General features: G+C 35.5%; 55 protein-coding genes (2 of these 55 cut by a window edge). 38 read left to right on the top strand and 17 right to left on the bottom strand.

From position 1 onward, the window contains the following. Window positions 1-549, bottom strand: partial view of an ATP-binding protein gene (locus DOK78_RS01560; RefSeq protein ID WP_207941542.1) — the beginning only. 1,347 nt of this gene lie to the left of the window's left edge; the window shows 549 of its 1,896 coding nt (coding positions 1-549); the start codon lies at window positions 547-549; its stop codon lies beyond the left edge, outside the window. 494 nt (window positions 550-1,043) lie between these two features. On the opposite strand from DOK78_RS01560, the gene DOK78_RS01555 reads away from it, so the two are divergent. The 6 genes from DOK78_RS01555 (at window position 1,044) to DOK78_RS01530 (ending at window position 6,301) form a co-directional block, all read left to right on the top strand. Beyond that, complete coding sequence (locus DOK78_RS01555) at window positions 1,044-1,421, top strand: hypothetical protein (protein WP_207941541.1); 378 nt, start codon at window positions 1,044-1,046, stop codon at window positions 1,419-1,421. 51 nt (window positions 1,422-1,472) lie between these two features. Beyond that, entirely contained in the window at window positions 1,473-2,276 is an 804-nt protein-coding gene (locus DOK78_RS01550; protein ID WP_207941540.1) for a hypothetical protein, read from the top strand. Window positions 2,277-2,708: 432 nt separating this feature from the next. Beyond that, window positions 2,709-2,927 carry a hypothetical protein gene (locus DOK78_RS01545; protein WP_207941539.1) on the top strand — a complete coding sequence of 73 codons (219 nt, stop codon included), beginning with the start codon at window positions 2,709-2,711 and terminating at the stop codon, window positions 2,925-2,927. Continuing rightward, a complete protein-coding gene (locus DOK78_RS01540) occupies window positions 2,927-3,565 on the top strand; it encodes an ATP-binding cassette domain-containing protein (RefSeq protein ID WP_207941538.1) in 639 nt (212 codons plus the stop codon). The genes DOK78_RS01545 and DOK78_RS01540 overlap by 1 nt, the downstream gene beginning before the upstream one ends. A 181-nt stretch (window positions 3,566-3,746) precedes the next feature. Continuing rightward, window positions 3,747-4,904 (top strand): NAD(P)-dependent malic enzyme, encoded by a 1,158-nt coding sequence (locus tag DOK78_RS01535; protein WP_207941537.1) that lies wholly within the window; start codon window positions 3,747-3,749, stop codon window positions 4,902-4,904. Between the two features lie 158 nt (window positions 4,905-5,062). Continuing rightward, a complete protein-coding gene (locus DOK78_RS01530; protein WP_207941536.1) occupies window positions 5,063-6,301 on the top strand; it encodes a CapA family protein in 1,239 nt (412 codons plus the stop codon). 279 nt (window positions 6,302-6,580) lie between these two features. Here the strand turns inward: DOK78_RS01530 and DOK78_RS01525 are convergent, their stop codons facing one another. The 6 genes from DOK78_RS01525 to DOK78_RS01500 all read right to left on the bottom strand — a co-directional run bounded on the left by DOK78_RS01525 (window position 6,581) and on the right by DOK78_RS01500 (window position 14,959). Further along, entirely contained in the window at window positions 6,581-8,005 is a 1,425-nt protein-coding gene (locus tag DOK78_RS01525; RefSeq protein ID WP_207941535.1) for a 6-phospho-beta-glucosidase, read from the bottom strand. 25 nt (window positions 8,006-8,030) lie between these two features. Continuing rightward, window positions 8,031-9,965, bottom strand: coding sequence for a beta-glucoside-specific PTS transporter subunit IIABC (locus DOK78_RS01520; protein WP_207941534.1), 1,935 nt, complete (start codon window positions 9,963-9,965; stop codon window positions 8,031-8,033). Window positions 9,966-10,102: 137 nt separating this feature from the next. After that, window positions 10,103-10,981 carry a MurR/RpiR family transcriptional regulator gene (locus tag DOK78_RS01515; protein WP_207941533.1) on the bottom strand — a complete coding sequence of 293 codons (879 nt, stop codon included), beginning with the start codon at window positions 10,979-10,981 and terminating at the stop codon, window positions 10,103-10,105. A 200-nt stretch (window positions 10,982-11,181) separates the two neighbouring features. Then, a complete protein-coding gene (locus DOK78_RS01510) occupies window positions 11,182-11,952 on the bottom strand; it encodes a MurR/RpiR family transcriptional regulator (RefSeq protein ID WP_138471301.1) in 771 nt (256 codons plus the stop codon). A 79-nt stretch (window positions 11,953-12,031) separates the two neighbouring features. Next, window positions 12,032-13,369 carry a 6-phospho-alpha-glucosidase gene (locus tag DOK78_RS01505; RefSeq protein ID WP_071408921.1) on the bottom strand — a complete coding sequence of 446 codons (1,338 nt, stop codon included), beginning with the start codon at window positions 13,367-13,369 and terminating at the stop codon, window positions 12,032-12,034. 24 nt (window positions 13,370-13,393) lie between these two features. Next, a complete protein-coding gene (locus DOK78_RS01500) occupies window positions 13,394-14,959 on the bottom strand; it encodes a PTS transporter subunit EIIC (protein ID WP_138471299.1) in 1,566 nt (521 codons plus the stop codon). Between the two features lie 481 nt (window positions 14,960-15,440). Here DOK78_RS01500 and DOK78_RS01495 point away from each other — a divergent pair, with 481 nt between their 5' ends. Then, window positions 15,441-16,994 (top strand): PTS sugar transporter, encoded by a 1,554-nt coding sequence (locus DOK78_RS01495; RefSeq protein ID WP_207941532.1) that lies wholly within the window; start codon window positions 15,441-15,443, stop codon window positions 16,992-16,994. 64 nt (window positions 16,995-17,058) lie between these two features. Here the strand turns inward: DOK78_RS01495 and DOK78_RS01490 are convergent, their stop codons facing one another. Then, the gene (locus tag DOK78_RS01490; RefSeq protein WP_207941531.1) at window positions 17,059-18,108 is read right to left on the bottom strand and encodes a serine hydrolase domain-containing protein; all 1,050 of its coding nucleotides are present in this window, start codon (window positions 18,106-18,108) and stop codon (window positions 17,059-17,061) included. A gap of 337 nt (window positions 18,109-18,445) precedes the next feature. Between DOK78_RS01490 and licT the strand changes: the two genes are divergently transcribed. From licT to DOK78_RS01470, 4 genes are all read left to right on the top strand, one after another. Beyond that, complete coding sequence (gene licT / locus DOK78_RS01485; protein WP_207941530.1) at window positions 18,446-19,294, top strand: BglG family transcription antiterminator LicT; 849 nt, start codon at window positions 18,446-18,448, stop codon at window positions 19,292-19,294. 130 nt (window positions 19,295-19,424) lie between these two features. Further along, window positions 19,425-21,323 (top strand): beta-glucoside-specific PTS transporter subunit IIABC, encoded by a 1,899-nt coding sequence (locus DOK78_RS01480; protein WP_207941529.1) that lies wholly within the window; start codon window positions 19,425-19,427, stop codon window positions 21,321-21,323. Window positions 21,324-21,466: 143 nt separating this feature from the next. Next, window positions 21,467-21,793, top strand: coding sequence for an ArsR/SmtB family transcription factor (locus DOK78_RS01475; protein ID WP_207941528.1), 327 nt, complete (start codon window positions 21,467-21,469; stop codon window positions 21,791-21,793). Window positions 21,794-21,798: 5 nt separating this feature from the next. Next, a complete protein-coding gene (locus DOK78_RS01470; protein ID WP_207941527.1) occupies window positions 21,799-22,491 on the top strand; it encodes a type 1 glutamine amidotransferase domain-containing protein in 693 nt (230 codons plus the stop codon). A gap of 7 nt (window positions 22,492-22,498) precedes the next feature. On the opposite strand, the gene DOK78_RS01465 is transcribed toward DOK78_RS01470, so the two are convergent. After that, entirely contained in the window at window positions 22,499-23,512 is a 1,014-nt protein-coding gene (locus DOK78_RS01465; protein ID WP_207941576.1) for an NADP-dependent oxidoreductase, read from the bottom strand. Window positions 23,513-23,746: 234 nt separating this feature from the next. Between DOK78_RS01465 and DOK78_RS01460 the strand changes: the two genes are divergently transcribed. From DOK78_RS01460 to DOK78_RS01450, 3 genes are all read left to right on the top strand, one after another. Continuing rightward, on the top strand, window positions 23,747-24,703 hold the full coding sequence (locus DOK78_RS01460) for a tRNA dihydrouridine synthase (protein WP_207941526.1): 957 nt from the start codon (window positions 23,747-23,749) through the stop codon (window positions 24,701-24,703). A gap of 150 nt (window positions 24,704-24,853) precedes the next feature. Further along, a complete protein-coding gene (gene rarD / locus DOK78_RS01455; protein WP_207941575.1) occupies window positions 24,854-25,744 on the top strand; it encodes an EamA family transporter RarD in 891 nt (296 codons plus the stop codon). A gap of 183 nt (window positions 25,745-25,927) precedes the next feature. Further along, on the top strand, window positions 25,928-26,476 hold the full coding sequence (locus DOK78_RS01450) for a hypothetical protein (RefSeq protein WP_207941525.1): 549 nt from the start codon (window positions 25,928-25,930) through the stop codon (window positions 26,474-26,476). A gap of 45 nt (window positions 26,477-26,521) precedes the next feature. Here DOK78_RS01450 and DOK78_RS01445 read toward each other — a convergent pair whose 3' ends face one another. Continuing rightward, entirely contained in the window at window positions 26,522-27,454 is a 933-nt protein-coding gene (locus DOK78_RS01445) for a LysR family transcriptional regulator (protein ID WP_207941524.1), read from the bottom strand. Between the two features lie 135 nt (window positions 27,455-27,589). Between DOK78_RS01445 and DOK78_RS01440 the strand changes: the two genes are divergently transcribed. Genes DOK78_RS01440 through DOK78_RS01420 form a run of 5 tightly spaced genes read left to right on the top strand, consistent with a single transcriptional unit; the run spans window position 27,590 to window position 33,085 of the window. Then, a complete protein-coding gene (locus DOK78_RS01440; RefSeq protein ID WP_207941523.1) occupies window positions 27,590-28,543 on the top strand; it encodes an ABC transporter ATP-binding protein in 954 nt (317 codons plus the stop codon). A 4-nt stretch (window positions 28,544-28,547) separates the two neighbouring features. Then, window positions 28,548-29,591 carry an ABC transporter substrate-binding protein gene (locus DOK78_RS01435; RefSeq protein WP_207941522.1) on the top strand — a complete coding sequence of 348 codons (1,044 nt, stop codon included), beginning with the start codon at window positions 28,548-28,550 and terminating at the stop codon, window positions 29,589-29,591. A 14-nt stretch (window positions 29,592-29,605) separates the two neighbouring features. Next, entirely contained in the window at window positions 29,606-31,240 is a 1,635-nt protein-coding gene (locus tag DOK78_RS01430; RefSeq protein WP_207941521.1) for an ABC transporter permease, read from the top strand. A gap of 12 nt (window positions 31,241-31,252) precedes the next feature. Beyond that, window positions 31,253-32,266: an MBL fold metallo-hydrolase gene (locus DOK78_RS01425; protein ID WP_339076390.1), complete on the top strand. Its 1,014-nt coding sequence runs from the start codon at window positions 31,253-31,255 to the stop codon at window positions 32,264-32,266. Window positions 32,267-32,287: 21 nt separating this feature from the next. Further along, window positions 32,288-33,085: a CYTH domain-containing protein gene (locus DOK78_RS01420; RefSeq protein ID WP_207941520.1), complete on the top strand. Its 798-nt coding sequence runs from the start codon at window positions 32,288-32,290 to the stop codon at window positions 33,083-33,085. A 49-nt stretch (window positions 33,086-33,134) separates the two neighbouring features. Here DOK78_RS01420 and DOK78_RS01415 read toward each other — a convergent pair whose 3' ends face one another. Then, complete coding sequence (locus tag DOK78_RS01415) at window positions 33,135-34,280, bottom strand: cobalamin-independent methionine synthase II family protein (RefSeq protein ID WP_207941519.1); 1,146 nt, start codon at window positions 34,278-34,280, stop codon at window positions 33,135-33,137. Between the two features lie 601 nt (window positions 34,281-34,881). On the opposite strand from DOK78_RS01415, the gene DOK78_RS01410 reads away from it, so the two are divergent. The 5 genes from DOK78_RS01410 to nspC are packed head-to-tail and all read left to right on the top strand — an operon-like array spanning window position 34,882 to window position 40,387. Next, window positions 34,882-36,339 (top strand): aminotransferase class I/II-fold pyridoxal phosphate-dependent enzyme, encoded by a 1,458-nt coding sequence (locus DOK78_RS01410; protein ID WP_207941518.1) that lies wholly within the window; start codon window positions 34,882-34,884, stop codon window positions 36,337-36,339. Further along, window positions 36,340-37,179 carry a polyamine aminopropyltransferase gene (speE, locus tag DOK78_RS01405; protein ID WP_207941517.1) on the top strand — a complete coding sequence of 280 codons (840 nt, stop codon included), beginning with the start codon at window positions 36,340-36,342 and terminating at the stop codon, window positions 37,177-37,179. Then, on the top strand, window positions 37,179-38,024 hold the full coding sequence (gene speB, locus DOK78_RS01400) for an agmatinase (RefSeq protein WP_207941516.1): 846 nt from the start codon (window positions 37,179-37,181) through the stop codon (window positions 38,022-38,024). The genes speE and speB overlap by 1 nt, the downstream gene beginning before the upstream one ends. Before the next feature lie 12 nt (window positions 38,025-38,036). Beyond that, a complete protein-coding gene (locus DOK78_RS01395; protein ID WP_207941515.1) occupies window positions 38,037-39,239 on the top strand; it encodes a saccharopine dehydrogenase family protein in 1,203 nt (400 codons plus the stop codon). Then, a complete protein-coding gene (gene nspC / locus DOK78_RS01390; protein WP_207941514.1) occupies window positions 39,239-40,387 on the top strand; it encodes a carboxynorspermidine decarboxylase in 1,149 nt (382 codons plus the stop codon). The genes DOK78_RS01395 and nspC overlap by 1 nt, the downstream gene beginning before the upstream one ends. 47 nt (window positions 40,388-40,434) lie before the next feature. Here nspC and DOK78_RS01385 read toward each other — a convergent pair whose 3' ends face one another. Continuing rightward, a complete protein-coding gene (locus tag DOK78_RS01385; RefSeq protein WP_207941513.1) occupies window positions 40,435-41,103 on the bottom strand; it encodes an MIP/aquaporin family protein in 669 nt (222 codons plus the stop codon). 326 nt (window positions 41,104-41,429) lie between these two features. Here DOK78_RS01385 and DOK78_RS01380 point away from each other — a divergent pair, with 326 nt between their 5' ends. From DOK78_RS01380 to DOK78_RS01370, 3 genes are all read left to right on the top strand, one after another. Next, complete coding sequence (locus tag DOK78_RS01380; RefSeq protein ID WP_207941512.1) at window positions 41,430-41,705, top strand: hypothetical protein; 276 nt, start codon at window positions 41,430-41,432, stop codon at window positions 41,703-41,705. Window positions 41,706-41,799: 94 nt separating this feature from the next. Continuing rightward, the gene (locus DOK78_RS01375; RefSeq protein WP_207941511.1) at window positions 41,800-42,534 is read left to right on the top strand and encodes a hypothetical protein; all 735 of its coding nucleotides are present in this window, start codon (window positions 41,800-41,802) and stop codon (window positions 42,532-42,534) included. 25 nt (window positions 42,535-42,559) lie between these two features. Continuing rightward, window positions 42,560-44,062, top strand: coding sequence for a MutH/Sau3AI family endonuclease (locus tag DOK78_RS01370; protein ID WP_207941510.1), 1,503 nt, complete (start codon window positions 42,560-42,562; stop codon window positions 44,060-44,062). A 27-nt stretch (window positions 44,063-44,089) separates the two neighbouring features. On the opposite strand, the gene dcm is transcribed toward DOK78_RS01370, so the two are convergent. Next, window positions 44,090-45,364, bottom strand: coding sequence for a DNA (cytosine-5-)-methyltransferase (gene dcm / locus DOK78_RS01365; protein WP_207941573.1), 1,275 nt, complete (start codon window positions 45,362-45,364; stop codon window positions 44,090-44,092). Window positions 45,365-45,609: 245 nt separating this feature from the next. Between dcm and DOK78_RS01360 the strand changes: the two genes are divergently transcribed. The 11 genes from DOK78_RS01360 (at window position 45,610) to DOK78_RS01310 (ending at window position 55,127) form a co-directional block, all read left to right on the top strand. Further along, window positions 45,610-45,915 carry a nucleotide pyrophosphohydrolase gene (locus DOK78_RS01360; RefSeq protein WP_207941509.1) on the top strand — a complete coding sequence of 102 codons (306 nt, stop codon included), beginning with the start codon at window positions 45,610-45,612 and terminating at the stop codon, window positions 45,913-45,915. 12 nt (window positions 45,916-45,927) lie between these two features. Beyond that, on the top strand, window positions 45,928-46,632 hold the full coding sequence (locus DOK78_RS01355) for an HAD family hydrolase (RefSeq protein WP_207941508.1): 705 nt from the start codon (window positions 45,928-45,930) through the stop codon (window positions 46,630-46,632). A 167-nt stretch (window positions 46,633-46,799) separates the two neighbouring features. Continuing rightward, window positions 46,800-47,720: a peptidase U32 family protein gene (locus DOK78_RS01350; protein WP_207941507.1), complete on the top strand. Its 921-nt coding sequence runs from the start codon at window positions 46,800-46,802 to the stop codon at window positions 47,718-47,720. A gap of 11 nt (window positions 47,721-47,731) precedes the next feature. Next, window positions 47,732-48,973, top strand: a complete 1,242-nt coding sequence (locus tag DOK78_RS01345) for a peptidase U32 family protein (protein ID WP_207941506.1) — start codon at window positions 47,732-47,734, stop codon at window positions 48,971-48,973. 84 nt (window positions 48,974-49,057) lie between these two features. Next, on the top strand, window positions 49,058-49,294 hold the full coding sequence (locus DOK78_RS01340) for a hypothetical protein (protein ID WP_207941505.1): 237 nt from the start codon (window positions 49,058-49,060) through the stop codon (window positions 49,292-49,294). A 9-nt stretch (window positions 49,295-49,303) separates the two neighbouring features. Then, complete coding sequence (locus DOK78_RS01335; RefSeq protein WP_207941504.1) at window positions 49,304-49,756, top strand: GNAT family N-acetyltransferase; 453 nt, start codon at window positions 49,304-49,306, stop codon at window positions 49,754-49,756. A 63-nt stretch (window positions 49,757-49,819) separates the two neighbouring features. Continuing rightward, complete coding sequence (gene gor / locus DOK78_RS01330) at window positions 49,820-51,163, top strand: glutathione-disulfide reductase (RefSeq protein ID WP_207941503.1); 1,344 nt, start codon at window positions 49,820-49,822, stop codon at window positions 51,161-51,163. A gap of 358 nt (window positions 51,164-51,521) precedes the next feature. Beyond that, on the top strand, window positions 51,522-52,070 hold the full coding sequence (locus DOK78_RS01325) for an ECF-type riboflavin transporter substrate-binding protein (RefSeq protein WP_207941502.1): 549 nt from the start codon (window positions 51,522-51,524) through the stop codon (window positions 52,068-52,070). Between the two features lie 108 nt (window positions 52,071-52,178). Continuing rightward, window positions 52,179-53,885: an ABC transporter ATP-binding protein gene (locus tag DOK78_RS01320; protein ID WP_207941501.1), complete on the top strand. Its 1,707-nt coding sequence runs from the start codon at window positions 52,179-52,181 to the stop codon at window positions 53,883-53,885. Next, entirely contained in the window at window positions 53,882-54,712 is an 831-nt protein-coding gene (locus tag DOK78_RS01315) for an energy-coupling factor transporter transmembrane component T family protein (RefSeq protein WP_207941500.1), read from the top strand. Before DOK78_RS01320 ends, DOK78_RS01315 begins: the two co-directional genes overlap by 4 nt. A gap of 139 nt (window positions 54,713-54,851) precedes the next feature. Further along, a complete protein-coding gene (locus DOK78_RS01310) occupies window positions 54,852-55,127 on the top strand; it encodes a DUF2316 family protein (RefSeq protein ID WP_207941499.1) in 276 nt (91 codons plus the stop codon). 51 nt (window positions 55,128-55,178) lie between these two features. Here DOK78_RS01310 and DOK78_RS01305 read toward each other — a convergent pair whose 3' ends face one another. The 4 genes from DOK78_RS01305 to DOK78_RS01290 all read right to left on the bottom strand — a co-directional run. After that, complete coding sequence (locus DOK78_RS01305; RefSeq protein WP_207941498.1) at window positions 55,179-56,165, bottom strand: polyprenyl synthetase family protein; 987 nt, start codon at window positions 56,163-56,165, stop codon at window positions 55,179-55,181. A gap of 14 nt (window positions 56,166-56,179) precedes the next feature. Next, the gene (locus tag DOK78_RS01300; protein ID WP_207941497.1) at window positions 56,180-56,731 is read right to left on the bottom strand and encodes a Gx transporter family protein; all 552 of its coding nucleotides are present in this window, start codon (window positions 56,729-56,731) and stop codon (window positions 56,180-56,182) included. Between the two features lie 12 nt (window positions 56,732-56,743). Next, on the bottom strand, window positions 56,744-57,166 hold the full coding sequence (locus tag DOK78_RS01295; RefSeq protein WP_207941496.1) for a NusG domain II-containing protein: 423 nt from the start codon (window positions 57,164-57,166) through the stop codon (window positions 56,744-56,746). 121 nt (window positions 57,167-57,287) lie between these two features. Further along, window positions 57,288-57,671, bottom strand: partial view of an NAD(P)/FAD-dependent oxidoreductase gene (locus DOK78_RS01290; protein WP_207941495.1) — the 3' portion only. 1,551 nt of this gene lie beyond the right edge of the window; the window shows 384 of its 1,935 coding nt (coding positions 1,552-1,935); its start codon lies beyond the right edge, outside the window — the gene reads right to left on this strand; the stop codon is at window positions 57,288-57,290.

Here is a 57,671-nt window from a genome sequence, read left to right as displayed (position 1 = left end):
ACTAGATAAACTAATTGCTAAGTCATCAATACTAGTTATATTTTTTTGTTTAATATCTTTTATTATTACAATTGTTCCGTTAGGTTCACTTGTAGGTAAATGCTCGGATATCACTTCAGGAATATAGCTACTATTTTCAGCACTTTTAAGTTGCTCATAGTTTATTCTAAACGCATTTTTTAAGCCATCTTTTATAGAATGCACTTCAATAGTTTTAGCTATACCAAAAACAGCTAACTTTCCAAGCCCTTTTTTACCAGTCACTTTTCTTTTCTTTATTTTTGATAATCCAGTTTTTTCATCTTCTCTACGATTTCGACCAATAACTAAGAAACTTTTATTTAGTTCATCATGACTCATTCCGTGTCCGTCATCAATAATACTGACAATTTTATCAATGTAATTAATTTTTACTTGAACGTATTCGGCATCAGCATCGTATGAATTGGAAATCATTTCAGCAATAACTGGTGGAAATGAACTATATAATTTAATGCCTAAGTGATCTATAGTATTTTTGTCAAAATTAATTTCAAACCCTTTTTCCATTTTTATCACCTCTTAAAAGTATTGTAACAGAAATGAATGTAATATAATTGATTAATCAATATATTTTATTTGATGGTTTCATTCTATATTATTTCAGGTAATGGTGTGAACTTTGATAATTTCTAGCTCAAAATTATAGTTTTTAATCTAAAATTCACACCATTCAGATGAAATTGATTGAAATTAGATGAAATCGGTGATGTTTCATTTGATTGAAAAGATTGATATTAAAGGCTTTTGAAACTTATGAAAATAAAAGTTGTTAGAACCAGGTCTTAAGAAAGCTCGTAAAGCTTCACAGTTCTCAAAACGTTAATTCGTTTTATATCTGGATTTCAGACACTTTCCAATTGCGGAAAGTGTCTTTTTTGTGTTTATTAAAAAAACATACGTTCAAGACAAGATATTCAACGTTTAGGGTACTTTTGGTTACTACTTTATTAATTTTGTTACAATAAATATCGTGAACAGGTTTGTTGGTGGGGAGAATATATATGAAGAAAAAGTTTGTTTTATCGGGTTTATTAGTATTCTGTTTTATGTTAATGACACCTATCGTTTTGGCTAGAAGTATTGGTTCTTTTAGTATCTCAATGTCTGGTTTCTATTATAATTCGGGATTGTTGTTAAAAGAAAAAAATGGGTCACATGTATTGAACTTAGATTCAAGAAAAAACAATATTAAGGTTAAAAATGTTTTGAGAAATTCTGGTAATGAAGATCGTAGCCAAGTGAATATGTTGTCTACAGGTTCTCGAAAAGAGTATGCTAATTGGGCTAGTAAAGGATATTCATATAAAATTAGTATGGCTAGAGAAAATTGGTTTGATGTGCAAACAATAGTTACAGGAAGTTGGTCACCGGATAAATAGTAATTAAAAAATAACGCCTGTTAACATAATTAATGATTTAGGAGTATTAAAATGAAAATGACTGCATATCTTAAGATAGTACCTTACAAAAAAACGATCATCTTGTTTCTGTTTGTCTTTCTTTCGCTTATTTATTGGAACACGATGAAAATTTATTTTACTTTTGATACAACAGCACCAGATTTAGTAGAATTTGGAGGAGAATATGTGAAATCACAGCTACTATCTACTTCTATTTCGTATAATAATGCGTTATTTGAATATAATTTTTATCAATCATTTGGTTTCCCTATATTAATTTCTTTTACAGGGTATAGTTACTCTTTATTAAAAAGCAATTATTTGAAATTTTATATTGGTAAAAACAATTTATATGCAAAAAATTTAATGAAATTAAAAATATATAGTAGTCTTACAGTTGTTCTTTTTTTTAGTATGATTTATATAATTATTATCTTTATTGCAGCTTTCGGTGGTGTTTTTCATTCAAAAATATTAGAAAATGACTTTGCAAGAGATAGCTTTTTAACAATATTTTCATCAAGTATAGGGAGTTATGCTATCTTCTACTGGTTAGTAAAGATGATAGCTTTAGTCTTAAATAGTATGCTTGTGTATTATTGTATTGATTATTTTAAACGTTTTTCACTTGGGATACTGACTTATCTTGTTTTTTTATGGATTCTGTCACCTTTAATGTATATGTTTGTCAATAATCAGTACATTGTACCTATGACATCACTCATGGTAACAAGCTACACGGAATTGACAGTCCCACAGATTATCTTGACCTATCTGCCTTATTTGTTGTTTTTTGTTATTTTATGGAGAACGACAGACGGTGAGGTTTGTTAAATGAGGCCAGTTAAAGTAGTTTTTTTTATTGTTCTTCGGTGGATTATCTGTCTTCTTTTTCTAAACTATCTTTATGAAATGACTACATTAGGGGGATCTCAAAGATTAAGTAGTTTGGAATTTTTAGAAGAAGGTGTTTTGACGATAACTGCAATTAGCAGTTTTGGTGAGAAACAATTTGATTTCGTCAAACTCATATTTATTCTGGGTCTGTTTCTCCTAATATTCTATCAAAGCATTCTGTTAATGATTGAGGTGAGTGATGGATTTCGCAGTACTGTTCAATTTCATTCGAAAAGTCGTCATCAATACTTAATTCGATTAATTATACTTATTACTAAGCAGGTTACTAAAGATTATTTGGTATTTTGTGGTTGTATCCTTGTCATAGCTGTTTTAAAGGTATCTTTTATATCCTGGGAGACACTTTTGTTGCCAGTTATATTTTTTTATTCCATTGTAATTATCTATTTTGTTTTACTTATTTTAAGTGTAAGTAATATGTTATTTGGTTTAGTTGGGTGTATATTTACCATTCCCATGATGTTAGAAACCTATCAGCATCCAAAATGGTTATTTTTAGTATGTTTAGTGGTAGTTATTCAATTTTATACACCACTAGGTACTTTTTCAAGAGGAGAGGATAGCTAGTGTTAACGATTAAGAATGGTTATAAAAAATATGATGGGCGAGAGATTTTTAGAAATGTAAATTTAAACTTTGAAAAAAATCACACTTATGGAATTATCGGCGTAAATGGTTCCGGAAAAACAGTTTTATTAAAAGCATTAGCTGGATATATCAAGCTAACTAGTGGCCAGATTCAACAAGGTGAGAGGACTATTAGAGAAAAAAATAATTATTTGGAAAAAGCAGGAATCTTCATTGGTCATCCGCAATTTTTAGCACACTTGAGTCTGTGGGACAATTTAGAGCTAATTAGAAAAATGTGTGAAAATCACAAAGGAATTGACTTGGAAGAATGGCTTGCATATTTTGATTTAACACATTATAAACAACATAAATTTAAAAATTTATCAATGGGAACAAAGCAAAAAATGGGAATTATTCAAGCTTTTATGCCTAGTTCAGAAATTTTAATATTAGATGAACCGTTTAATCCCTTAGATCAAGAAAGTGTTAATTTAACTTATCAGCTAATTCAAAAATATCAAAAAAATCGGATTATTATATTAACTTCTCACGTCCAAAATGATATTGAATTATTGTGTGATCAGATATTTAGAATCGAAAATGAGCAAATTATAGATGATTGTAGTCCACACTGAATTTTTACGGTTCCTTATCAAATGATTATGAGTGGGGTTTCATCTACCACCCAATATTACATCTCAGACACTCTCCCTCTCCGGAAAGTGTCTTTTTCATATATAATGACATTTATTTTATGGTAAGATAATAAATAAAACAATTTGTATCCGTTTTCTATTTAGATATGGAGGAAAAATCATGACTAAAGATGTAAAAGAATTGGCATTGGAGCAGGTGAAACAAAATGGCGGCTTGCTGTCGATCACTCCAAAAGCGGCTATTAATCTGCCTGAGGATTTGAGTGTTGTTTATACACCGGGAGTGGCGGCTGTTTCTTCAGCTATTGTGGAGAATAAGGGGCTTGCCCGTGAATTAACGATGAAGAAAAATACTATCGCGATGGTTAGTGATGGTTCAGCAGTATTAGGGTTAGGAAATATTGGTCCTGAAGCGGCTTTGCCAGTAATGGAAGGGAAAGCGGCATTGTTTAAACGTTTTGGAAATATTGATACGATTCCTATTGTGCTAGATACACAGGATATTGATGAAATTATTCAAGTTGTCAAAGCAATTTCACCAACTTTTGGAGGAATCAATTTAGAAGATATTGCGGCACCTAGATGTTTTGAAATTGAACGACGCTTAATGGATGAATGTGCGATTCCTATTTTTCATGATGATCAAAATGGAACAGCGATTGTGGCTTTGGCGGCAACTTTCAATAGTTTAAAATTAATTGGAAAATCACGAGATGAGATTAAAGTAGTAGTTAATGGTGGTGGGGCAGCGGGTATTGCGATTACTAGAAAATTCTTAGCAGCGGGAATTCACAATATTTTGGTAGTAGATAAAGCTGGTATTTTAAATGAGCAAGAGGGTACGTCGCTATTGCCTCATCATTTAGACATTGCCAAAGTAACGAATCGCACGTTTGTTTCTGGGACGTTACAGGATGCCTTGGTTGATGCGGATATTTTTATTGGTGTGTCACAGGGAAATGTTTTAAAAGCGGAATGGATTCATCACATGGCTGAAAAACCGGTTATTTTTGCATTGGCAAATCCAATACCAGAGATTTTACCAGAAGAAGCATTGGCAGCGGGTGCGTATATTGTCGGCACAGGTCGTAGTGATTATCCAAACCAGATGAACAATGTCTTAGCTTTCCCTGGGATTTTTAGAGGAGTTTTAGATGCAAAAGCGACAAAAATTACTGATGAAATGCAAATAGCTGCTGCAGTAGCTATTGCGAATTTGATTTCTGAGGAAGAATTGACACCAACAAATATCATGCCAAATGTCTTTCAAGATAATGTTACTCAGGTTGTTGCACAGGCAGTGGTGAAGGCTATTTAATTTCATGAAAAAAGAGATCCTGTTAAACAGATGAAATTTTCAGTATAATAATATATAAAAAGAACCTATTACGTAATTAGTTTTGAGTGTGTTTTCACACAATGTTCGTAGCTACGATGAAGTTGTTTTCAAGTAAGACAATGGAAAGGTGATAAAAAATGAATGATAAACGTTGGCTTTCTAGGAGAGAAAAAAAGATTATCTTTGGTTTGTTGGTGGTACTGCTGTTTATCTCAATTATTAGTACAGGATATTTTATTGTTTATAAAGGGCTAAGTTCACCGAAAAATGCAGATGAGGTGCGTGATACAAAAACCAGTCAAACGAAAAATCAAGGACCGCAAACAATTACCGTCACTGCAAGTGGAGATATGCTCTATCATCGACCGCTCTATTTAAGTTCGTTTGACGGTGAAGGGTACGATTTTGCTAATGACTATGACCAAGTCAAACCGCTGATTTCGTCGGCAGATATCGCATTAGGCGATTTTGAAGGAACAATCAATCCGAATAAAGAGATTGGTGGTTTTCCTTTATTCAATGCGCCACCAAGTGTGGTTGATAGTATTAAAGATGCGGGTTTTGATGTTATCGATTTGGCACATAATCATATTCTAGATACAGGAATTGAAGGAGTAACCACTACGGCGACTGCTTTTCGTGAGGCGGGATTAGACACAATAGGTGTCAATGTTGATGACGATGACATTCTAGTGAAAGAAGTGAATGGTATTAAAGTAGCGATGCTGGCTTATTCCTATGGGTTTAACGGAATTGAAGAAAGCATTAGCCAAGAAGACTATGACAAATATTTAAAAGATTTATCGATAGAAAAAGTTGAAGCTGAAATCAAAGAAGCGGAGAAAATAGCAGATATTACGATTGTTATGCCACAATCAGGTGTTGAATATGCATTAGAACCAACAGAAGAACAGCAAACAGTTTATCGTCAAATGATTGATTTTGGGGCAGATATTATCTTTGGTGGACATCCACATGTTGCAGAACCTACGGAGATAGTAGAAAAAGATGGCGAAAAGAAATTCATCATCTACTCAATGGGGAATTTATTGTCAAATCAACGATATGAAACGGTTAACTATAATTATTGGACGGAAAGAGGTGTCATTCCGGAAGTGGAGATTACCAAAGAAGGCGATCGAACTTATCTAAGTAATGTAACCTTGCATCCTACGTGGGTATCCAGAGAACCAATTCCCAATCATACTTATTATGATTTTGAGTATGGTGATATGCAGGCTTACGATTTTCAAGTTGTACTGGCAGAAGATTATTTGCCGGATGGACAATACGCTAATCAAGTGCCAGAAGAAACTCGACAACGAATCGAAACAGCTTATCATGAAATGATTGAATTGTTGGATTTGAAGTGGTAGGGGTAGGTTAGAATGAAATAGATTTTTAGTTGAAAAAAGAGAGGACTTTACTCTTGCATAGTAATTAGAAACTGTTTCTTCACTTATAGGTGAGATTTAAAGGCACTTTCCAAGTTGGGAAGTGCTCTTTTGTATAGATGAGTTAAAAATTTTCATAAATAGTTAAAAAATAAAGTCGAACAGTACTTATTGCTATAGTAGACAAAGAGAGTACTGTTCGAACTGTTGTTGAAACTAAATAATTTTATACTGAGCAAACTTATTTAGTACGTGTAATTGTTAGAGAATCTCTCCATTTGATTGAATTACTTTTTTATACCAATAAAAACTTTCTTTTTTCAGACGGTTAAATGTGCCAATACCATTATCATCTGCCTCAACATAAATAAATCCATAACGCTTTTTCATTTCTCCAGAAGAAGCACTTATGATATCACATGCTGCCCAAGCAGTATATCCAAATAAATCTACACCATCTTCTTCGATTGCTAGTTTTATAGCTTTTATATGATCGGATAGATACTGTATACGATAAGTATCTTTTATTTTGCCATTATCATTAATTGTATCTACTGCTCCTAAGCCGTTTTCTACAATAATCATTGGTTTTTGATAACGATCATAAACCTCATTTAAAGTAATTCGCAAACCTAAAGGATCAATTGGCCAGCCCCATTCACTTGTCTTAAGATACGGGTTTTTGGCAGTGGCAAATAAATTGCCATCCGTCAATTCTGCGTCACTATTTTTATTTGCAATACATCGACTATTGTAATAAGAAAACGAGATAAAATCGACAGGATATTTAGAAAGGATTTGTTCATCGTTTTCCTCCATTACTATAGTTATTCCTTTATGTTGGAATGTTTTTAAGGCATAATTAGGATATTTTCCTCGCGACTGAATATCAACAAAGAAATAATTTTCTTGATTTACTTTCAAAGCTTCCCAAACATCTTTTGGATCACAACTGTATGGATAGGCACTTCCTGCGGCAAACATACAGCCAATTTTATTGTTAGGATTAATTTCTTTTGCCATTTTTGTGGCAAGAGAACTAGCGATAAGTTCATGATGTGCAGCCTGATATTTAATTTGTTCTTCATTGTCTTCAGCATTAAAAGTAATTCCGGCAGCCATAAAAGGAGCATGAAGTATCATATTAATTTCGTTAAAGGTCAACCAATATTCCACGTACTCTTTGTAATACTCAAACAAAATCTTGCAAAGTTTTAAGTAATAATCAATCATTTTTCGACTTTTCCAAGCCCCAATTTTTTTAACTAGGTATAAAGGAACATCAAAATGAGAGATTGTTACAATGGGTTGAATATTAAATTTTTTACATTCTTTAAATATATTTTCGTAAAATTTCAAACCGGCTTCATTGGGTTTAAGTTCATCTCCATTAGGAAAAATTCGTGTCCAAGAAATACTTAATCGGTAGGCCTTAAAACCCATTTCAGAAAATAAAGCTATATCTTCTTGATAACGATGATAAAAATCAACGGCTTTATGTGTGGGGTAGTATAAATGATTATCAATTGAGAAACTATTTAAGTACCCTTGAATGATGTCAGAACGAGTGTTACCTGAAGGAACGATATCCATAGAAGATAACCCTTTACCATCTAGATTATAGCCACCTTCATATTGATTCGCTGAAGTAGCTCCACCCCATAAAAAATCATTCCTTATTGTCATTTAAAACACTCCCTACATAAATTAATTATGAAACAGTTATTGTTAATAATAAGTCGCCTCCTTCTATAGATTGAACACTTTCTTTTACTACGCTAAGATAAGAGGCTGTATTTGTGACTACGACAGGTGTTGTAATTGAATAACCAGCTTTTTGTATTTTTTCAATATCGAATTCTAATAATTTTTGTCCCTGAATAACGTTGTCGCCTTGTTTAACGAAGGCGTTAAAGCCCTCTCCGTCTAATTGCACCGTATCTAAGCCAACATGAATTAATAATTCGACGCCATCATTACTAGTAATTCCAATCGCATGTAATGTCGGAAATAGCGTAGTGATAATCCCATCTACTGGAGCTACAACTAATCCTTCACTTGGAATAATGCCAACCCCTTTACCCAAAATCTCCATTGCAAAGGCTTCATCTGCAACTTCTGATAATGGGATGATTTCTCCTTTAATTGGACTAAATACAGAAAGTTTATGTGTTTTTTGCTTTATTTTTGTCAGATTGGAATTCGTAGTTACATCACTAATACGATTATTTATTGGTTGAACAGTTGGCTCGTTATAGAAAATCATCGTTAATACAAATCCAACAACCATAGAAATAATAATTCCTACTAGAGCTACAATAATATTACCCATTGATCCATCTGGATTCATCATATTAGGTAATTCAAAAATACCCATTCCACCCATAATAAATTTTCTGAAGTTAAAGTAACCATAAAAAGCGCCCCCAATTCCACCTGCAATACAACTAATGATGAATGGTTTTTTTAATGGAAGTAACATACCGTAAATAGCGGGTTCGGTAACGCCGAAAATGCCTGATATGAAGTTAGGGATAGCCATTTGTTTTAATTTTTTATCTTTCGTTTTAAAGAAAATTCCTAAAACAACTGCTGATGTTGCGAATGTGCATGCAAAGAAAGGCATCATTACGTTATCATAGCCTAAAGTCATCACATTATTAATATAAACTGGAATGAATCCCCAATGCATACCAAAAATAACAAGAATTTGCCATGTTGCACCAACAATTGCTCCAGCAAGTAAAGGGCTAAAGCTTCTTATTGCCAGAGTGAATTCTGAAATCAAAGTGGAGCCAAATGTTGCAATAGGACCAAGGAACAGAATTGCGATAGGTAATGCAATCAATAATGTTAACATTGGAACGAAGAAAAATTTCACTAAATCGGGTACAAATTTATTAAATAATTTTTCACATTTTGCAGCGAACCAAACGGCTAAAATCACAGGAATAACAGTACCTGTATAATCAATTGAAATAATAGGAAGTCCAAAGAAATCAACATACACTGGTGAAGCAAACATAGTATTATTTAAAACCGTATATAGTGGTTCAGCCCCCGCAGAAAGTGCACTTGCTTGAATTCCTGGATAACACATTGCAGCGCCCATTGCTAAGCCTAACATTGGCTTTAATCCGAATTTTTTTGCAGCAGTGTATCCTAAGAATAATGGTAAAAATGTAAATAATGCATCTCCAGCAGCATTTATAATTAAATAACCACCACTTGTATCACTGTATAAACCTAATGTCACAAACAATGTATTAAAACCTTTAAGCATTCCACAAGCTGCCATAATACTTAATATTGGTTGAAAAATACCTGATACAACAGCAATCACTCTATCTAGCCATTTTCCATTTTCAGGTGTAGTCTCTGGTTGCTGCGTATCTTTAAGATTTAGTAATTTGATTACTTCTTCGTAGACTTCAGGGACATGATTCCCAATAACCACTTGGTATTGTCCACCACTTTTCATTACGGTAACCACACCGTCCATCGCTTTCAAAATATCATCATTTGCTTTGTGTTCATCTTTGAGTGTAAATCGTAGTCTGGTGATACAATGGATTAAACCAGTAACATTTTCTTTACCACCAACATTTTCTACAATCATATTCGCCAACTCATAATACTTACCCATGTTGAAACCTCCTATATATATGTGTAAGCGTAGTCTAGCATATCCATTTTTGGTCGACAACGCTTACAAAAAAGGAAGTTCCATCGTTTCAAAAATAACAAAAAATTTGACTATGTTTCTGAAACAAAAGTCCAAATTTATTCTTTTTCATTCAAAACGCTGTCATAATTTTTATTTAACAGTAAGGATTCGTATTGTAACATTTCAATTGAAGATTTAACATGCGCATCATAATTATTAGCAAGAATGATGGAAAAGAAAATATCTAATATATAATTTGTTGCGGTAAATGAAGTAATAATATCTAGGCTCAATAATGAATCTCTGTTAGGAATCTCAATTAATTCGTCACACCATTGTTGAATATCTTCATGATGTGGTCCTACTATGCCTACAATATAATTATTTGTCGATTGCTTTAAGTATTCAGCAATTCGAGTTACTGTTCTATTTGCACCAGTAAAACTAATCAAAAAAGAAATTGTTTTCTTTTCTTTCTTAGCAGATAAAGCATGCGCATTAATACTTTCATAAGCCGAACAGTCGATTCCTAAAGTAGAAAATTTAAAGGCTGCAGATTGAGCTAACATGTAGCTAATACCTGTACCATAAATGTTGATGCAATCTAAATTTTTCAAAGAGTTATTAATCCGATTCATACAATTTTTATCAAGAGACAATCTCGTGTTAGTTATTGCTTTATCATAGAGAAGAGGCAATGTTTGCATGATGTCCATATAACTACTAGCATTAGTAATAGGTTCATTAGCCAGCAAACGATTAATGCGATTATTTTGATTGATTTCAGCTACTAATTTTAGTCGGAATTCTTGGTACCCATGTAAACCTAATTTTTGACATAAACGAACTACTGTTGCTTTGCTTGTATAAGCAGATTTAGCTAATTGCTCAGATGTCATATTACTAACTTCATCAATATTGTCTAAGATAAAATGTGCAACATCCTTTTCATGATTGGTAAAATGTTCTTCATTTCTAAGCTGTTCAATTAACATTTTTTACCCTCCTCAGTAATAACTATGGCTAACATGACTACCTAGAATGAGTAGTCAATCCAATTTCTTAATACTATATTTTATATTTGAAATAAGTCAAATTTAGAACAACTACGCAATCAAAATTTAGGTGAAGCCGTTATTTCAACCCGAATAAAAAAACGACGAATACATCGTCGTTTCATAAGATAAATAATTGTTTAAGAGGATTCTTTGCGTTTATAATCCATATATCCAAAAGCAAAAGCTTCAATTAAAACAAAAAACGAAGAGGCTGTCTGTAGCCACCAATCTTTAGGTAAGGGACTGCGACTAGTTGTAGCATACAAGTTAAAATCTGATTTTCCAGATAACCAATTATTCTGTAAACTGGTAATTGAGACAATTTTGCTTTTAACAAGTTCTAATTGATGAATGATAGATTCTAACCGATTATTTTCTCCAGATAATGATAAAACAAAAACGATATCTTTTTCAGTTAGTCTCTCAAGGATTCTTCTGAACTCGTTGGAGCTACCATTTCCAGGAATGATTTGCAGAGGTTTACCAATCAAAAGAAATAATCGTTGTAATTCTGCTGCCTGATTTTTTTGTGTAATCCCTGTTGTAATGACGTAGATATTATCTACAGAATCAATAATTTGATAAATTGGGAGCCAGTTGCGGTCTTTCAAGATGTTTAATAAACGTTCTATGTCTTTAATTACTTGATTAGTAAAAGTTATTTGCTCATCAAAACGTTCTTCATGATCTTGCCATTTAATGAAATTTCTAAGTTCGGTGAATCCAGTAAACCCTAATTTCTGTGAAAAGCGTATAACTGAAGACTTTGAGGATAAACTATTTCTAGCAAATTCAAGTGTACTCATAGTGGGAATTATATCGATATTTTCCATGATATAATTACACATTAATAACTCTGTTTCGTTTAAATCAGCATAATGTTCGTTTACTAAATCTGTAAAGCGCATAATAGTACTCATCCTATCTCAAATAAAATTCTTATAGTATCTTATCCATTTTTATAACATACTTTCAGATAGAAGACTATTAACTTAATGTTGGCCACCACTCTTGATTTGCTTCAATTAGCTCATCTAAAATTTGTTTTGCGACTTTAGCTGAAGGAACTGTTTTTGATAGAGTCAATGCTTGCCATAATTTTTGATAAGATTTTTGTTCATAAGCATCTACTACTAATTTTTCAACTGCTACTTGTTGTTCAATCATTCCTTTTTGGAAATGAGGAATTTTACCCATACATAGTGGTTCATAACCACGTTTACTTACAATACAAGGCACTTCAACCATCGCATCATCATCTAAATTAGCAATTGCTCCGTCATTTTTTACAATTAATAGCATACGTTCGTAGGTATTGTAAGCTAATGCTGCTGCTAAATGTACAATAAACTCTGCATGTTCGCCAGCTTCAATAGTAGTATCTTTTGCTGATTGATTGTCTGCGACCCTCTTGCATTCAGCAAATACATTTTTTTCACGATTATCCATTACTTCATTTGCCCGAGTATAATCAGGATTGGCATGAGAAACTACATAATCGGAGTATAAGTAGTATTTTAAGTACGTATTAGGTACAGTTTCAGGATCAATTGCATAAACATCTTTTGCTTTTTGGAAAGTGTCCATCCAGCTGGCTTCTTCAAGTAAAGGATTACCTTCTTCAGCAGCAGAAGCATACCCATATTTTTGTACATGCTCTTTTAATCTTGGCATTAAATCATTGCCCTCTTTGTCATACATTTCAGTCCACCAGCCGAAATGATTTAATCCATAATATCGGTCAACAATTTCAAGTTCACTATCGAGCCCAAGAATATCAGCGATTGATTTCTTAATAGCTACAGGCATATCACAAATATTAATGATTTTCGCATTAGGTCGCATACGACGTGTTGCTTCAGCAACGATTGCAGCTGGATTTGAATAGTTTAACATCCAAGCATTTGGGGAATATTTTTCCATATAGTCAATCAGCTCAATGACTCCCGGAATAGAACGCATTCCATAGGCCATTCCACCAGGTCCACAAGTTTCTTGTCCTACAACACCATATTTTAAAGGAATTTTTTCATCTTTTTCTCGCATACTTAATCCACCTACTCGGATATGAGCCATGACAAAATCAATATCTGTAAATGCTTCTTCGGGATCGGTTGTTGCAATAAATTCAATTTCTGGGGCTCTTTCTTTTACAATCACTTCGCAAGCTTTGGCAACAATCTCCTGACGTTTCTGATCATTATCGTAAAACTTCAATGTGCGTAAAGGGAATTTATCTTGATTTTCAATTAACATCATAACAATTCCCGCAGTATAAGTACTTCCGCCTCCTGCGATAACGACTGATTGTTTTTTTCTTTCCATATTTAATCCACTCCTTGATTCATATTATTCTGTAATTCCTAAGACATCGCATACTTCTTCTTTGAAAGTTTGTACACCCATACCAATAACAACTTGAATATTTTTTCCATTTTCAACGATCCCTTTTTGTTGAGAAACTTTTTCTAATATCCCTTTTTCAACTTTGTTTTCGTCTTTTACAGTAACTCTTAATCTTGTAAAACAATTTGTTACATGTTCAATGTTATTTGGACCACCTAATCCATCAATGACTAAAGCAACGTCATTAGAATTTAACAATTCTGATTGACTATTTTCTTCTACTTCTGAGGTAGTTATAACATTATCCTCAGCGGCTAATTCTAAATTCTCTCTGCCAGGAGTTTTAATATCTAATTTTCTAATCAAGAAAACAAAGATTACGAACCAAATGACACTCATAATAATTCCTACGATAATCACAATATAAAACTTGGTTACACTTGGACTAAATGCTGAATTTGATACAATGGTGTCTATCAATCCATAGAGCATATATGTCCTTGCGCCTAATGCCCATAAAAGTGTTTCTGAGATAGCAGTTAATACGCTATGAACGAACCATAGTAGAGGCGAAACAAATAAGAAGGAGAAATCTAAAGGTTCGGTGATACCTGCTACAGATGCAACAAACATTGAAGGTAAAACCATCCCTTTTACTTCATCTTTTCTTTCTTTTTTCGCACAGTAGATGATTGCTAAAGCAACTGCAATCGAACCAAATATTTTTACAAAACCGAATGTTGCAAATCTTAAAGAGGGGTCTAAGGTAGTAATTGTGCTAGCATTAGCCATTTGCGCATAAAAAATGTTTGCTGCACCGCTATACACTTGCCCATTGATTTCTGCTGTACCGCCAAGTGCGGTAAAACAAAACGGCATCCATAATAGGTGATGAAGACCAGTAGGGATTAAGAAGCGATTTCCGAATGAGTACACGAATACGCCAATTAACCCTGTTGTTAAAATAAAGCCAGATAGTGATGAAATCAATCCATTGACAATTGGCCAAATATAACACATTGTTACTGCTAAAATTAAAATGACAGGAATAAGTAACATGAACGTAAAGCGAGATTCACCATAAATACTTAAGAAATCAACAAATTTTTTATCTGAAAATTTATTGTGGAAGTAACCAACTATACAACCAATAATCATTCCTAAAAATACATTCATATCAACAACTTGAAAACCTAAAACCATTCCTTGCCCTGTCCCAAACAATCCCATTTCTCCTGGATTAGCGATTTGATTCGTTAGAATTAACCATGCATTATTCGCTGCTAGAAAAAAAAGAAATGAAATCAAAGCGATGAGGGAGGCTTCAACCTTTTTCTTGTTAGCTAAAGAAGAAGCGATACCTATACAAAAAATTAATGATAAATTATTCAACATGCTATCCATCATGGTTTTTATCAATGTGCCAAATGTTTGTAGAAAACTAGGCATAAATTGAAGCTGTAAAATAACTGAAAAAGCTAAGAATAAACCCATAACAGCCATGAATTTTACAGGAACGATAACAGATCGAGAAAATTTTTGCATTGCTTGACTAACATTTTCTTTCATCAAAACAACCTCCTTATTTACATTTTTTAGATACGTATCTAAAAAGTAATCTATCATTTTAGTAAATCGCTTACAATGCATCGGATAGAGTATGGACTTAAGTCCATACTCTGAAACCAAATTGATGTAACGAACTTGAATTACTAGCAAGAGTTTGGTTTCAAATGGTGGACTTAAGATTGTCTTTGTGAGCTGTCGTATGGCGAAATAGATCCATTTAAGATAGGATATCTGGTGGGGAAATTCAATTTGTAAAACCATTTTTTTATTTATAATAACTAAAATTACTTTTTTCATCGATACTGTCATGGTTTAGGTATCGCTTGAAAGATGATCATTTTATTCTATCGTGTACTTAATAAGTTTTTCTTTCATTCTGTCAGGGTAAATTCTATAATGAATATTAGTTATAATTATCAGAATATTTTTTCTTTTCTCGTTTTTTGGTTGAAAACGAGAAGTAAAAAGACAGGTGGGCTATATGAAAAAAATTGCAGTAATTGGGAGTAGTGGTGGAAATTTACGTTCACAAGGTGGGGCTGATCCACAAAAAATGATGGCCGAAATTTTTGCTCAAGCAAAGGCGGCAGGTATTGAAGTTTCTGCTATTCAGTTTATTTTAACAGAAGGTAGTATGGACAAAATTTCTATGGATATGGCTGCCGCTTTGTTTAGCCTTGATGAAGTAGGACAATTAATCAGTGGCAAGCAGCAAAAACTATCAGAAATTAATGAGCAAGCTAAAATGACGGATCAACAGTTAGCGCAACGAATCTTAAATGGAGAAATTGATGGGTTGATGCTTTTGAGTTGTGATCCTAAAGGTGTCAATAATCAAGCATTATCTGCTGCGGCAACAATGAAAATTCCTGTAGCAGGTACGGGAGGAACCTCCATGGCGGAGACGGCTAGCTTAGGCGTACGAATTATTGCGCAATCAGGAACAACGGGTACTACGAATCGTACACGAGCTATTTCAGCCATTTCAGCTTTTGCAAAAGAATGGCAGTTAAAATATACGCCGGTCATTGGGAGTGCAGGCAATCAACAACTTGAAACGAATGTGTTTAAACGGATTAGCTTGCGGGGAATTATGATGGCGGCAATGCCGGGTTTTATTGGAATGGCGTTGAGTCTAGCTTTAAGTAAACTACCTGGTCTTTCTGGACTAGAAGATATTTTCACAACATTAGTTGGCTTTTTACCGGTCATTGTCGCAACCATTGCAGCCAAACAAATTTCAGGAATGGATGAAGTCGGAATTGTTGCGGGCGTCTTAGCTGGCGCGTTAGCAGTCGATGGCGGAATTATTGGTGGGATGGCTGTCGGGATTCTTGCGGGGATTTTAGTGTATTATATCAGTAATTTTTGTTTTAAACATGGCGTACCCGGGACGACCATTAATATTGCTGCCGGTGGACTTGCGGGATTATTGGCTGGTTTAGTTGGGAAATATCTATTATCGCCAATAGCATTAACGCTTGGAAATGGGATTAAACAGGCGATTGATGCTGTCTTAGCGTTTAATCCAATTTTAGCTGGCACTGTTGCTGGGGCACTTATTTGGTTTGCAATTATTGGTGGGGTTTATCATGCAGCAATTTTACCAATTGTTCTATTAGAAATGGAAGCAACCGGTTTTAGCTTTTTAGGAGCAATTGATATGGTTTGTTTAGTGATTGTTTGTGCTGGCATTCAGTTAGCTTACATTATCAAACCAAGAAATGCAGGCGATCGTCCAACGGCAATCGCTAATATTTTTATTAATCTCTTGTTTGGTACATTTGTGGAAGCCGCCTATCCATTTATGTTTTCGAATAAAAAAGTTTTCGGAGGCACTATTTTAGCAGCAACCTTAGCAGGCACTCTTGTCGGGCTTTTGAACGTTCGCACAACAGCCTATGTTCCGGCATTCATGGCTCCGTTAATGTCGAATGATAACTTAGTGGCAACAGTCATTGTGATGGTCTGTGCGTTTCTTATGGCTTGTGTGTTTACTTTGTTGGCGAATGTTGGTGGGAAGAAAAGTAGATAAGGTCACTAGTAGTGATGCTAGATAAAATATGGGGCTAAATAAAAATTATTTAGCTCCCGTACTTTTAATTATTTTGGAATAACTGAATTAACGCCTCTCGCCAAACAGACCGCTCATCCATCGAAAGCTGGTCTAATTCGCTATCTGCTTCCAAATTGTAGAGCATGATTTTGCCAATGTTGGTTGTTGGGTGAATAAATATTTCGGCGTAAAAACCGAGGTATTCGCCACCGTGATAATACCAGTCATCGAGTGTCATCCAGCCAAATCCATAGTGATTGTGGCAAAGGGTAAAGGCGCGTTCCCATTCAGCAGTAGACAATATTTGTTGGTTCAAGATGGCTTGTAGCCACTTCATCATATCTTCTAAAGTAGACACCATCCCACCGTCTGCTGAATCTAGTAAACCGGTTTCGAACCGTTGGCGTTTTCCATCAACCCAGCGATAACTAATTGCTTGCGAATCAAGCGAGGTGGTAGAAGTAGCAGTCATATTTAATGGCTTGAAAATTTTTTCTTCAAAATAGTGACTAAATGGTTGGCCAGTTACTTTGGTAATGATTTCTCCTAACAAGCCATAATTCGTATTGCTATAAGCAAATTTGCTTCCTGGTTGAAAATCCAAGGGGAAGACATTGAGTTTTTCTAAAATTTTTGCCAATGGGGTGCTGTCCTCATCGAGTGTTTTAGTGACGATGAAATGTGCCATTTGCTCAGAAATATCTTGTTCAGCCGATTTCTTTAAGCTTTCTTCGTAAATGACATCTGTATAATTAGGAATTCCTGACGTCATATGAATCATTTGAATGAGAGTAATGTCTTTTGCATACACATAGTTAGGATAAAATTCTGCAAGAGTCATGTTTAAATTAAGTTTATGTTCGGCTTCTAGTAGCAATAGCGTAGTCGCTGTAAATTGTTTGGTTAAAGAACCGATGCATGTTTTTGTTGTAGGTTCAAAAGGGGAGCTAGTGTCAAAATTGCTGAAACCTCTTGTATTTGTATGCAAAATCTCATCGGCAGTAACAATCCCATAAGCACCGTTATAGTTTGTTTTTTGATAAATATCATCTAATTTCATAAAAAGTTGTTGTAATTTTTTATTTTGGGACATCGTTTTCTCCATTCGTTGAACGAAAGTAACGGAGCAACAAAATTAATTTGTCATTGGATTTCACCAACCTTTGTTATTTATAAAAATAGTATCACATATTTTTCATTTTTGGTAAACGCTTTCCATTTTGTTAAGAACCTTTTTTTTAGAATAAGTAAATTTACGAAAATAATTATGAACACTTATAAAACAATATTGACAACGCTTTCTAAAAGTAGTATCTTTGTTCTAGGATAGTTATTATTGAGTTAAGCTAGACCTAAATGACCACTTTTTTGTGTTGTCGTTTAGGTCTTTTTTTATTCAATAATATTGAATCCAGAAAAGGGTGAGATGGTTGGAAATTCTACGGATTTTGAATAACAATGTAGTGGTGGCACTAAATGATGACCAAAAAGAAGTTGTTTTAATGGGAAATGGCTTAGGTTTTCAGAAAAAGCCAGGATTTCAAGTCGATAAAAGTCGTATTGAAAAAGTCTTTGAAATAAAAAATCAAGTCGAATCGATTCGTATTGAACAAATGCTTTCTGAAATTCCTGAAGATGTAATCGCCATTGCGTTTGATATTTTAAATTATGCGAAAAAAAAATTGAATAAAGAATTTAATGAAACAAGCTTTATTTCTTTTGCTGACCATTTACACACGGCTATTCAACGAGCAAAAAAAGGAATTCAAATGAAAAATTTTCTACTTTGGGATATTAAACGTTTTTTCCCAGAAGAATTAGCCATTGCTCGTAAAGGGATTCAATTTGTTAATGAAAAAATGGGTATTGAATTATCCGATGATGAGTCTGGTTTTTTAACGTTACACATTGTCAATGCCGAAATAGATTCAACTAATGAAGCCGCTATTAATCTAACTCAAATGATTGAAGAAATTTTAACGGTAATTAAATATACCTTGAAAATTAATTTTGCCGAAAATGATATTTATTTCCAACGATTTATTACACATTTACGCTTTTTCTCAGAACGGGTATTAAATGCCCGATTGGATGAAATCGAAGAAGATGCGGTAGAAAATGAATTGTTTGTGTTAATTAATAAAAAATATCCAGAAGCATTTGAAGCGACTAAGAAAGTTGTTGAATTGCTGGATACGCGTTGGCACTATCAAGCTTCTAAAGACGAACAAGTGTACATTACTATTCATATTGCACGTATTATTGAAAAAACGAAATAAGAGAACACTCTTAAAATACCAACCAATGAAAGGAGTAGAGACACCCGATGGACGGGTTAGGATCGTTACATTCAGTTGGCGAAACCTCTAGATTAAAAAACAAAAAAATTAATTTTGGAGGCAAAATATTATGGGAAAATATGAACAACTAGCAAAAAATATTGTAAGAGAAGTAGGTGGCAAAGAGAATGTCAATTCTCTTACAAACTGTATTACACGTTTGCGCTTTAAACTAAAAGATGAAAGCAAAGCTAACACAGAAGTATTAAAAAATATGGATGGTGTTGTGACAGTTATGCAATCTGGAGGACAATACCAAGTCGTTATTGGGAATCATGTGCCAGATGTACGTAAAGATGTTGATGCTGTCTTGGGTGTACTAGAACCAGAGACGAATACAGGACCAAAAGGTAATTTATTTGACCAATTTGTAGATATTATTTCAAGTATTTTCCAACCGATTTTAGCACCTTTATCGGCAGCCGGTATGTTAAAAGGGGTAGCTGCTATTCTTTCATTCGCATTAGGTGCTGAATTTGCAGCAACATCAACGTATGCAGTGTTAAATGCAATGGGCGATGGTCTATTCTTATTCTTACCAGTTTTCATTGGATATACAGCAATGACCAAATTTGGTGGTTCGCCTTTTGTGGGGATGATGATCGCATCTAGTCTCGTTTATACAGGATTTATTGATGGTTCTATTACAGGTCAATTTGCTGAAGCAGGGGGATTAAACTTTTTTGGTATTCCATTTTCAATTCCAGCAGCAGGTTATGGTTCTACGGTAATGCCAATTATCGCAGCAACGGCTTTTGCCGCTTTTCTTGAAAAACAATTGAGAAAAATTATTCCAGATGTAGTGAAATTATTCTTGGTTCCTTTCTTTACGGCACTTATCACTATTCCATTAACATTTATGGTAATTGGACCAGTTATGAATATTGCTTCTGATGCATTGGGTAATGCTTTAATTGCTGTTCAAACATTCAACCCAATTATTTACGGTGCGATTCTAGGTTTCTCTTGGCAAATCTTGGTGATGTTTGGTATGCACTGGGCATTGATTCCATTTGCCATCATTGCATTGTCTCAAGGTCAACCGACAGCGTTATTAACACCTAGTGGTAGTGTTTCATTTGCTCAAACAGGAGCTGTTTTAGCGGTAATGTTAAAAACAAAAAATCTAAAATTAAAGGAACTAAGTATTCCAGCGTTTATTTCAGGAATTTTTGGTGTGACTGAACCAGCAATTTATGGTATCACTTTACCTAAAAAGAAACCGTTTTGGGCTTCTTGTGTGGTAGGTGGGTTTACGGGAGCAGCAGCCATGGCATTAGGTGTTCAAGCGTATCAATTGGGCGGTTTAGGTATTTTCCGTTATACAGGTTCAATTTCTCCTGATGGTGATATTAAATTAGCTATTTATAGCATGATTTTAGATGCGATTGCTTTGGTAGCAGGTTTTGCTGTAGCTTGGTTAATTGGTTTTAAAGATGATGAACCAACTATTGCAATGAGTAAAGAAGAAGCAAAAAGTTCATTTAATACTCCCAAAAAGAAATTAGCGAAAGAAGATATTTTTGCACCAATCGAAGGAACGGTTTTACCATTGAATGAAGCAAAAGATGCGGCATTTGCAGAAGGAATTATGGGAAAAGGTGTCGTAATTGAACCAACCGTAGGGGAGGTCGTGGCGCCGTTTGACGGAACGGTTATGACATTATTCCCAACAAATCATGCTATTGGTCTTATCTCAGATGCTGGGATGGAGCTATTGATTCATATTGGTATTGATACTGTCCAATTGGAAGGAAAATATTTTACAGCATTTGTGAAACAGGGAGATACTGTGAAAAAAGGGGATAAATTAGTTAGCTTTGATATTCCCGAAATTGAAAAAGCAGGTTACAGTACACAAGTGCCAATTATCGTAACAAATACACCCGATTATGCAGATATCATTGAAACAGATGAGACGAAAGTGAAGCAAGGAGATTTGTTGACGACAGCGATATTAGCAAATTAAATCAAATAAACGCAGTTACCCCACATTTACTAGCAATGTAAATGTGGGGTTTTTGATGAAAAAAAGGAATGATTAGACGTGATTATTGACAATTTTACGTATTAGTGATTTAATGGTTTAAAAATATGAACCGAGGTTGGAATATGGCAGATTTTACTGAATTAAAAAAAGAATTTTCAGAAGTCAGTGATTTTTTGATTGCATTAGGTGATGAAAAAAGACAAGCAATCATTATTCGTTTATTAGAAGAAGGCGCGTGCAAAGGTGTACGTGTTTCGGAATTAACCGAAGATACTAAGTTATCTCGCCCAGCTGTTTCCCATCACTTGAAAATTCTAAAAGAGGCAAACATTGTTGATTATCATAGCGAAGGCACTAAAAATTATTATTATTTAACTCACGAAACACAAAAAATTGAAAGACTGAAAAAATTATTAGATAGTGTCACACAAATTATGGTGAAAGAGTGATTCTTATGAAAAAAGTATTGATTGTGGAAACGAATGTTACTCGTTATCAAGGAACAAAGGAACCAACTGGACTATGGTTAGGAGAAGCGACAGAATTTGTAGAAGAAATGCAAAAAGTCGGCATACAAGTCGATTATGTCAGTCCTAAAGGCGGTTTTGTACCTCTTGATCCTAGAAGCATGAAATATACAGATGAGTCTATTCTATCAATTTATGAAAGTGAAGATTTTGTTCAACGTGCATTAACTAATACTTTAAAACCCAGTCAGATTAATCCTGAAGAATATATCGCTATTTATTATACAGGTGGTCATGGTGTGATGTGGGATTTTCCGAAAGATACGCAACTTCAAAAAATTGCTTTAGCAATTTATAACAATAAGGGCTATCTGACTTCTGTGTGTCATGGAATTGCTGGTTTATTGGATATTCAAGATGAAAGAGGAAAGTACGTCATTTCTGGAAAAAACATTACAGGGTTTACGACAACTGAAGAAATAATCGCTGGGAAAAAATCAGTTGTACCATTTTTAAATCAACAAGTAGCTAAAAAACATGGAGCAAATTTTAAAAAGAAACGTTTTTATAGTGAATATGCTGTCAAAGATGGGCGGATTATCACTGGTCAAAATCCATTTTCAGTCAAAGCGGTAGCCAAACTCTTAATTAACGAATTAAAGCTAGAAAATCTTTTATAAAGATTTCCTAGCTTTTTTCAATAGCACTTATTCTTAGAATGATTTTTCCTTTAGCTTTACCAGAATGTGAGTAATTAAAAGCATCAGCAATTTCTGAGAAAGGAATGATTCTATCGATTACTGGTTTCAAGGTCTCAGCTTCAAAATAGGTTCGCAACGTTTCCAATTGTTTCCCACTTGGTTTCATAAATAGAAAATGATAGTCTGCCTGAGCAGCTTTTTCAAGTTTTGTTAAATTACGTGTCACCAAGCGAAAGGCTAGTTTTTTCCAAAGAGGAAGGTGATATTCTTCTGCAAAACGTTCATTTGGTAGTCCTGAAATACTAACAACTTTGCCACCAGGCTTAATGATTTTAAAAGCATTTTCAAGAATTTTTCCACCTTGAGTATCAAAAACATAATCATAATCATGCAACTTATCATAAAAATTCTCTGTTCGATAATCAATGATTTGATCTGCACCAAGTGATTTGACGAGTTCAAAATTTTTGGCACTCGTTGTTGTTGCAACATAGGCACCAAGCATCTTAGCAATCTGAATGGCGATTGTTCCAATACCACCAGAACCAGCTTGAATTAAAACTTTTTGGTTGGGTTTAATCTTCATAATATCATGTAAAGCTTGATAACTAGTTAATCCTACGAGTGGAATGGCAGCCGCTTCTTCAAATGTTAAATTAGCTGGTTTAATCGCAATATCGCCTTGAGCGACTGCAATATATTCTGCAAAAGTGCCAATACGATTTTTTTGAACACGGCCATAGACAGGGTCACCCACCTTAAAGTTTGTGATTGCAGCACCGACTTCGGTAATTATACCTGAAAAATCACTTCCTAAAATCAACGGCATTTCGTATTTTAGAAGCATCTTTAAGCCACCATCTTTTGTTTTTAAGTCAATTGGATTGATGCTTGCTGCAACGATTTTTATTAAAACATCATTAGCCCCAATCTTTGGCATAGGTACTTGTTCAATAGTGGGTAAATCTTGTTTATAGTGTTTAATTAATGCGGCATTCATTGTTGTTCTCAATTTGTATTCCTCCGAATTATGGTTTAATTATTTAAACCGTTTGATAAATGAATTTTAATTTATTGGTTTAAAAATGTCAACCAATGAAACTGGAATTTTAAAATAAGAACTAACCGATTCGATCCCGACCTTTGCATCTCCTCTTTATTCCTAGTATAATAACCATGTTTTCAGTCGGAAGAACCCACAAATTACAAATGGGTAGATGGAAGGAAGTATATAATGACTAATAATTTTTGGGCGGAATTACCAAAACCATTTTTTGTTTTGGCGCCAATGGAAGATGTGACGGATGTGGTTTTTCGTCATGTGGTGAAAGAAGCAGGGGCACCAGATGTCTTTTTTACGGAGTTTACGAATTCGGATAGTTATTGTCATCCAGATGGCATTCAAAGTGTACGTGGGCGGTTAGTTTTTACTGAGGACGAACAACCCATGGTGGCGCATATTTGGGGGGATAACCCAGAATTTTTCCGTCAAATGAGTATTGGTATGGCAGAGATGGGTTTCAAGGGAATTGACATCAACATGGGGTGTCCTGTACCAAATGTTGCCGATCGCGGTAAGGGAAGTGGACTGATTCGACGTCCCGAAGCGGCAGCGGAATTGATTGAGGCGGCGAAAGCAGGGGGATTGCCTGTTAGTGTAAAAACGCGAATTGGTTTTACTGAAACGGCGGAATTAGAAGGTTGGATTACGCATTTGTTGCAACAAGATATTGCCAATTTATCTGTCCATTTACGTACGCGTAAGGAAATGAGTAAAGTCGATGCACATTGGGAGATGATTCCGCAAATAGTGGAACTACGCAATCGTTTGGCACCACAAACAATGATTACGATTAATGGTGATATTCCGGACCGTCAAAAAGGACTGGCGTTAGCGGAACAATATGGCGTTGATGGCGTGATGATTGGTCGTGGAATTTTTAAAAATCCCTATGCTTTTGAAAAAGAACCAAAAGCGCATACTTCTAAAGAATTGCTGGGTTTGTTACGTCTACAACTTGATTTACAAGATCAATATGCTGAAATGGTTCCACGTTCTATCGTTGGATTACATCGCTTCTTTAAAATTTACGTGAAAGGTTTTCCTGGAGCGAGTGATTTACGAGTACGTTTAATGAATACGAAATCCACGGATGAAGTTCGCACCATTTTGGATGAATTTTTTATTTAATAAGTAAAATATGAACTGCTTTTCAGAAAAAGAAAAGCAGTTTTTTTATTTTTTCAGAAAATGCTATAAAAAAATAAGTTTTCCGCTATAATAGATATAATTCAATGAGGAGGAGCTGCTTTTCGGTTGATGGAAAGGCAAGAAGATAGTATGAAAAATAAGGGAATAGTATTTGGGATTGGCGCCTATGTTTTCTGGGGGTTCATTACGCTATATTGGAAACTGCTCACAGATGTTTCGCCGCTTGCGACGATGTGTTATCGCATTATTTGGTCATTTATTTTTATGATTGCTTTTTTAGCGCTGAGTGGTAGCTGGTCGCAATTTGTTAAAGAATTAAAACGTTTATGGGAAAATAAGAACTACTTATTTTTAATGATTTTAGCTGCACTATTGATTTCAATTAATTGGTTCACGTTTATTTTTACAGTTAGTGAAGGACATGTTATGGAAGCTAGTTTGGGCTATTACATTAATCCTTTGGTCAATGTCTTGCTGGCAACACTAGTGTTAAAAGAACAATTAAGCCGTAGTGGAAAAATTGCTTGTAGTTTGGTCGTAATTGGCGTGGTTTTACTTGCCATTCAAACAGGAAAAGTACCTTATTCTTCTCTCATTATGGCTTTTTCTTTTAGTATTTACGGATTAATTAAAAAACGTATCCCAATCAGTTCGATGACAGGATTAACGGTGGAAACGTTTGTTATGTTACCATTTTCTTTATTGTATATTTTATTCGTTTCACCAATTGGTTTTATGCATTATTCTGTTCAAACAAATCTTTTGTTAATGGGAGCAGGGGTAGTAACGGTAATTCCATTGCTATTGTTTGCGGAAGCAGCAAAGAGTACGTCTTACATTACGTTAGGATTTATTCAGTATATTAATCCCACGATTATGTTATTGTTTGCTGTTTTCTTATTTCATGAAACGTACTCTCTGGCGCAATTTACGGCGTTTGGATTTATCTGGTTAGGAATTATCGTCTTTACCTATGGAACCACTCGTACCGTAATGAAAACAAGGAAATTAGCGAAATAAGCAGAAGTAACACTATAAACTATCCGGATGATTAGAGTGAGTAGCAATTCCTCTAGCATTCGGATGGTTTGCTATTTAGGGCATTGTATCGCTTATCGTTATTCATACGTGTAACCGCTTCTCTCCAAATTATGATAAAACTACGGTACAATAGATATAATAAATTATAAAGGAGTGGGTGTGATGAGAAAGAAAAGTATTTATGTCAATTATAGTTGGGTAAGTTATCTACTAGGTGGAATGGGGGTAGTATTTTTCATTCCAGCAGTTATTATGCAAGTCGTCACCTTTAGCCCGGATAATTTTAATTTCACGTTAAATGGTGTACGACAACCATATACGGAGGAAAATTTGCGAATATTTCGTCGGATTTTCCTATTTGCTTTTGGAACACCAGCGTTGATTTTAATCATCATTGGTACCACAATTTTTATTATTCAATGGCGCAAAAAACAACGAGCGGAAGAGTTAAAGCAAAATGGAAAAATGTTGGTTTGTCAAAATTTAGAGATTGGTTACTCCTCTATCCAAATTAATCATCAGTATCAAATATTGCTGACTTGTTCATATACAGAAAAAAATGGGGATGTTTATCTCTTTAAAAGTCGCACGTTACGTTATGATCCCCGACCATACTTAAATGGGCAGGTCAATGTCTATCATGAACGAGAAAATATCAAAAATTACTTTGTAGATGTGGAAGGTAGTATGGATAATGTTTACGAGGTATAACCTTGAAACTCCCTCGGTATAAAATTATCGAGGGAGTTTTTTTGCTTATATATCAATAGTTTCTTCTGTTTTTATGCTAGGTGGTAGCTGTGGGGTTACCACGATGTTACCTAGTAACTCTTTGAAGTTTAAACTAATGGCATCATCAAAGAAAGATTTGTTTTTTACGAGATAAATTGTGCGAGTTAAGCCTAAATCAGCTAGTTTTCTACTAGCTAGCGTCTGAGAAGTTAGCTCTTCTTGAACTAATAACTCTGAAATGAAAGCAACGGTTTGTCCGTATTCCAATACTTTTTTCATTGAGGTGACAGAATCCAATTCAATACCATTTAATTCTTTGATGGGATAATCTAGCCATTGTTCCAGAATTGATTTACTCGAGCTTTGTTTTTCATGGAACAATAGTGTTTGATTCAAAATATCTGCTTTGGTAATGACTGTTTTTTTTGTAAACGGATGATTGATACCAAAAACCAATTTGAGTTGGTCAGTGCCAAGTTTTTCATAAACTAAATCAGGATGTTTTTTAGGAGAGCCAATCAGAATACCATAATCTAGTTGAAAGCTGGCGATTAATTTTTCGATTTCTGGTGAGGTATCAGAAACCACAGATAAGCGTATTTGTGGATATAAGGTTGAAAATTGATGGATAATTTCTGGTAAAAAAATTTGATTTGCGAGTCCACTGACACCTAATCGGAACAGGCCACGTGTTCCTTGCTGACTAGTTTTAGCAAAATACATAAGTTCTTCTTGCAAATTGATGATGCGTTGCGCGTAACGATACACGACTTCACCTTGTTTCGTTAGAATGAAATGCCCGGCTTTTCGATAAAACAATTGAATACCTAGTTCTTTTTCTAATGATTGAATATGAAAAGAAACTGTAGAAGGGGTAATGTCGAGTTCTTTGGCGACGGTTGCGCCTTTTTTGCGTTCACATAATTTGCAAAAAACATGTAATTTAAAGTAATTCATCGAAACATCCTTTCAAAAATTCGAATAATTGATTGTTTCTTTTAGTTTATCGTAGTTATTTTGATTTAATGTTAACAATTCGTTAACGTTAAATCAAAATTCACCAAGTATGATGATTACGAGGAGGAATAATAAATGACGATTCAATTAAAAGGTATTCGAAAACAATATGACAATAAAGTTGTTTTAGATGATATTACCTTAAATTTAACTCAAAAATTTACCACTATTCTTGGTGAATCGGGTTGTGGCAAGACAACTTTATTAAAAATAGTATCGGGATTAGTGCAACCGGATGTTGGAGAGATTCTTTTTGATCAAAAACGAATTTTTTCAAAAGAAGAAAAAATAAATGTTCGTCCTAACCAACGAGATTTGGCAATGGTTTTTCAAGATTTTGCTTTGTGGCCTCATATGACAGTATTTGATAATGTGGCTTACAGTTTATCTGGAAGTAAGTCAGATAAAGAACAGCAAGTAATGACTGCCTTACGTATGGTAAATTTAGAGGACTTTGCGAAAAGAAAGCCAAATGAGCTATCTGGCGGGCAACAACAACGAGTTTCGTTAGCTCGAGCATTGGCACCTAAGCCTAAAGTTATTTTATTTGATGAAGCATTGTCAGCACTTGATGCCGTTTTGCGTGAAAAAATGCAGACAGATATTGTGCAATTAATTAATCAAACAGATAGTCAGGCAATTTTTGTCACGCATGACCAAAACGAAGCGATGTCAATGTCAGATGAAATTATTGTCATGGAAAAAGGAAAAGTCAGCCAAATTGGAACACCTAAACAAATTTATGAAGCACCTGCCAATCATTATGTCGCTCATTTTATTGGGAAAACGAATCATTTTGAAGCAGACGTGGTGATTCGCCCAGAATCTATTCAAGTGGCACCTACAGCAAAAACAACGCTTCAGCGAACGGTTCGTGTTGTTCGAAGTCAGTTTACGGGACAACACTATATTGTACAAGGCGTAGTCGGGGAGTTTATTTGGCTATTTTATTCAGAAAAACCTTATTTTACAGATGATTTATGCGAGGTTTATTTTGAAGAACAGCATTTAATTAAAATTGGAGGATAACAAGATGAAAATGAAAAAATTAGGCGTTTTAATGTTAGGAATAGTTGCTTTAGCAGGATGTACTGGGAAAGCTTCAGAATCCAATACTGAAACTACCTCTAAAGCAAATGAAACAACTAATACAGAACAAGAAAATCTGGCAGGAAAAGAGATTACGGTTTATTCTGCTGGTCCAGATGGGCTATCGGAAAAGATGAAAGTGGCTTTTGAAGAAAAAACAGGGGTGAAGGTCAACTTATTTCAAGGAACTACTGGAAAAATCTTAGCTAAACTAGAAGCAGAAAAAGGGAAACCACTTGCGGATGTATTAGTTTTAGCTTCATTAAGCTCTATGGATAGTTTAAAACAAGCAGGCGAGCTACAAGCGTATCCAGAGGCAATTGGAAAAGATAAATTGAACGTTGACTGGACAGATGCGGATGACTTCTATTTTGGTTACAGCGCTTCTGCGTTAGGAATTACGTACAATACCAAAAATGTGACAGAAGTACCAAAAGATTGGTCAGATTTAGCAAATGAAACATGGAAAGAAACGTTCAATATGCCGGATCCATCTTTATCAGGTTCAGCTTTAGATTTTTTATATGGTTATACGTCTACGGATCAAGGTTGGGACATGCTAACGTCTTGGTTTGAAAATGGGATGCAAATTATGGGAGCGAATAAAAGCGCGCTTGATGCAGTCATTACTGGTGAAAAAAATGCCACCATTTCTGGGGTTGATTATATGGCCTATAAAGCCAAAGCAGATGGTGAACCAATCGATATTGTCTATCCTGAAAGTGGCACTGTTGTAAGTCCACGAGCTGTAGGAATTACTAAAACAGCTAAAGAAGTGTCTGCTTCACAAGCGTTTGTTGATTTTTTACTTTCAGATGAAGGGCAAAACTTAGTTGCAGACGCGTATCTATTACCTGGTAATAGTGAGATTGCGGTAAAAGATCGAGCTTCATTAGAAGAGATTCAACAAATTAAAGTGGAATGGAAAGATTCTGAAGATAAACAAGTGGAAGTGCTACAAGAGTTTGGTAGTATTTCTCAACAATAAAAGTAGGTTGTTGTATGATTGCGAATAAAAAATATTTTCTAGGCGTGTCTTTTGCGCTAGGCTTCTTCACTTTGTTGCCGATTATGGCATTGTTTCATTATGCTTTTTTTCCAGAAGGACAGTTTTCACTAACAGGCATGATACAGATTATTAGTGAAAAACAAACGTATCGTTTACTTAGTCAATCCTTAAAATTAGGTGGCTGGGTTGTTTTGGGAACGCTAGTCATTTCTTTTCCACTAGCGTTAATTACGACTAAAACGAAACTGAGAAATTATGGGTGGCTGGATATTTTATTTACCTTGCCTTTTATGACACCGCCTTATATTGGCGCAATGGGTTGGATTTTATTTATGCAAAAAAATGGCTTTTTAATGCAGTTATTTCCTAAATTATCGGGGCTTTCTGCACCATTTTTTTCACTATTTGGTATGGTAATGATTATGAGCTTGCATCTTTTTCCAACGTTCTATTTGATGCTAAAAAACAGTATGTTGACGTTGGAAGGGTCTTTTCAGGAAGCGGCAAAAATTTATGGAAAAAATAGTTTGTTTAACTGGGTTAGAATTTCATTACCGTTATTAATTCCTAGTTTTTTACTCGGTGCATTATTTATTTTTGTTAAAACATTGGCGGAGTTTGGTACGCCCGTAACTTTTGGGACACGTATTGGTTACAACGTATTCACGACGGAAATTCACACCAATCTTGCTTCTTGGCCCGTTAATATTCCAAAAGCCACCTTTCTTTCACTGGTGTTGTTTGTTTTATGTTTTGTGTTATGGCTTATCCAAGTAAAAGTGATTCAACGTTTTGTTTATGGCACTGTGTCAGGCGCAACGAAAGAATTCACGGTAACTACGAATAAATGGGTCCATGCAGTATCAATTGTTTTTGTAATTTTGCTGTTTTTATTAGCTATTGGTATTCCATATTTCTCTATTTTAATGACCTCCTTAATGACCGTTCGTGGTGATGGACTTGTGTTTAGTAATTTGAGTCTAGTGGCGTATCGTCAACTGTTTACTAATCAAAATGGTGGATTCTCTGCTTTTTTAAATAGTTTTCTATTTGCTGCTTGCACAGGGGTGATTACAGCAACGCTCGGTTTTTTTGCAGGTATTTATATCTATAAGGGAACACGTTATTCTCAAAAAGTGGTGGATTTTTTTGGATTGATTCCAAACATTGTTCCAGGAATTGTGCTCGTGGTAGGTCTAATGCTATTTTGGAATACCTCATGGTTGCCAGTTAGTTTTTATAATACAAAAGCGATGGCAGTCATCACTTACTGTACGCTATTTTTGCCATATGCTATTCAGTATGTCAAAAATAATATGTTGCAATTAAATGAGTCTATTTTTGAAGCTACAGATGTATTCAGTCGTACGAAATTAGGAGCTTTCACGCACATTTATTTTCCATTACTCAAACGCGGTGTGCTAACAGGAATGATGATGACTTTTATTATTTCAATGCGTGAGTTAGTAGGATCATTATTAATCTTACCACCATCTGTCGAAACAAGTGCGACCTTTATTTATCGTCAGTTTGAACAAGGCAACGTCAACACTGGGATGGCGATGGCGGTCGTAACAATTATTATTACGTGCATTTTTGTTATTGCGATTGAAAAAAGTAAAAAATAGGAGGAATGGACCATTAATATCGAGATATTAGGGGGCTGTGGAGAATATGGGAGAAATTGTTTTTACATTGAAATTAATCAGCAAGCCATTCTCTTCGATTGCGGCATCATGAATGATGACAGTCAACGCTTACCACATTTAGAAAAACGCCACGTAGAGAAATTACAAGCAGTCTTTATTTCTCATTTGCACCAAGATCATGTGGGGGCGCTGTCTTTATTAGTTGCCTATGATTATCAAGGGCCAGTCATCTTATCCGAAATAACAGCTGATTGGTTATCTTCGGAATTACCTTTAAATTTTTGTCCGTTTGAGTTGTCGCAAGCCGCTTCATGGCAAACAGTGACAGAAGCGTTGCAATTTTTATGGGGAAATTCAGGTCACGTGATTGGTAGTGTATGGTATAGCGTAGTTTTTCATCACAAACATATTTTCTTTTCGGGAGATGTTTCATTAACTTCGCCATTATATCCGATTGATTTTCCTCCACGTCTAACCTATGATGTTGCATTTATTGACAGTGGCAATGCTGGTCAACAAATTAGTAATTTGAATAGCAAAGAAACCATGCGACAAATCATCGAACAAGGAGCGTTTGATCGATTTAAAATCGAAAGCAAATTTACATCAAAATGCTTAGAAATCTTAATTTATTTCTATCAAACAACGACAATCCCACTTTTGGTAGATCAGGTGATTTACCAGTGGTTGCAATTTCATTGGAAACATCGAGCGAATCTTTTGTTAAAAGCTAGAAATGAACTCCAAGATTTGTTAGCAAGTCCTCGACTTAAACGTATAGCAACGAATGACGAGAAAGGGGGTGTTTATTTCGTATCTAACGAACAATTTGCGTTAAGGAAAATGAATGAGCACTTAAATCATCTTCCTTTTAAAAACCATTTAGATACAAATGAGATTTATTATTTCAGTAACTACCTTGGTGCCAGACAAACGATTTATTTTCACAGCCAAGCATGTACACCGCAAACGACCTTGTCAGAAATTATCAAGTTAAATCAATAAGCAAAGAGAAAGGATGTTTTTATGAAAAAGCTAAAAGTTATGCTGAGTACCGTCTTTATCTTGAGTATGCCTTTAATTGAAACGGCTCCTATTGTGTATGGTGCTACAATCGAACCAGAAGTAGAACTTAAATATAACTTGGATTCAACGATCTTTTCAAAAACACAAATTAAAGCAACCTTCGCAGCAAAAGAAGACGAACGTTTGAAAGTCTATTTTTTTGACACACCTGAACGGACTTTTTTTGCGAAGGATTCTATTCAACGCTTGCGTGTCTATGAAAATAAAAATACGTATGATATCACGTATAAAAAGAGGTTTCAAGATTTGACGTTAGAGGAAGCCATTGCTGAGTTAACACGCCACGGATTTACAGGTTCAGAAAGTAATTATAAATTTGAAATTGATAGTAAAAATGGACAAGACCCGCTATCAGTTAGTCGCAAAGAAAAAATAAAAACAACCAAAAATATTTCTTATAATTTTGTGGATGAACAGGCGGCGTTGAAAGCTGTGCAAGAGAATGTACCCAAGAAAATAAATGATTGGGAACCTAATGAGTGGTTTAAAACAACTCTTAATACCAGCAAAATGACTGATCCAGCAAGTGTTCAAACCTATACCGGAATCTATCAAGGAATTGCGGCAGAGATTGAGTATTGGGAATACCACGGTAAAACCATGGTAGAACTTTCAACAAAAACAAGTGCTGAACAAGCCACCCAAATCAAAACTGTTTGGGAAGAAAGCTTAGAAGTGGATAATTATTTAAGCGAAGACCAACGAGGAAAAACTAATTTTGTTTTATTTGATGAATAAATAAGAAAAAAACCGCGAACGGTTGTTAAACTGTTCGCGGTTTTATGGGTTATTTCCAGTAAGTAGCTGCAATTTTTTGACCTTGGTCAATTTTTGCCCATTGTTGGTCGATAGATAGTTCATTCCCACAATCACAAGACGCAAATCCGCATTGGTGAGATAAGAATAAGCGCTCTTTTGGTAAGATTTCACTGGCTTTGTTTAGCAAGGTAATCACACGATCTTCATCATCTAAAGTGGAAGTCTTGCTTGATAATAAGCCTAAAACGACTTCCACATTTGGTCGGTCTTTTAACACTTCTAATGCCGAAATGTCTCCGGCACGATCATCGTCCCATTCTAAAAAGAAACGATCATAATGTTGGTCACGTAAGAATTTTTCAGCAATTGCTTTGTAAGTACCACTAGAAGCGTGACGACTTTGGTAATTACCTCGGCAATTATGTGTCCAAACTTTCAACCCTAATTCATGGCCAAAGTCCGCTACAGCATTGTTAAGAGCAACAAATTCATCTGCCCAAGCATTTAATTGTTCGGGTCCTTGGGTGGCGAAACTTTTTTCATTATCTTCTGCAAAAATTTCCCATAAGCAATCATCAAACTGCACGATTTCGCCACCGGCAGCTTTGTATTCGGTTAAGAACTCTTTATACGCATGAATTAAACCATCACGTAATTCTTCTGTGTTTGCATAGACTTGTCCTTCACCAACCAAATCATTAAAGACGGTTAACTCCGTGAACGCATGTGCAATACCCCAAACAGTGATTTTTACATCATGATCGTCTGCTTGTGCTTTCGTGTCTTTATAAAGCTGTAAATAATGATGATTTTTACCAGATAAAGGAGCCGTTATACGTAAACCAATATCTTTTCGTGTTTCAAAATGTCCACCATCTAAGTCTTCAAATGGGTAACCATGTTCTGCGATGTAACGTTCAATACCTTCTAAGCCCCATAAAAAATCCAGATGCCACATTGACCGCCCGTGTTCGCCGTCAGTCACGACAGTTAGTTCATGCGCTTTTTGGTCCTCAATAATTTGCTGAATAGCTGCTGCTTCGACTTCCTTGTACCCAGGAAATGCGTCATAAAATGGGTATTGAATATCATCACGGTGTTCGATTTTTGTTTTGTAATCTAATAAATCGCTTGGTCGTAAGAGTGAACCAACTAATTGAAATTTATCTGTCATATGTAATTCCTCCAATAAAATAAGTGATGTATCCATTGTAGCAAGAAGCACTTAAGATAGGTAATACGTTTTATTTTTAGATGGTTATAGATTTTATTTATAACCCTGATAATAGAGGAAGTTATTTATTTTATGATACTTTAAAGAAAGGTAGATTAAAATAAAGTATCAAAAAAATGATAAAAAACATTGTACAAAAATTTTTTTCGTGTTATTATTTCCGTGCAGTTAATCTGCCAGACGAGAGAGGCGAGTTTATCTTTGCCAAACTTATTGCTGTTGGCAACAACAGATTTGATGTAGTAAAGGGGCTATCGCGCCCATTGAAGAGATAGTGAATGCTGTCGACTCAAATTTTTTATAAGGTAATGACTTGGATAGTTAATCTAACATTATGCTTGTGAAAACGATTAGTAAGAGTGGTAAAAGTAAACCTACTAAATAGACTCTAACGTTCTACCGGTAAACGCGATTTTATTTTCAGTAAATACGTTGAAGATAAGAAGACAATGATGGAGAAATCGAATGCACTCAAGTAATAGATGACTATTGCTTGGGTGCATTTTTTTGTTCCCAAGCTTCCAAAAAAGAGGTGGGAAGAATGTATACACAAAGACAAGAAAAAATGCCAATTGTTGAGGCATTACAGGAATTAAAACGGCAACGCCTAGTCCCGTTTGACGTTCCTGGACACAAAAGAGGCAAAGGTAGTCTTGAATTAACTAATTTTTTAGGAGAAAAAGCAATTTCACTTGATGCGAATTCGATGAAATTATTAGATAATCTGAGCCATCCTGTATCAGTTATTAAAGAAGCCGAAGAAATTGCAGCAGAAGCTTTTGGTGCCAAGCATGCTTTTTTCATGGTTAATGGAACCACAGGAGCTGTCCAAAACATGATTTATGCCACGTTGAAAGAAGGAGAAAAAATCCTACTCCCAAGAAATGTGCATAAAAGTGTGATTAATGCGTTGGTGATGTGCGGAGGAATTCCCGTATATATTGATACGCCGCTACATCTCGAATTGGAAATTTCGACGGGAATGCCTTTAGCCGAGGTGGAAAAAGCCATCCACGCACATCCCGATGCCAAAGCTATTTTAGTGAACAATCCTACTTATTATGGGGTTTGTTCTGATTTAAGACGAATTACCGAACTGGCCCATGCACATGGCATAAAAGTATTGGTCGATGAAGCGCATGGTGCGCATTTGTATTTTGGTGAAGGTTTGCCGATGAATGCGATGGATGCCCAAGCTGATATGTCGGCTGTCAGCATGCACAAATCTGGGGGCTCATTAACTCAAAGTTCTTTTTTACTTTGCAATAATGATATTGATCCAGAATATGTGCGACAAATTATTAATTTAACGCAAACGACAAGTGCGAGTTATTTATTGATGTCGAGTTTAGATTTGGCTCGTCATAACTTAGTGAAAAACGGCAAGAAAATTTTTGAACAAGTGATTCAATTATCCCAATATGCCCGGGATGAAATCAATGAAATTGGTGACTATTATGCGTATTCAACTGAAGTGGTGAATCGGACATCCATTTACGATTTTGATGTGACAAAATTGTGTGTGAAAACGACAGATTTAGGTCTAACAGGCAGTGAAGTGTATGATTTATTACGTGATGAATACAATATTCAGATTGAATTTGGCGATACTGCCAATATCTTAGCATATGTTTCAGTAGGGGACCGACCGCATGATATTGAGCGTTTAGTGGGGGCGTTGTCGGAAATTCGTCGACGTTTCAAACGTGATAAAAAAGGCTTGTTGGTATTTGATATTGCGAAAACGGAAGTCTTGATTTCACCTAAAGCGGCTTTTTTTGCTCAGCATGAGAGTTTAGCAATTGCGCAAAGTGCAGGACGTATTTCAGCAGAAATGGTGATGTGTTATCCACCGGGAATTCCAATTGTGGCACCGGGTGAATTGATTACCGAAGCGGTAGTAGAACATATTTTATATGCCCAAGAAAAGGGCTGCTTCTTGATGGGAACAGAAGATGCAACCTTACAAACAATCAAAGTCGTCAAGGAGGGGAACTAAATGGATTTATGGTTTTCAGAATATCATCAAGACGGCGTAAAATTATCGATTAATGTGGATCGTGAAATTGTCAGTTGTCAAAGTGATTATCAAAATATTGCCCTATTCGATTCAAAAGAATTTGGACGCATTCTAACCTTGGATGGGCAATTAATTAATACCGAAAAAGATGAATTTTTTTATAGTGAAATGATGGTACATGTCCCGATGGCAGTCCAACCGACCATTAAAGACGTTTTAGTCATTGGCGGTTGCGATGGCGGTGTTTTACGAGAACTGGAAAAATATGAGTCGATTGAAACAATTGATGTTGTCGAACTTGATGAACAAGCCATTCAAATTTGCCAAGAGTATTTTCCAAAAAATCAAGAGACTTTTTCGGACGAACGAATTACGTTGTATTTTCAAGATGGATTGAAGTTTGTCCGGGGCAAAGAAGATGCGTATGATTTAGTGATTGTTGATACGGCGAATCCTTTTGGGGTTAATGAAAGCTTGTTTACCCGTGAGTTTTATGGCAATTGTTATAAAGCGCTACGTGAAGAGGGAACGTTGATTAGCCAGCACGCTAATGGGTTTTATGAAGAAGATGAAGAAGCTTTTCGCCATATTCGTCAACGCTTAACGTCGGTCTTTCCAATTAATAAGCTGTATTTAAGTAGCGTGCCAAGTTATGCAGCAGGATATTTATTGTTTGGCTATTCTGCGAAGACTGCCGACCCAGAAAAAGATGTTCAAATTGACGTATGGGAAAATCAAGGGATTCGTACACGATATTACAATACGGATGTTCATCGAGGGGCATTTTGTCTTCCGAATTATATTAAGGAGTTGTTGTAATGAAAGCAAATATTGAAACATTTATTGGATGTGAGGCATCTTTTGAAGAAGCCCAAACAGTATTATTTGGTGCGCCGTTTGATTCGACGACTTCTTTTCGTCCCGGAACACGTTTTGCAAGTAGAGCCATTCGTGGGGATTCCTTTGGTTTAGAAACCTATAGTCCGTACCAAGACAAAGATTTAGAAGACATTGCTGTATTTGATTCCGGTGATTTGGAATTATCATTTGGACGTGTCGATTTAGCTTTAGCGGGAATTAAAGAGCATACGGCCACAATTTTAGCGGCAGATAAGCGCCCGTTTATGATTGGGGGCGAGCATTTAGTGACCTTAGGTGCTTTCGAGGCAGTATTAGCAAAATACCCAGATGTACACGTCATTCAATTGGATGCGCACACTGATTTGCGTCAAGAATATTTAGGAGCAGAACTATCACATGCGACTGTTCTGCGTCGTATTTGGGATCTTGTTGGTGATAACCGAATTTTTCAATTTGGCATTCGTTCAGGAGAACGTGCCGAGTTTCAATTTGCAAGTGAACATACGCATTTACAAAAATTCAATTTTGAAGGGTTAGAAGAAGTGGTGGCACAATTAAAAGGCCAACCCATTTATTTGACCTTAGATTTAGATGTATTAGACCCATCTGCTTTTCCAGGAACAGGTACGCCTGAAGCTGGTGGAGTTAGCTTTGAAACGTTATTAGCAGGATTGTTAACTATTTCAGAATTAAACATTGTGGGATTAGATGTCAATGAACTATCCCCACAATATGACTTAAGCGGCGCATCGACAGCGTTAGCATGCAAAATTATCCGCGAGTTATTACTTGCAATTCATTAGGAGAGTGAAGAAATGGCAAAAGCATTAATTATTGGCGCAGGCGGCGTCGCAGGGGTAACCGTTCATAAATGTGTTCAAAATAGTGAAGTATTTGAAGAAATTTGTATTGCATCAAGAACCAAACAAAAATGTGATGATTTAAAAGCGAAATTAGATGGTCAAGGTTGTAAAATTTCAACAGCACAAGTCGATGCTAACAATGTGGCCGAATTGGTTGCGTTAATCAATGAGTTTCAGCCGGATATCGTGATTAACTTGGCGTTACCTTACCAAGATTTAACGATTATGGATGCTTGTTTAGAAACGAAAACTCATTATTTAGATACTGCCAACTATGAACCAGAAGATACAGCGAAGTTTGAATATAAATGGCAATGGGAATACCGTGAAAAGTTTGAAAAAGCTGGAATTACAGCTATTTTAGGTTCAGGATTTGATCCAGGTGTAACAGGTGTCTTTTCTGCGTATGCCCAAAAACATTACTTCGATGAAATCAACTATATTGATATTTTAGACTGTAATGCCGGAGATCACGGTTATCCGTTTGCCACAAACTTTAACCCAGAAATCAATATCCGCGAAGTTTCAGCTAATGGTAGCTATTGGGAAAATGGAGATTGGGTCGAAACAGCACCAATGGAAATCAAAAAGGCTTATGATTTTCCAGAAGTCGGTCCTAAAGACATGTATTTATTGCATCATGAAGAATTAGAGTCTTTAGCATTAAACATTAAAGGCATTAAACGGATTCGTTTCTTTATGACATTTGGGGAAAGTTATCTAACTCATTTAAAATGTTTAGAAAATGTTGGGATGACATCCATTGAGCCAATTATGTATGAAGGTAAGGAAATTATTCCATTGCAATTTTTAAAAGCTGTTTTACCCGATCCTGCATCTTTAGGTCCACGCACGAAAGGAAAAACGAACATCGGATGTATCTACCGCGGTAAAAAAGATGGAAAAGATGTCAATTATTACGTATATAATGTTTGCGATCATGAAGCATGTTATGCAGAAGTGGGCTCGCAAGCCGTTTCTTATACAACAGGTGTGCCAGCAATGATTGGTGCCATGCTTGTTGTCAATGGGGAGTGGAATAAACCTGGTGTGCATAATGTTGAAGAATTGAATCCAGATCCATTTATGGACGCTTTGAATACTTGGGGTTTACCATGGGTAGAAGATTTTAATCCAACATTGGTGAGCGAATAATGGAACCAGTCATTCATTGGAATGTCGCAACTGTTCAGACACCAGCATTTGTTGTAGAAGAACAGTTGTTGCGTAACAATTTAGAACGTCTCAAGCAGGTAAAAGAGGCAACAGGTTGTAAAATTTTACTCGCACAAAAAGCTTTTTCAATGTATTACTTCTATCCATTGTTAGCTGATTATCTTGATGGTACAACAGCAAGTGGGATTTATGAAGCTCGCTTAGGTTTTGAAGAGTTTGGTGGGGAGACGCATGTTTTCTCACCAGCGTATCGACCAAAGGAGTTTACTGAGGTATTACCCTTGTGTAATCATGTTGTCTTTAATTCGTTAAGTCAATGGCAGCATTTTAAAAAAGAGGCCTTAGCAAGTGGGAAATCATTAGGATTACGAATTAATCCAGAATGTTCTACCCAAGATGGTCATGCAATTTATGATCCGTGTGCGCCGGGTTCTCGTTTAGGGATTTTAGCAAGCGAGTTAACTGCTGCTGATTTAGTTGGGATTGATGGGTTGCATTTTCATACCTTGTGTGAGCAAAACTCGGACGATTTAGTCACCACACTACAAGCAGTAGAAGAAAAGTTTGGTCATTATTTACCACAAATGAAATGGCTTAATTTTGGCGGAGGACATCACATCACTCGTAAAGACTACGATATTGAGACTTTAATTGAAGTTATTCACCATATCCAAGACACCTACCAAGTAACGGTTTATCTAGAACCAGGCGAAGCAGTAGCGTTAAATGCTGGCTATTTAGTCGCTCAAGTGTTGGATATTACTCAAAATCACGGGATTACGAATGCGATTTTAGATACCTCAGCAACTTGTCATATGCCTGATGTATTAGAAATGCCGTATCGTCCATTTGTAATCGGGAGTGGCGAAGCGCAAGAAAAACAGTATACGTATCGTTTTGGCGGACCAACTTGCTTAGCTGGTGATATCATTGGTGATTATTCTTTTGATACGCCATTAACAATTGGTTCAAAAGTAATTTTTTGCGATATGGCGATTTATTCGATGGTTAAAACGAATACGTTTAATGGAATGCCTTTAGCAAGTATATTGGCAGTAGATAGTAATCAGCGTATAACTACAGTCAAAGAATTTGGTTACGAAACATTTAAAGACCGTCTTTCTTAAGACACAAAAAAAGCGAGGGAATTATTCAGTCCTTCGCTTTTTTGTGATTAATCTTCTTCGCTACCCATGAATTTTGCTGCAAAAGAAGCAATTGCTGAACCAACAAGTGGTGCTAATAAGTATACCCAGTAGTGTGCTAATGCTGAACCACCCGCAAAGATTGCAGGACCAAAGCTACGAGCAGGGTTTAATGAACCACCAGTTAAGTTTAAAGCTACAATGATTAGGAAAGCTAATGCTAAACCAATCGCAATTGGTGCTAGACCAGCATGGCCATATTTTTTACTTGTGACCATTAAAATGACAAATACGAATAAGAATGTAATGATTGCTTCAAATAAAAACGCTTGTCCAGCCGTAATATTGGGGAAATCAGTTTGTCCAAAACCATCTTTTGGTAAACCCAATGCATGAATGAAAATTGATAAAACACCAGATGCTGCAATTGCACCTAAAAATTGAGCAATAATATAAAAAATACCATCTTTTACTTCTAATCGTTTATTCAACATCATGGCTAAAGAAACCGCTGGATTAAAATTCCCTCCAGACACCCCACCTACAGCACACGCCATAATCGTAACAGCTAGACCAAATGCTAAACCGATACCAAGATAGCCAATAGCCGTCTCCCCTGTGTTAGCAATTGCCACTGTACCTGTTCCTAAAAACACCAGAACAAACGTGCCAATAAATTCTGCGCAATATTTTCTCATAAAAATCGCTCCTTTGTTATTCTATTTTATTGAAGTGTAGCATATATCAAAAAAATAAGCTTGTCTCAACCTAATGAAAACACAAGATTGTTAATGAATACGTTTGTAAATTAATCATTGATAAATCAATGGTTATAAGAAGATTAAACGGATGTTTTTTTCATATAGATGTATAAAGTTTAACAAAAAGGAAAGAGCTATGTATAAATTTATTTTTATTATTTTATTTGTTATTTAAAATGAGAGTGAAGAAAAACGAGATTACCTGTCACTTTGTTTTACTTATTTTGATTGGGTATAATGAATGGAGAGGGAGTGGTTAGACTATGGCGGGGTATGTTATTTCAATGGGAAATATTGAAGAAGAAGAATTAAGAGACAATATATCAAAAGGTGTATACGGAACTATATTAAAAATACCTAAGACTCAGTGGACTTCATCTGTTGAAGGAACATTGGCAGATTTTCATTCCATGAATCCTGGAGACCATATTTATTTTTTTAGAAAAAGAAAATTATATGGTATTGGAAAATTAGTAGCAATTGGAGAGCATGAATGTAAACTTCTTAATTTTAAAGATGCAGATAAACCATATATATGATTTAAATGAATATGATAAAATTATTGAGAATGACTCAATTAGGTTTATTTGTACTTTTAAACCGGATCCTATCTTTTTTATGGACGGTTTAGATATGGATTATGTATTACAATCGAATCCTAGCGCTTTTAAAATGTTAAGAGCATTTTGGAAACTATCATTTATAAAAATTGATGACATAGAAGATAAAGCATTATTTGACATTATTCTTAAAGAAAATGAGGAATTTTTAGCTGAATATAGCGATAAGATTGAATTTAATCCAATTCTGCATACAAAAATACAAAATTTAGAAAAACAAGATTATGAACTAGATGCGTCTAAAATATTCGAAGTGGCAAAAAATGAAACAATGTTTAAAAGAGAAATGGGATTAGAATCGGCGTTAATTTCCTATTTAATGAAAAATGAAGAACCATTTGGCAGATGGGATTATTTAAGTCATCAAGTTGTAGCATCACCGTTTAAACCAATTGATTATATGGATAAGATGGATATATTTGGCTACCGAAAAGTACCCAAATATTCGACAATAAGCAAATATCTTGTAATGGAATTGAAAAGGGATAAGGTTAGCAAAGAAGTGGTTAACCAAATTATGAAATATGTTGATTGGATTAATCAAGAATATTCTCATGGAGATTTTGATATGATTGATGCTTATATTATAGGACACGATTTTGATTCGGAAGTTGTTGAATATAGTAAAGAAATTGGAATACGTTTTTTTTCTAAAAACAAACCAGCTATCAATAAAAAATGGAGTAGATTACGAATATTAAAATATAAAATTGAAAATAGTAAGTTAATTTTTCAAGAATTAAAGTAGCTATATGCTAACAGGAGGTTATTAAATGCAGTCACTCTACAATACAAAAGAAAAAGTTCATAATCGTGGTTGTGAAGCAGTAGGTAAACCAATTTCAGAATTAGTTGAAGAAATGGATATGAAAATATCTGGAAAAAAATCACAAGTTGGCGATGCATGGGAGTCATGGTTTGGTGTAGAAAAGAATAATATAGCAGGAGCTGATTTACCAGAAGCAGGTGTAGAATTAAAAGCAACTGGAATACGAGAAACAAAAAACGGGAAGTCAGCAAAAGAAAGACTAGTATTAAATATTATTAATTACATCGAAGAATTTGACAAAACATTCGAAACTAGTTCATTTTGGAAAAAAAATCGTTATATGGAATTAGGATTTTATGGATATGAAAAAGAAAAGTCATGGCTTGATTGGCATATTTTACAGTCTGTTTTATTTACTTATCCAAAAAAAGATTTATTAATCATTAAACAAGACTGGGAAAAAATTCATGGTTATATTACTTCTGGAAGAGCTCATGAATTATCTGAAGGTTTAACAATGTATCTAGGTGCTTGTTCGAAAGGGGCAAATAAGAATTCTTTACGAAATCAACGAGAAGAATTGAACGCACCTAAAGCGATGCAGCGTGCGTATTCATTAAAAAGTAGCTATATGACTTATCTTCTTAGAGAATATATTTTTGGAGAAAAGGAAGACTCCAATATTCGTGTAACCCCCTTTTCAGCAGGTGAAATCTTTGAAATACAAGAAGACTATCATATACAAGAAAGCATCGTAAAAGATACAAGTATTTTAGAAAATGAATCGTTAGAACAATACATTTTAAAATGTTTGAATCGTTATAGTGGGAAGACCATTATATACTTAGCGGAATTATTCGGTATTCAAAAAAATAGTAATGGAAATTTTCCTAAGAGTATCAATGCCATGCTAGCAAGTAGAATGTTAGGAATTTATGGTAATTTAGAAAAAACAGAGGAATTTTTTAAAGCCAATATTTCTCTAAAGACCATTCGTGTAAGTTTAAATGGAACTATTAAAGAAAGTATGAGTTTTCCAGCCTTTAAATTTAAAGAATTAGCATCTGAAAATTGGGAAGAGTCTACTCTGAGAGATACAATGGATGCGTCTAAATTTTTATTTATTGTGTTTAAAGAACAAGTTAAAGATAATTATGTATTTAAAGGAGCAAAATTTTGGACGATGCCAGAAAAGGATTTAGATACAATTGTACAAGATGCGTGGCAAGACACAGTAAATACTTTGAATAGCGGAGTAGAGTTAACTTATCAAGGAAATTCAGTTAAAAATAATTTTATAAAAAAAAGCGATAAACGTATTATACATGTACGTCCGCATGCTAGCGTATCTTCTTATTTAGCGGGGGATACAGTCAATGCAGATCAATTACCTGTTGCAGCAAGATGGAAAAATAAACCAGAAGCATATGCGGATGATTGGATGACGAAACAATGTTTTTGGTTAAATAACGATTATATTCTTTCACAAATTTCAGATTTATTATAAATAAAAATACAGTGAGTATAAAAGTTCTCACTGTATTTTTTGTAATTCATCACCGATACGTTCGACAATTTTAGTAACTAAAGCATTCCCCATAAAAAACATACGCATTCTGTCAGTAACTTCTACTATCTCTCCACTTTTCAGCTTTTTCCATCGGGTCCAATCATCTGGAAAATCTTGTAAACGTTCTGCTTCAATAGGTGTTAACAACCTGTAACGCCCATTGATTTTTAGAAAGTGGGTAGAGCGATTCACAGAGCCCTCCGAGGTTAACATCGTTCTACCGGGTAAAGATAAATCATCATATGGAGACATTCCACCTTCAGAAAAAACATATGTGTGTCCATCTATAGAAGTACGCTCAATCTTTTTAGGGCCTCTTAGATAGTTGAATTTTTCTAGCTTAGCTTTATCATTTAAATAATATTTTTCATCGATAGTTTCTTCAGCTTGTAAAATTTCACCTAAAGTAATAGGTTTTTCATTACCTAATGGAACCGTATCGATAGTAAAATAGCGTCCATGACGCATAATTCCAGTATTCCATACCGTACCTGTAAAATTATCTGAAATTGCGACAATATCGCTAGGTAATTCATAAAAAGCATGTCTAGATTTATATGGTGTATTTGTAATTGGAAATTGGCGTGCAAATAATCCTTCTTTAAAAATATATTCATCGTATAATGATTCTTCATCAAAGAAATTTTCAGGTTGTTTTTCTTCAAATTGATAATCCATTTTTTTAGCAAAAGGAGTATCATTTTTATATACAAAGAAAAATACACGGCGGCGACGTTGACTTCTTCCATATTCAGCCGCATTTATTACACGCCATTCCACTGAATAACCTAATTCATTAAATGAAGCTAACATAATAGCAAAATCACGTCCACGTTGTTTAGACGGCGATTTTAATAAACGGTCAACATTTTCTAAAATAAGATATTTAGGCTCAATAATTTGAGTAGCACGAATGATTTGCCAAAATAATACACCTTTTTTTCCTTGAATGCCCATTTCATTTTTTTTACTACGAGCGACAGAGTAATCTTGGCAAGGAAAACCGCCTACAATAATATCTGCATCCATTTCTTTAAACTGTTCATCGGTAATGTCTTCAATACTTATGTTTATATTCTCACTATTAGGAAAATGGTAATCGTAGACTTCAAACGCATCTTGCGATTTGCGAGATGGTTCCCATTGATTAGCCCATTTTGTTATGAATAGGTCTGGATTAGAATTTTCTAAGCCGACTCTAAAGCCACCGACTCCAGCGAAAAGTTCCAAAACTTTCATTTTTTTTTTCATTAAGCGAACATCCTTTCGGTTTAGCTAACCATACTATACAAAAAATCACAAAAAAGATCAACTGATTTGATTCTATTATTAATATTCGAAAAAAATTTTGAAATGTTTGCCACAAAACTTTTATTTTAACATGAAATTTAACAAGATGTTAGTTTATTTTTCGTTGTTAGTTTTCATTGTTTTTATGGTACACTTTTGTCAACTATCTAAACAAAAAATAACCGAGGTGTCACATGTCCCTAAAACCAACTATCGACCAAATCAATCAATTCCGTGATGAGCGGAATTGGCGACCATTTCATAATGCAAAGGATTTAGCAATTTCAATTTCGATTGAAGCAGCAGAACTGTTGGAAGACTTTCAATGGGTGTCAGCAGATGAAGGTGTTGAAAAGAATTTAGCGAATATTAAAGAAGAAATTGCGGATGTATTGATTTATACATTGATGTTATCAGATAATCTTGGTCTTGATGTTGAAGAGATTATTCAAGAAAAGTTAGAGAAAAATGCGATTAAATACCCAATCGATAAAATTTAAAGGAGAAATTTTATGCAGGCATTGTTTTTTGATGTGGATGATACGTTGTACGATCAATTCGTTCCTTTTAAGCGAGCGATTGAAGAACAATTGGACTTCCGAGAGGCAGAATTAGAGGAGTTGTATTTGGAATTTCGTAAGGTGAGCGATGCGTATTTCCATTTGTCTGAAAGTGGCGAAATATCAATGGAAGATATGCGTGTTTTAAGAATTCAGCGAGCTTGTCAGCAATTTAAACATGAGCTTTCTCGAGAAAAGGCGTTAGCTTTTCAAACTGATTATGTCCGTTTTCAAGGGGAAATTGAGTTGCGAGAAGAGATGAAAGAGGCATTGCAATTTTGTCAGCAAGAAAATATTCTAATTGGCGTCATTACAAATGGTCCAACGGCGCATCAATGGCGTAAAGTGCATCAATTGGCACTCACAGAATGGATTTCTGAAGAGCATATTTTCATTTCAGCACAAGTAGGGATTGCTAAGCCGGATGTGCGATTATTTCGTCATGTGGAACAAAAGCTAGGCATCGAACCCAAGCAGGCTATCTATGTGGGTGATTCGTACACCAATGATATTGTTGGTGCCAAAGATGCTGGTTGGCAAGCGATTTGGTTAAACTATCGCAACCATCTAGCTACAGAAGCTATTTCTCGACAAGATTATTTGTTAGAAGGAAATCAACCCGTGACACCGTTACTCAAAAAATTATTTTTGAACTAATGAAAAGTATTTCCAATTATGGTTGATTGGAAATACTTTTTTTATCAACGAAGCATAAGTTACATAATTCACTATTTGTTCATAAATTTAGTGAATTCCAACACAATATCTGTTGGAAAATTATTCTGCTTGTGATAATATGAATTAGTTGCAAGGAGGATAACAAAATGATTGAATTAATCGCAACTGTTGAGTCAACAGAACAAGCCAAAGAATTGTTACCAATCGTTGATACGATTTTCTTTGGAGAAGAAATGTTTGGGTTACGTTTACCCCATACGTTTTCAAGAGAAGAGCAAAAAGAATTAGTCGAACTTGCTCATCAAGCAGGCAAGCAAGCGATGGTCGCCGTAAACGGGTTGATGCATCCTGAAAAAATGAAAATGATTCCTGAATATTTAGCTTTTTTACATGAGATTCAAGTGGATAAGATTTCTGTTGGAGATGTAGGAGTTATTTATGTCTTGAACAAACATCCCGAATGGCAATTACCCTTTGTGTATGATGGTGAAACGCTAGTTACGAGTGCGCGTCAAATTAATTTTTGGGCAAAACGAGGAGCAAATGGTGCTGTTTTAGCACGTGAAGTTCCGTTTGATGAAATGAAAGCATTGGTTCAAACGGTGGAAGTACCTGTAGAAGTGTTAGTATACGGCGCGACATGCATTCATCAATCAAAACGTCCATTATTGCAAAATTACTATCATTTTACGCAACAAAATGAAGATATTAGTAAAGCGCGCGGATTATTTTTATCTGAACCGAAAAAAGATTATACTCATTATTCTATTTATGAAGATAGTCATGGCACACACATTTTTGCAAGTAATGATGTTTGTTTAATGAGGGAAGTAGCGGATTTGCATGCACTAGGATATCAAACCTGGAAGCTAGATGGTATATTTTGTAGCGGCCAAAACTTTGTGGAAATTGCTCGCTTGTTTAATCAAGCACGCCAAGCAATTTTAGCAAATGAATGGACACCAACATTGGCGGATGATTTGTACAAAAAAGTACAAAGTCTACATCCTGAAAATCGTGAGTTAGATACAGGCTTTTATTATATTGAGCCAAGTAAAATTAAATAAGGAGCAAGAAAATGACTGTTAAACAAGCATTAAAACGACCAGAAGTCTTAGCTCCAGCTGGGACTTTGGAAAAACTAAAGACAGCCATTCGTTATGGTGCGGATGCCGTGTATATTGGCGGCAATGCTTATGGATTACGTAGCCGCGCAGGAAACTTCACCTATGAACAGATGGCAGAAGGTGTGGCATTTGCAAAAGAACATCAGGCAAAAGTGTATGTTGCAGCAAATATGGTTACTCATGAACAAAACCAAGCGGGTGCCGGAGAATTTTTCCGTGAATTGCGTGATGTGGGAATTTCTGCAGTAATTGTTTCTGATCCAGCCTTAATTGAAATTTGTGCGACAGAAGCACCAGGCTTACCGATTCATTTATCAACCCAAGCGTCAGCAACTAACTACGAAACACTTGAATTTTGGAAAGAAGAAGGGCTAGAACGAGTAGTCTTAGCGCGCGAAGTTTCTATGGAAGAAGTGGCGGAAATTCGTAAAAATACGGATATTGAAATTGAAGCTTTTATTCATGGTGCCATGTGTATCTCCTATTCAGGTCGTTGTACGTTGTCTAATCATATGGCGATGCGTGATGCTAATCGGGGTGGTTGTTGCCAATCCTGTCGTTGGAAATATGATTTATATGACTTACCATTTGGTGGAGAACGTCATAGCTTAACAGAAAATGGGACTGTGGCAGAAGAATTTTCAATGAGTGCAGTAGATATGTCAATGATTGAACACATTCCTGATTTGATTCAAAACGGTGTTGATAGTTTTAAAATTGAAGGCCGCATGAAATCGATTCATTATGTCTCAACTGTTGCCAATGTTTATAAAGCAGCCGTGGATAGTTATATGGCAGATCCTGAAAATTATGTCTGCAAGCAAGAATGGATTGATGAGTTATGGAAAGTTGCGCAACGTGAACTTGCGACTGGCTTTTATTACAAGACACCTTCTGAAAATGAACAACTATTTGGAGAACGACGAAAAATTCCTGAGTATAAATTTATAGGTGAAGTGTTAAATTATGATGAAATAACACAAATCGCAACAATTCGTCAACGGAATCTTTTTGAAGTAGGCGATGAAATTGAATTTTATGGTCCAGGCTTCCATCATTTTGAGCAAGTTGTGCATGAAATGTATGATGAAGAGGGACAAAGTATTGATCGTGCACCTAACCCGATGATGATTTTAACGATGCCAGTGACGCAACCGGTTCAACCTGGCGATATGATACGTAAACGCAAATAAACTTCCAAGCTAAAACAGAAAAAGCCAATCTGTTTTAGCTTTTGTTTTTTTGGTATATGATACAGAAAAAAGGAGGGAGAAAGGATGTCACCAACACTTACGTTTGCCTTTGGTGGTGTGACATTTTTTGGTATTTTACTACTGTTAAGTGTATTACTAAAGTTGACGGGTGGGCGTTTTTGGTCACTGCCATTCGCGATAATGAATCCACAGTTGGAAGCTAAAATTGGTGAACAGTTGCGGGTGTTTATTCTAAAATATATTCCAGTGCCATTTGTTCTATTTCTACTCTTGTTTTTATATGAAATGTGGCGATATTAGGAGGAAAAAATGAAAATTGAAGAAGTCATGAAAGTAACAGAGTCTCATTATCATTTACTATTAGATGCCGATCCTTCACGTGAATTGGTGACGGAATATCTGCAGCGAGGGAGGTTATTTGAGGCATGCATTGCTAAAAAAGTGGTAGGAGTGCTAGTAATCTTACCTACACGTCCTGAAACGCTCGAAATTGTCAATTTAGCAGTGGATGAACATTACCGAGGGAAAGGAATTGCGCAACGATTATTGAAACATGCCTTAGTTGTGGCAAAAGATGCTCAGTATAAAACCCTTGAAGTAGGTACAGGAAGCACCGGAGTTGAGCAGCTTTATTTATATCAAAAGTGTGGGTTTCGTATGACGCATATTGATCGTGATTTTTTTGTACGGCATTATACAGCACCGATTATTGAAAATGGCTTGGTTCTAAAAGATATGGTGCGCTTATCTCAAGATATCTGAAATTCTTGACGGATAGGCAGGGCAATGATAGCTTGAAGAGTGAAAATGATTGGAGGAAATACTGTGAAAACATTTGATTATATTGTTATCGGGGGCGGTAGCGGGGGAATTGCCTCGGCAAATCGTGCAGGAATGCATGGTGCGAAAGTTTTGTTAATTGAAGGAAATGAACTAGGTGGTACCTGTGTAAACGTTGGGTGTGTACCTAAGAAAGTCATGTGGCAAGCAAGCGAAATTTATGAAACGATTAAACGTGATGCAAAGAGTTACGGTATTTATCCACATGTGGAAAACTTCAATTTCGGTGAACTTGTGGATAACCGGGAGAAATATATCGACTTTTTACATGGAGCGTATAAAAAAGGCTTAGATAGCAACAGTGTAGAGGTGATAAAAGGTTATGCACAGTTTGTGGATAACTCTACAGTTGAAGTAAATGGCGAACGTTTTACTGCGGCAAATATTTTAATTGCTGTAGGAGGACGACCAAGTGCATTAGATGTACCTGGTGGGGAATATGCCATTGATTCCAATGGATTTTTTGAATTAACTGAAGCACCAAAACACTTAATTGTACTTGGTGCAGGGTATATTGCTGCCGAAATTGCAGGTGTAATGAATGGGTTAGGTAGCAAAGTTTCATGGGCTTTCCGTAAAGAACGTCCATTGCGTCATTTTGATAAAATGCTTGCTGATAATTTGGTTGAAATTTACGAAGAACAAGCGATGACGATTTATGCAAATTCAGTTCCTGCGAAAATTGAAAAAAATGGAAATAACTATACGGTTACTTTTGAAAATGGTCATACGTTAACTGGAGACTGCGTATTATTTGCGGGTGGACGTAAACCGAATGTGGATAACTTAGGACTAGAAAATACTGAGGTTAAATTAGATGATCGTGGATTTGTCCACGTGGATAAGTTCCAAAATACAACAGCGCAAGGAATTTATGCGATTGGCGATGTAATTGGTAAAATTGATTTAACGCCAGTTGCGATTGCGGCAGGTCGTCGTTTATCGGAACGCTTGTTTAATGGACAAACAGAATTATATCTTGATTACAACTTAGTACCAACTGTTGTATTCACCCATCCACCAATCGCAACTATTGGTTTAACAGAAGAAGAAGCGTTGGAAAACTATGGGGATGAAGTAAAAGTATATCGCTCTCGTTTTACGCCCATGTATTTTGCGTTGAATGACTATCGTCAAAAATGCGAAATGAAATTAATTTGTGTAGGCAAAGAAGAAAAAATTGTAGGATTGCATGGCATTGGTAAAGGTGTCGATGAGATGTTACAAGGCTTTGCTGTGGCAATTAAAATGGGTGCAACAAAAGCCGATTTTGATAATACGATAGCTATTCATCCAACTGGTGCGGAAGAATTTGTTACGATGCGTTAAGGAAAAGCCTGATCGTTGAGCGATTAGGCTTTTTTTACGAACAATTTGTAGCTTTTATGCTGGAATTCGTCTTGAGACATTGACCTGTACGTAGGAAAATTGTAGGATGATGGCAAGGTTCTTTTGTTAATTGACAGAGAAAGGGTTGCGTGGGAAAGCTGTGAATACGATGCTTCAATTTATTTGTTCATTTTTCGATGTTCAAATAGGAGAACCTTTAATTTATATGATTCGTTAATGAATGTTGGTGTGATAGTCAATTAAGATTTTTTTCGAACTTATTTCATATTATGGCTAGCATGCAAGGACAAATTCGACGACGAAAAGTACCAAAAATAATTTTTGAGGAAGTGTAAAAATGAAAAAAGAATTTTCAGTCAAAACCATTGTTGCTATTGGGATTGGCTCGGCAGTATTTGTTATTCTAGGACGTTTTGTTTCGATTCCAACAGGTGTTCCAAATACAAATTTAGAAACAACCTATCCATTTCTAGCATTAATGGCGGCATTATTTGGTCCGGTTCCGGCAGCGTTAGTTGGTTTTATTGGTCATACATTAAAAGATTTAACGTATGGGAATCCTTGGTGGTCATGGATTGTTTGTTCAGCAATTGTTGGATTTATTTATGGAGTAGCTACGCAGAAAATCAAATTAATGAATGGCGAATTTTCCAAAACAGATATGATTCGTTTTAACGTTATGCAAATTGTCGGGAATGCGGTTGTTTGGGGATTCATTGCGCCAACCTTAGATATTTTAATCTACAGTGAACCCGCAAATAAAGTGTATTTCCAAGGATTAATTTCAGCAACAGTTAATTCGATTGCAGTTGGTATTATCGGTACGTTATTGATGAAAGCCTATGCGTCCAGACAAACGAAAAAAGGTAGTCTCAAAAAAGATTAAAAAAGAAAGAAGGGAGAGTGTGTCTGTTCCTTCTTTCTTTTTGCGATAATATCATTTATGACAAAATTTTGGTAAGATTGGAGAAGAATAATAACTGAGGAGAAGACAATGACAGAACCAATAATTGTATTTAAAGATTTTTCATTTCAATACAATAGCCAATCAGAACCAACTTTAAAAAAAATCAATCTTACTATCCAGTCAGGGGAAAAAGTTTTAATTGTGGGACCATCTGGTAGTGGAAAATCAACTTTTGCCCATTGTTTAAATGGATTAGTTCCCAACCAATATGCAGGGGATATCACTGGCGAGGCATGGATTGCCGGCAAAAAATTGCAAGAGACCTCGTTATTTGATTTGTCGTTTACGACCGGTACAGTTTTACAAGACACGGATGGACAATTTATCGGCTTGACTGTGGCCGAGGATATGGCATTTGTATTGGAAAATGATGGAGTTGCTCTAGCAGAAATGCGTGAAAAAGTGTCGCGCTGGGCAGAGCTAGTAGATGTTGCAGAGCAATTGGATAAGCGACCACAAGATTTATCTGGTGGACAAAAACAACGTGTTTCGATGGCAGGTGTGATGATTGATGATGCGCCATTGCTATTATTTGATGAACCGTTAGCTAATTTAGATCCAGCTGCAGGAAAAGCTGCAATTGAACTGATTGATTCACTACATCAGCAAACCCAAGCAACGGTAGTTATGATTGAACATCGCTTAGAAGATGCGTTAGCTAAACCATTTGATCGAATTATTGTTTTTAATGATGGTCAAATTGTTGCGGACCAAACTCCCGATGAATTGTTAAAAACTTCAATTTTGGCAGAAAATGGTATTCGTGAACCATTGTATGTGACGGCTCTAAAATATGCGCAGGTTGATTTACAAAGGGTGAACCATTTAGCTGATGTGACGCAAGTAGCAGGTGCACAATTAGCAGAAAAAATGGCAGACTGGCAAAGTAATTTATTTGATTTAGAGACATCGGATGAAACAGCTGTTTTGCTTGAGGTAAAAAACCTGAACTATCGTTATCGTCCTCAAGATGCAAATGTTTTAAAACAATTAACTACGCGTTTTTACCAAGGAGAACGTCTAAGTTTTGTTGGGAAAAATGGCGCAGGGAAATCGACTTTATTCAAGGCTTTATGCGGTTTTGTACGTCCAAAAGGCACTATGGAATGGCAAGGTCAAGACATCGGTAATGACTCGATTAAAGAACGCGCGGATAAAATTGGATATGTTATGCAAAATCCTAATCAGATGATTTCACAAAAAATGATTTTTGATGAAGTTGCGTTAGGATTACGATTGAGGCATGTTGATGAAAAGGAAATTGAGCAGCGTGTTTTTCACGTGTTAAACGTTTGTGGTTTATATCCATTTCGTAATTGGCCAATCGCAGCTTTAAGTTATGGTCAGAAAAAACGTGTAACCATTGCTGCTATTTTAGTTTTAGAACCGGAAATGTTGGTGTTAGATGAGCCAACTGCTGGACAAGATTTTCGCAATTATTCAGAAATGATGGCATTTATTGAGGAGCTTAATCACCTAGGTAAAACAATTGTCATGATTACACATGACATGCACGTAATGCTTGAGTATAGCGATCGTGTGTTAGTGATTAAAGATGGGGATATTTTAGCAGATACGACACCGATTCAGCTGCTAACAAATCAAGAATTAGTGCAAGAGGCATCTTTAAAAGAAACCAGCCTATTTACATTTGCAAAGCAGCTTGGTCTAGCGGATCCAATTGCGTTTACACGTAAGTTTATTCAATACGATCGGGAGGTACGCAAGCGATGAATCAACAAACATTAGGTTATCATTCAGGTAAGACAGTTTTGCATCGCTTAAATGCTACAGCGAAGATGCTTTTTCTATTGATAGTAACTATCGCTACAATGACAACATACGATACGCGCTTTTTAGTGTTTGTAGGTGTAGCTTCATTAGGATTGTTTAAATTAGGCAATATCCAGTGGCATCAAATTTCCTTTGTCATGAAATTTATTTTATTTTTTTCGTTGTTAAATATTTTGGCAATCTATTTATTTGAACCAGAATATGGCGTTTCTTTGTATGGTACACGGCATGTATTATGGATAGGCTGGGGACGTTTTACCTTTACACAAGAAGAATTATTTTACCTAGGTAATGTCGCACTGAAGTATTTTAGCACGATTCCATTAGCATTAACATTTTTGTTAACCACCAATCCTAGTAGTTTTGCGTCCAGTTTAAATAAATTAGGTATTAGCTATAAAATTAGTTATGCTGTAGCGCTGGCATTACGTTATATTCCTGATATTCAAGAAGATTTCTTTAGTATATCCCAAGCGCAACAAGCTCGTGGCTTAGAGATGTCAAAAAAAGGAAAATTTTCGCAACGAATAACAGGCATCTCTCAAATTGTATTACCTTTAATTTTTTCAAGTTTAGATCGAATTGAAACCATTAGTACTGCTATGGAATTGCGTCGTTTTGGTCAAAAGAAAAAACGCACGTGGTATGTAGAAGAACCTTTTAAAGTGAGTGATTATCTAGTTATCGTCTTAGCGTTAAGTTTGTTTTTGATAACATTGGCGTTGTTTCATGTCAACGGAGGTCGTTTTTATAATCCGTTTATGTAAGTTAACCGAGGAATTCGACTAACTTTTTCACTTAAGCAACAACCTTATCAAACGACTATCAACTATTAGGAACAAGTCTCTAAAAGTGAAGAGGCTGCATGCCAATCGCTTTGGAAAATATGAAAAGAGGAAAGTAAGCATGAGTTTAACTAAAAGCGAATTAACCCAAACTAGAACTGAAATGGCTAAAAACTATGAGCAACTCAATATGTCACCAATCGACATTCAAAAAGCATTGAATTTTAGTCCCTTAGATTTAAAAAATGCCTTAGAAGTAGTGCCACATTATAATCCGACAAATGTTTGGAAATTGCGTGATTACTTAGAAGAAAAACTAAAAGAACAAGGCAAACCATTTTATCCTTTTTCGATTCTTACGATAAATAGATATTATCCCTATGAAAAAAATTGGTAGGGCACTAAAATAGCAGGTAAACTCATCGACGGATGAGTTTACCTGCTATTTTTAGTTTTGTCTCGTCAAAATACTTTCAGTAATTGACAATAAGGTTTCTTTGGTTTGCAAAGAATTGTTTGGTAATTTGTTAATGCCTTTAATGGCTTGTTTGGTATAATCTGCAGCTAACGCTTGTGCTTTGGTTACGCCACCTAAGTCATGCACCAGTTGATGAACGTATTGTGCGTCTTCATGAGTCATGGCTTCTTTTTTTTCTAATAAAGGAACAAGAGCCGCACGATTTTCTTGTAACGCATACAATAAAGGTAAGGAATAAATGCCTTGGCGTACATCTTCTAGTACGGGTTTGCCAATGGTAGTAGCTGATTGGCTATAATCTAAAATATCATCAATCATTTGAAAAGCCATCCCGATTTGTTGCCCAATCTCACTAGCCTTTTTGGCAAAATGAGTTGTTGTACCACTTTCCAAAGCTCCGATAAAACAACTCAAAGCAAAGAGTTCGGCAGTTTTACCGGAAATATTTTCGAGATACGCATCTACCGTCATATCTACATTGTAATGATTGTCCATTTGACCTAATTCACCAGACAGAATTTTCTCCATACTGCGCGAATTTAGTTGTAAGCTTTTCATTGAGCCGGCATAATCGGCCATTAATTTAAAACAGCTGACAAAAAGATAATCCCCTGCGTAAACAGCAGTTGTATTATCAAATTTGGCACGTACGGTCGGCAAATTCCGACGAACATCAGCTTCATCAACAATATCATCATGAATCAAAGTTGCTGTGTGGAGCATTTCAATTGCAGCTGCAAGAGCGACCGCTTTTTGCCGGTCTTGCTCAGGACCAAATTGGGAAAAAAGGAGCTGATAGGCTGGACGCAAAAGTTTTCCACCTGCTTGTATCATTTCTAAAATGGCCTGCTGCACAGGTTTGTTTTTTAATTGGATGGCGTTTTCCATTAATGCCAAGGTTTGAGTTAACTCTGGTTGTAAGCGTGGATACGCCTGCCACATTGGATGAATTTTCATAAAAATCTCCTTTGTTACGTTTTCCATGAGACGTGTGTCTGTTCTTCATATTCAGTTTGAAAGCGGCGCAAGGTGTCAACACGTTGTAATAGATAGTTTGCAGAGATACCAATCGCAATACCCGATAAAATGCCTAAAAACGAAAGGATTGGCAGATAAAGCATAACCGTCCATGATTGGGCAATCCATGAAGCAGTGACCAATTGTCCAACATTATGCATAAATCCCCCAGTTGCACTGATACCAATGATACTGACGCGTTTTGGCCCAAGCTGTTTGACGAGGAGCATCCCACCATAACTTAATAATGCTCCGCTCATACTATACAAGAAAGTTGAGATAGTTCCCCCAAGTAAAGTGGTCAAAATCAATCGCATCCAAAGCAACATAAAACTTTCTCGTTTAGGCATTGTAAACAAAGCAATAATTGTAATTAAATTGGCTAAACCTAATTTGGCTCCCGGTGCAAAAGCAAAAGGATAGGGAATCATATTTTCAATCAGGCCAATAATGACTCCTTGAGCAACTAGTAACGCAATAAAAATAATTCTTCGTAATCGGCTCATAATTAACGACGACTAATAAATTAAATCGTCCATGTCACTCCCATCTGCTGTTTGAATTTCAATTACAAGTTTATGCGGGAGGCACACGATGGTCTCGCCATTTTTTGATGCCCAACCACGGCGGACACAAATTTGATCGCCACAATCGGCTTCTTTAATGCGGATGCGATCGCCTTGAATTTCAATTAAATTTGAATCGCCATCGTCATCTTCGTATAAGTAAGTAAATGTTTCTTGCCCTTCAATTAAATCAAAGGTTTTAATTTCTTCTCCATCAACACGTAAAATCGCCCGTTTTTCGACAACTGCCGATTCGGCTGTTTGTTGCATAGAGAAAAGGATAATGGGTAAAAAAGAACTCACAATCAAGACCAAAACGATGACACCATCCCATGGTTTTAATCGGCTATTTTTGATAAATTCTTTCATGTTCACGAGAGGGTCCTCCTTTTGATGACTTCTTTTTTATTCTAGCATAAACTAAAAATTCTGTATAAACATTTTGAAAATGGCTGGAACGTGATGAAATCTCTGTCCCAGCCATTATCTTTATTTTTTATTTTTGACCATACATAGATTTCGGTTTTCCGTACCACCAATTACCCAGTGTACGTTGTAACCATGGAATTACCCAACGGTCTAATCCGACTGCACGACCAGAACCATTCATTAAAGCAAAGGCAACTGGAATAAACCAGATATTTACCCAGAAGAACATTCCTGATAGACAGAATGTTGCAACTAAAACAATTGTTGTGGCACTAAATAACCAAGTGAAAAGACCTGCAATAATGGCAAGTGCAATTCCAATTTCAATAAAGACCATCATTTTTTGGAAGAACATCGCAACTTCCATATTTGGCATTACGACTTTCATCACGCTAACAAACCAATCAGGAGCTTTTTCAAGTACGGCCATTGGTTGTTCGCCATAACCATA

Source organism: Enterococcus sp. DIV2402 (assembly GCF_017426705.2).
Taxonomy (GTDB): Bacteria; Bacillota; Bacilli; order Lactobacillales; family Enterococcaceae; genus Enterococcus_F; species Enterococcus_F lowellii.
This window is presented reverse-complemented; position numbering and strand designations above follow the sequence as displayed.

Excerpts from the sequence above, each read along its gene's own strand:
- DOK78_RS01555 (WP_207941541.1), top strand. The coding sequence starts at position 1,044 with ATGAAGAAAAAGTTTGTTTTATCGGGTTTATTAGTATTCTGTTTTATG.
- DOK78_RS01550 (WP_207941540.1), top strand. The coding sequence starts at position 1,473 with ATGAAAATGACTGCATATCTTAAGATAGTACCTTACAAAAAAACGATC.
- DOK78_RS01535 (WP_207941537.1), top strand. The coding sequence starts at position 3,747 with ATGACTAAAGATGTAAAAGAATTGGCATTGGAGCAGGTGAAACAAAAT.
- DOK78_RS01530 (WP_207941536.1), top strand. The coding sequence starts at position 5,063 with ATGAATGATAAACGTTGGCTTTCTAGGAGAGAAAAAAAGATTATCTTT.
- DOK78_RS01525 (WP_207941535.1), bottom strand. The coding sequence starts at position 8,005 with ATGACAATAAGGAATGATTTTTTATGGGGTGGAGCTACTTCAGCGAAT.
- DOK78_RS01520 (WP_207941534.1), bottom strand. The coding sequence starts at position 9,965 with ATGGGTAAGTATTATGAGTTGGCGAATATGATTGTAGAAAATGTTGGT.
- DOK78_RS01515 (WP_207941533.1), bottom strand. The coding sequence starts at position 10,981 with ATGTTAATTGAACAGCTTAGAAATGAAGAACATTTTACCAATCATGAA.
- DOK78_RS01510 (WP_138471301.1), bottom strand. The coding sequence starts at position 11,952 with ATGCGCTTTACAGATTTAGTAAACGAACATTATGCTGATTTAAACGAA.
- DOK78_RS01505 (WP_071408921.1), bottom strand. The coding sequence starts at position 13,369 with ATGGAAAGAAAAAAACAATCAGTCGTTATCGCAGGAGGCGGAAGTACT.
- DOK78_RS01500 (WP_138471299.1), bottom strand. The coding sequence starts at position 14,959 with ATGAAAGAAAATGTTAGTCAAGCAATGCAAAAATTTTCTCGATCTGTT.
- DOK78_RS01495 (WP_207941532.1), top strand. The coding sequence starts at position 15,441 with ATGAAAAAAATTGCAGTAATTGGGAGTAGTGGTGGAAATTTACGTTCA.
- DOK78_RS01490 (WP_207941531.1), bottom strand. The coding sequence starts at position 18,108 with ATGTCCCAAAATAAAAAATTACAACAACTTTTTATGAAATTAGATGAT.
- DOK78_RS01480 (WP_207941529.1), top strand. The coding sequence starts at position 19,425 with ATGGGAAAATATGAACAACTAGCAAAAAATATTGTAAGAGAAGTAGGT.
- DOK78_RS01475 (WP_207941528.1), top strand. The coding sequence starts at position 21,467 with ATGGCAGATTTTACTGAATTAAAAAAAGAATTTTCAGAAGTCAGTGAT.
- DOK78_RS01470 (WP_207941527.1), top strand. The coding sequence starts at position 21,799 with ATGAAAAAAGTATTGATTGTGGAAACGAATGTTACTCGTTATCAAGGA.
- DOK78_RS01465 (WP_207941576.1), bottom strand. The coding sequence starts at position 23,512 with ATGAATGCCGCATTAATTAAACACTATAAACAAGATTTACCCACTATT.
- DOK78_RS01460 (WP_207941526.1), top strand. The coding sequence starts at position 23,747 with ATGACTAATAATTTTTGGGCGGAATTACCAAAACCATTTTTTGTTTTG.
- rarD (WP_207941575.1), top strand. The coding sequence starts at position 24,854 with ATGAAAAATAAGGGAATAGTATTTGGGATTGGCGCCTATGTTTTCTGG.
- DOK78_RS01450 (WP_207941525.1), top strand. The coding sequence starts at position 25,928 with ATGAGAAAGAAAAGTATTTATGTCAATTATAGTTGGGTAAGTTATCTA.
- DOK78_RS01445 (WP_207941524.1), bottom strand. The coding sequence starts at position 27,454 with ATGAATTACTTTAAATTACATGTTTTTTGCAAATTATGTGAACGCAAA.
- DOK78_RS01440 (WP_207941523.1), top strand. The coding sequence starts at position 27,590 with ATGACGATTCAATTAAAAGGTATTCGAAAACAATATGACAATAAAGTT.
- DOK78_RS01435 (WP_207941522.1), top strand. The coding sequence starts at position 28,548 with ATGAAAATGAAAAAATTAGGCGTTTTAATGTTAGGAATAGTTGCTTTA.
- DOK78_RS01430 (WP_207941521.1), top strand. The coding sequence starts at position 29,606 with ATGATTGCGAATAAAAAATATTTTCTAGGCGTGTCTTTTGCGCTAGGC.
- DOK78_RS01420 (WP_207941520.1), top strand. The coding sequence starts at position 32,288 with ATGAAAAAGCTAAAAGTTATGCTGAGTACCGTCTTTATCTTGAGTATG.
- DOK78_RS01415 (WP_207941519.1), bottom strand. The coding sequence starts at position 34,280 with ATGACAGATAAATTTCAATTAGTTGGTTCACTCTTACGACCAAGCGAT.
- DOK78_RS01410 (WP_207941518.1), top strand. The coding sequence starts at position 34,882 with ATGTATACACAAAGACAAGAAAAAATGCCAATTGTTGAGGCATTACAG.
- speE (WP_207941517.1), top strand. The coding sequence starts at position 36,340 with ATGGATTTATGGTTTTCAGAATATCATCAAGACGGCGTAAAATTATCG.
- speB (WP_207941516.1), top strand. The coding sequence starts at position 37,179 with ATGAAAGCAAATATTGAAACATTTATTGGATGTGAGGCATCTTTTGAA.
- DOK78_RS01395 (WP_207941515.1), top strand. The coding sequence starts at position 38,037 with ATGGCAAAAGCATTAATTATTGGCGCAGGCGGCGTCGCAGGGGTAACC.
- nspC (WP_207941514.1), top strand. The coding sequence starts at position 39,239 with ATGGAACCAGTCATTCATTGGAATGTCGCAACTGTTCAGACACCAGCA.
- DOK78_RS01385 (WP_207941513.1), bottom strand. The coding sequence starts at position 41,103 with ATGAGAAAATATTGCGCAGAATTTATTGGCACGTTTGTTCTGGTGTTT.
- DOK78_RS01380 (WP_207941512.1), top strand. The coding sequence starts at position 41,430 with ATGGCGGGGTATGTTATTTCAATGGGAAATATTGAAGAAGAAGAATTA.
- DOK78_RS01375 (WP_207941511.1), top strand. The coding sequence starts at position 41,800 with ATGGATTATGTATTACAATCGAATCCTAGCGCTTTTAAAATGTTAAGA.
- DOK78_RS01370 (WP_207941510.1), top strand. The coding sequence starts at position 42,560 with ATGCAGTCACTCTACAATACAAAAGAAAAAGTTCATAATCGTGGTTGT.
- dcm (WP_207941573.1), bottom strand. The coding sequence starts at position 45,364 with ATGAAAGTTTTGGAACTTTTCGCTGGAGTCGGTGGCTTTAGAGTCGGC.
- DOK78_RS01360 (WP_207941509.1), top strand. The coding sequence starts at position 45,610 with ATGTCCCTAAAACCAACTATCGACCAAATCAATCAATTCCGTGATGAG.
- DOK78_RS01355 (WP_207941508.1), top strand. The coding sequence starts at position 45,928 with ATGCAGGCATTGTTTTTTGATGTGGATGATACGTTGTACGATCAATTC.
- DOK78_RS01350 (WP_207941507.1), top strand. The coding sequence starts at position 46,800 with ATGATTGAATTAATCGCAACTGTTGAGTCAACAGAACAAGCCAAAGAA.
- DOK78_RS01345 (WP_207941506.1), top strand. The coding sequence starts at position 47,732 with ATGACTGTTAAACAAGCATTAAAACGACCAGAAGTCTTAGCTCCAGCT.
- DOK78_RS01340 (WP_207941505.1), top strand. The coding sequence starts at position 49,058 with ATGTCACCAACACTTACGTTTGCCTTTGGTGGTGTGACATTTTTTGGT.
- DOK78_RS01335 (WP_207941504.1), top strand. The coding sequence starts at position 49,304 with ATGAAAATTGAAGAAGTCATGAAAGTAACAGAGTCTCATTATCATTTA.
- DOK78_RS01325 (WP_207941502.1), top strand. The coding sequence starts at position 51,522 with ATGAAAAAAGAATTTTCAGTCAAAACCATTGTTGCTATTGGGATTGGC.
- DOK78_RS01320 (WP_207941501.1), top strand. The coding sequence starts at position 52,179 with ATGACAGAACCAATAATTGTATTTAAAGATTTTTCATTTCAATACAAT.
- DOK78_RS01315 (WP_207941500.1), top strand. The coding sequence starts at position 53,882 with ATGAATCAACAAACATTAGGTTATCATTCAGGTAAGACAGTTTTGCAT.
- DOK78_RS01310 (WP_207941499.1), top strand. The coding sequence starts at position 54,852 with ATGAGTTTAACTAAAAGCGAATTAACCCAAACTAGAACTGAAATGGCT.
- DOK78_RS01305 (WP_207941498.1), bottom strand. The coding sequence starts at position 56,165 with ATGAAAATTCATCCAATGTGGCAGGCGTATCCACGCTTACAACCAGAG.
- DOK78_RS01300 (WP_207941497.1), bottom strand. The coding sequence starts at position 56,731 with ATGAGCCGATTACGAAGAATTATTTTTATTGCGTTACTAGTTGCTCAA.